Raw genomic sequence first — 56,686 nt, 5'->3', positions numbered from 1 at the left:
AGGTGCTTGCCGATCAAGGCTACGACAATCTCGGCAAGTTCCTCGATAAGACGCTGTTCCAGCAAGCGGTGGCGCCAAGGCTGAAAAAGCGCATGGTCGACGAGTTCGAGAAAATCAAGGCCGGCTGTTGACGCACGAACCGGAAAGAACCGACGTCGTCATCGTTGGCGCCGGCTTCACCGGCCTGTCGGCGTCGCTCGAGTTGAAGGCAGCCGGCGTCGGTTTCCTGCTGCTCGAAGCGCGCGACCGCGTCGGCGGGCGGGTCGAAGCTCGACAGAACGGGCTCGGCGAACGGATCGACAGCGGCGGCCAGTTCCTCTGCGAGGACATGCCGGAAGTGATGGCGCTGGCCAGGGCGCGTGGCAAGACATTCGTCGAGACCTATGTCGAAGGCGAGTTCATCACTCATCCGTCGATGTCGGCAAGGAACGCCAAGCGGACCTATCACGGCGCAATGGCGATCCGCGAGCGTATGAACGGGATCGAGCCGGACGACCCCTCGATAGCCGGCATGAGCGTCGCCACCTGGCTGGAGCATCAGCACGATCACACCGATGCCAAGGCGGCCTTCCGTTCGATGATCGAGGGCCTGTGGTGCCTGGCGGCGGACAAGGTGCCGCTCTGGTACCTGATCGACAATGACCGGCGCATCACCAACGAGGTGCCTGAGCTGCAGTATTTCCTGCGCGAGACCATGCAATCACTGGCCGAGGATCTGGCTGGCGACCTCGGGGACCGGGTGCGGCTCGGCCAACCGGTCACGCGCATAGAGCACGGACCGCAAGGGGTTCGCATCGTCTCAGGCCATGGCGTGATCGAGGCGCGCGAAGTGCTGGTCGCGCTGCCCCCGGCGACGGCCGCGAAGCTCGACTTCGCGCCCGCTTTGCCAGCGGCTCTCCAGAGAGCGCTTGGCGCCTGGGAGAGCGGCGCGGTGATCAAGATCCTGGTGCGCTATGCCAGGCCGTTCTGGCGGCAGCGGGGTCTGAGCGGCATGGTGATGTGGCGCGATCTGCCGGGGCTGTTTGCCTGCGACGTCAGCAAGGACGCGGAGCACGCAGCGCTCGTCGTTTTCGTCGGTGGACCGCTGGCGCTGCGCTGGCGAGCACTGAGCGAGGCGGCGCTGCGTGCGGAAGTGACGGCCAGGCTCGCAGATGCGCTCGGCCCCGACGCGGCGGGCATTGCCGACTTCAGCTCGCGCGACTGGATAGACGACCGTTGGAGCGGTGGCGCCTACAGTGATCTCATCGTCGACGTAACGGCGAGGGATGCCGAGCGCACAATTCTCGGCGGCGCGCCACGAGTTCATTTCGCCGCTTCGGAATTGTCGCCTTCATTCCCGGGCTATGTCGAGGGCGCCATGATTGCGGGGCGCATCGCGGCGCGCAGGATCGTCTCCGGACTTCAGTCCGCCATCGCTACTAAAGCCTCGGGATCGTAGGCGAGGCGGATCGAGGTGCCGACCGGAATGTCGTCAGCGCCAAAATCGTTGGTCTCGGTGACCGACAGCGGCTTTTCCAGGCCCGGTATCTCGACGATGAGATGGGTGATCTCGCCGAAATAATGGCGCTCCACCACCTTGCCGGCGACTTCGAACTTTGCCGTCGCATTGTCCCACAGAACGCGCAGCCGCTCCGGCCGGATGCCGAGCGTGGCGCCGCCGCCATTGCGCACGAAGGCCTTCGGCTTGTCGGTCTTGACGCGGCCGAAGCCCAGCGTGTCGACAACCAGCGAGGCACTGTTCTCCTCGACGATCTCTGCCTTGACGAAATTCATGCCGCCGAGGAAGTCGGCGACCTGACGGTTGACCGGGCGCTGGTAGATCTCCTTGGGCGAGGCGACCTGCGCGATCCTGCCGCCGAACATCACGGCGATGCGATCCGACATGGCGAGCGCCTCGTACTGGTCGTGGGTGACCAGCACGAAGGTGATGCCGACCGCCTGCTGCAGACGGCGCAGCTCGACCTGCATCTGCTCGCGCAGCTTCTTGTCGAGCGCCGACAGCGGTTCATCGAGCAGCAGCACCTTGGGCCTCATCACCAGCGCGCGGGCAAGCGCCACCCGCTGCCGCTGGCCGCCGGAAAGCTCGGTCGCGCGCCGCTTGCCCAAGCCCGTCAGCGATACCTGCGCCAGCGCCTCCTCGACGCGGCGTTTCTCCTCGCCGCCCGGCAGCTTCAGCCGCTTCAGCCCATAGGCGACGTTCTGCTCGACATCGAGATGCGGGAAGATCGCGTAGCTCTGGAACACCATATTGGTCGGCCGTCGATTGGCCGGGATGCCTTCCATCGGCTGGCCGCCGACCGCGATCGAACCGCTGGTCGGATTGTCGAAGCCGGCGATCATGCGCAGCAGCGTGGTCTTGCCGCAGCCGGACGGGCCGAGCAGCGAGAAGAATTCGCCTTCCCGGATGGTCAGGGAGGCGTCGTCCAGCGCCTTGAACGCGCCATAGCTGCGAGTGACGTTGCGGATATCGATCATCGGCCGGTCGGATTGCGGCCGGCCCGGTGGGGAGCGCTCGATCTTTGGCTGATCAGGCATAGAGGCCTCCCTCATTCTGGGTGCGTCTGGCCGCACGGCGGCGCAGGATTTCGGCGACGGTCATCAAAAGGAAAGAGGCGACCAGAAGCAGCGTGCCCAGCGCCAGCACGCCGGGCAGTTTCGATGCGAAACGCAACTGGCCCCAGATATAGATCGGCAGCGTCGCTTCGGTGCCGGTCAGGAAGAAAGCGATGATGAACTCGTCCAGCGAGATGGTGAAGCAGACCAGCAGGCTGGAGATGATCGCCGGCGCCACCATCGGCAACGTCACCCGCCGGAAGGTGCCGAAGGCGCTTTCACCGAGATCGGCGGATGCTTCCTCGAGACTGCGGTCGAAGCCCTCGAAGCCGGAGGTCAGCACAGTCATCGAATAGGGAATACAGATCAGCACGTGGCCGAGCACGACGGTGAACAGCGACAGGCTGAGGCCCAGTTGCAGCATCACCAGCAGCATGGAGATGGCGACGATCACCTCGGGCAGCACCAGCGGCGCCATGATCAGGCCGTTGATGGTGCGACGGCCGGGGTAGCGGTAGCGAGTGATCGACCGGGCGGCGAGAATGCCGAGCACGGTGGCGAGAACCGAGGCGGAGATGCCGACGATCAGGCTGTTCCAGGCGGCGTCGAGCAAGGCTGGCGTGTTGGGCAGGTCCTCGTACCATTTGAGCGTATAGCCGGTGAGCGGGAATTTCGGCGTCGGGGCGATGTTTATCGAGAAGATCGGCAGGAAGATAACCGGCAGATAGAGGAAGACGACGTAGAGGACCGCATAGGCCGACAGCCAGCCGCCCGGCAGGAAGCGGCGCGTTCTCATCGCGCCAGCCTCTGCAGGGCGCGGATGATCAGCACCGTGGCACCAGCCATCAGGGTGACGACCACCATGGTGGTGACGGAAAGGGCCGCGCCCAGCGGCCAGTTGGCCGCCTTGCCGAACTGCGCCTGGATGGCGTTGGCGATCATGACGCCGTCCTTGCCGCCGACGAGTTTTGGCGTGACATAGTCGCCGACGGTCGGGATCATGATGATCAGCGCCGCCGAGATGACGCCCGGCGCCGACAGCGGCAAGGTCACGCGCAGGAACGAACGCAGGGGACCGTCACCGAGATCGGTGGCCGCTTCGACCAGCGTGCGGTCGACCTTTTCCAGCGAGACGAAGATCGGCAGGATGGCGAAGGCGGCCCAGGCATGAGTGAGCGTGATGATGACGGCGCTCGAATTGTAGAGCAGGGCCGTGGACGGCTCGTCGATGATGCCGAGGCCCATCAGACCGGAATTCAAGACGCCGTTATAACCGAGGATGACCTTCCACGACATGACGCGCAGGAGATAGCTGGTCCAGAACGGGATGGTGATGAGGAACAGCCACAGGCTCTTGTGGCGACCGCCATGGAAGGAGATGAAGTAGGCGATCGGGTAGGCCAGGACGACGGTGAAGAGGCTGACCGTCAGCGAGATGTAAAGCGAGCGCCACAACAGATCGCGGTAGATCGGCTCGGTCAGCGCGACGCGGTAGTTTTCCAGCGTGAAGGTGCGGTCGATGGTCAGGTAGTGCTGCGTCCAGAAGGAGTGGGCGATGACCACCAGGATCGGCAGGACCAGCAGGACGAGCGCGTAAAGAAAGGTCGGGCTGATCAGGGCAAAACCCTGTACGGGTTCGGATTGCAGAAGGGCATTTCGTCTGGCCCGCGTCATGCGTAACGGGGGCGAGCCTTCCGCGGCCACTGTCATCGCCAGACTCCGGGGGGGTAGGGCTGCGGGCGTGATCTCGGTTGCTGGCCTGGATTGTTCCGCCATCGGGTCCCATTGTGTTGACGCCGACTGCTTGTTCCCCTTGCCGGCTTTCTTTCATCATGCATGCATCCGCGGATTGAAATCAAGCGACATTTCTGAGATATTGATTGAACGGACATTCAAAATCAGGTGAAGAAAGCCTTCGTTTCGGGCATTCGACACCGGATTGAACGCTCTGGGAAAATCGACGAGAGATGTGGAGGCGACGATGGCGGCGGTGCGGGATCTGAAGGCGACCGAGATGGCAGCGCCCGGGTGTGACGATGCCGTCGGCCTGGCCAAGCGCCATCTCATTCAGCCCTGGCCCTACGCTGGTTCCGTCGGCGCCGAAGCGCGCGCGCTGATCGGCGAGGGCGATGGCATCTACATCACCGACAGCGCCGGCAAGCGGCTGATCGACGGGCCGGCCGGCATGTGGTGCGTCAATGTCGGCCACCGCCGCGAGGAACTGGCCAGGGTGATGTACGACCAGGCGATGGCGCTGTCCTACAACACGCCCTGGTACACGATGAACGCGCCGTCGGCGGAACTTGCCATGCGCATCGCCGGCCACGCGCCCGGCGATCTCAGCCACGTCTTCTACACCACTGGCGGCTCTTCGGCTGTGGAGACGGCGCTGCGCTTCATGCAGTTCTACAACAATGCGCGCGGCCGGCCGGAAAAGAAGCTGATCCTCAGCCGGGGCGGCGCCTATCATGGCTCGACCTATCTCTCGGCCTCGCTCAACGGCCGCCCGCGCGACCGCGACTGGATGGACGGCGCCGACGAGCTGGTGATCAAGCTGTCCTCGCCCGATCCGTTCCGCCGTCCGCAAGGCATGAGTCTTGCCGCCTTCACGGATTTCCTCGTCGACCAGTTCCGCAACACCGTCGCCCGCGTCGGCGCCGACAAGATCGGCGCTTTTGTCGGCGAGCCGGTGCAGGCCTCCGGCGGTGTCGTGGTGCCGCCCGACGGCTATCTCAAGCGCATCCGCGAGATCTGCCGCGACAATGACATCCTCTATGTCTCCGACGAGGTGGTGACGGGCTTTGGCCGGCTTGGCCATGTCTTCGCCTCGGGTGACGTCTTTGGCATCGATCCCGACATGATCACCTTCGCCAAGGGCGTCACCTCAGGCTATTTCCCGCTCGGCGGCGTCATCATTTCGGAACGGCTTCTGGGGGAACTGCGCCGCTCCAACCATCCCGACGCATTGTTCGGCCATGGGCTGACCTACACCAGCCATCCTGTCGGCTGCGCCGTGGCGCTGAAAAATCTCGATTTGCTGGAAGAAGGCGTGCTGGCGCATACGCGAGACGTCGCGCCTTATTTCCAGGCGCGGCTGAAGACATTGGAGGAATTGCCGCTGGTCGGCGAGGTGCGCGGCATGGGGCTGATGGGCTGCGTCGAATGCGTGGCCGACCGCGAAAGCAAGGACCCGCTGCAGCTCGACAAGGACGTCGGCAAGCGCATCGACGCCCATTGCCACGAGCTCGGCCTGCTGGTGCGGCCGCTGATCAACATGTGCGTGATGTCGCCGCCGCTGGTCATCACCCGCGAGCAGATCGACGACATGGTCGGCATCCTGCGCGAAGGCATTTCGCGGACCATGGATGATCTGCGCAGAGAAGGTGTATGGCGGGGGTGATTAGTATCTCCCCTCTTGAGGGGGAGATGTCGCCAAAGGCGACAGAGGGGGTCGTCTCCCGTAAATCGCCAGCGCTATCTATCGTTCCGAAGTGTTGGCGCTTCACGCGCAGCGACCCTCTCTGGCCGCTTCGCGGCCATCTCCCCCTCAAGGGGGGAGATTGGCGGCTTTACCCCCCTCGACCTCAGCGCATCGTTCAAATTCCACATGTCCTTCTCCTCCGGCGCGGTCTCCAGGCCGAGCACCGGCAGCATCTTGCGCAGATGGTCGTGGTGGGTGCGCACGCCATATTCGAGGTCGGAGAGATAGAATCCGCCGAAGGCTTCGGACAGCATGGATTCGTTCGACCATACCGAAAGCTGCACGTCTTCCGACATGGTGTCGCGGTCGATGCGGAACGAAAGGTAGCGGGCAGCGGCCTGCTCGCGGCTTTCGTCGCGGTAGCGATAGATGGCGCCGCGCAGCAGGGTCTCCCCCGTCGACAGCGGGAACTCCTGATAGAACTGCACCGATTCCGGCATCACCGAGAGGACGGCGTTGGGGAAGATACCGTAATAGACCCAGGCCTTCTTCAAGTGTTCGGGCAGGTGTGTCGGCTCGGGCGCGATCTTGACGTAGTTCCTGACGCTCCAGCGGCGGCCGGCATGCGGGTTGTAGGTGGCGAAGGACCGCGACACGCCATTGATGAAGGGCTCGTCGAAATAGGTCGCGCCATAGAGGTCCTGCAGGGCGGGATGCGCCATGGCGACGTGATAGCCTTCATTGTCGACGTCGCGCACCGACTTCCAGTTGACCGGGGTCTTCTGGGTCCAGATGCCCCGGGACGGCACCATGTCGGCGGCCTTGTAATGCGCGAATTCGGTCTCGATCGGCCTCATAAGCTCGGCGACCGAAGGCTGCGGCCCGCCATTGCGGAAGCGGATGAAGATGAAGCCCATCCAAATTTCCAGATCGAGCTGCATCAGGCCGAACTCGGTCTTGTCGAGATCGGGGAAGGAGCGCGGGCGCGCGGCGCCACGCAGCGTGCCGTCGAGATTGTAGACCCAGCCATGAAATGGGCACACCAGCGCGTTCTTGCAATTGCCCTGACTGTCGGCGACGACGCGGCTGCCGCGGTGACGGCATATATTGTTGAAGCCGCGCACGACGCCGTCCTTGCCGCGTACGATCAAGGCGCGTTCGCCCACCACGTCCATGGTCAGGTAATCGCCGGCATTCGGGATGTCGCTGATGTGTCCGGCGATCTGCCAATGGTTGCGGAAGACATGCTCCTTCTCGAGTTCGAGAAGGGCGTCGGAATGGTAACTCCAGCCCGGCAGGCCCCGCCGGTCCCAATCGCTAGGGATCGCCACGTCACGGAGGTGCGGGGTCATAGAAGTTTCTTCTATTTGTTGAATACTCATTCAATAAAGGCATATTTTGCATTGAAATGCAATGACTTGTGAAGATCGGTATGGTTTTGGTGCGGAATTTTCCTGTTATCCATCGCTGAATCCAGCACCGTCGCCGGCCTGAAAAACCCCGGAGAATCCGGATGTTAGCCTGCGGTTTCAAAGCCGCTTCCTGGTTGCATGGTGCCCGGAATGACTGATTTTGCCCGATTCTGCCCGAAGTCCTGTTTCAAAACCGTTACAAGCCTGACTTTACGTCATCGCTCTGCTGTTACAAGGCGCGATTAGGTTCACTTTATTGGAAAAAGAATATCAACGAAGGGAAATAGGATGCATGCGAAAGTTCAGATCCTCAACGGCGACCGTCGGCTCCAGGCTCCGGAGCGCGCTGACCGCCGCCCGAAATTGGCCCTGCGTCAGCGCGCCAGTGACCACCCGATGGCAATGTTCATGGCGCTGGCTGCTTGCGCCTTCGCCTGCCTGGCGTTCACGCCGGCGGCCGGCCCGGCCTTCGCTTCGCTCAATCCCCCAGCCAACATCGTCGAAGGCGCGCTGACCACCACAAGGACCGCGCGCCTGCCGATGTCGGCGGTCGACTTCGCATGCAAGGGGCAGGCCTGGGGCGCCGAGAGCGTGGATTGTCTGCGCGCCATCGCCGAGCAGTCCGGAACGCACAAGGCCCGCGCGATCCGCATGATCGCCAACGCCGCGCCTCTGACCTACACGCCGAACATCTTCTGATTTCCAGGCTTGATCCCGAAGCCGGCTTCCGGGCCGGGGTCATGCCGCGATCTCCCCGAGCGCTGCTCCAGCGCTCCCCTCGGCTCCCGCCGCACCGTCGGTCGGGAGCCTCTTTTTTAGCCTTTCAATGCCGCCTGCTCGGCGATACTCGAAAGCACGCTTCGCACATCCAGCGTGCTGAATGGCTTTTCCAGGATCTGCGGCCGCTGCTGCGCCGGCAAGGCCTCGATTTCCGCCTTCGCGCCGATCAGGTCGCCGGTGACCAGCACGAAGCGCCGCGCGAGGTCAGGCCGTTCAGCCAGCAATTCTCGGTAAATGGCAATGCCGCTGATGCCAGGCATGCGCAGGTCCGAAAAGACGATGTCCGGCGGCATGTGGCCGCTCAAGGTGGCGGCGCCCGTCTCCCAGACGGGCGCAACCCGCGACTTGATGCCCATCAACTCGAGGATGTCGGACAGCGAGCCGGCGACATCAGGCTCGTCATCGATGATCAGGGCATGACGCAGGCCGCTCGAGCGCGGCTGGGTTTCGCCGGCGGCGGCGAGGCCCGCGGCGATGGCCGGCAACTGGACGACGAAACGCGCGCCTCTGGGCAGCACCTCCTCGAACCAGACATTGCCATTGTGCCGCTCGATGATCGATTTCGAGATCGACAGGCCGATGCCGGTGCCGACGCCGACCGGCTTGGTGGTGAAATAGGATTCGAAGATGCGGTCGCGGATCGCTTCGGGAATGCCGGGTCCGTTATCCTCGACCGAAAAGCCGGGATTGCCCTGATCGCCGCGGAATGTGCGCACCTTGATCAGCCGATCGCCGGCAATGCCGGCCAAAGCGTGCTGGCTGTTGATCAGGAAATTGGCCGCAACCTGCGTCACGTGGTCGGCATCGGCCATGGCCAGCAGCGGACCCGGCGCGAAATCGGTGTCGATGATGATACCGCTGGAGCGGGCGCCATAGGCGGTTACCTCCAGGGCGGCGCGGATCACCTGGTTGAGATCGGTCTCAGCCTGTGCCGCGGGATGGAGGCGGACCATCGACAGGAAGCTCTTGACGATGCGGCCGCAGCGCTCGGCGGCGGCACGCACTTTCTCGGCGCGGATCTTGGTCTGCGGATCGGCCGCGAACTCATGCAGCAGCGTCGACTGGGCGACGACCACGGCCAGCGGATTGTTGAGCTCGTGCGAGACACCCGCCAGCAGCGAGCCCATCGCCGCCATCTTCTCGTTCTGGTGCAGTTTTTCGCGCTGCCGGTTGATCTCTTCCTCGGCGCGCAGCTTGTCGCGCAGGTCGCGGATCGAGCCGAAGATCAGGCGGCGGTCGGCGACCCGCATCTCGGTGGCCGTCAGTTCGATCGGGAACACTTCCCCGGCGGCGTTCTGCGTCACCGTTTCCAGCCGCTGGCCGACCATCGGCGCGCCGCGGCCGGACATGTACTCGGCTCCCGAGGAATAGCCATTGCGGTAGTAGATCGGCACGATGGTATCGAGCAGATCCTTGCCGAGGATGTCGCTGCGCAGGAAGCCGAACATCTTTTCCGCCGCGGGATTGAATTCGATGATCGAGCCGGTCTCGTCGATAACGACGATGGCATCGAGCGAGGCCTGCAGCATCGTGCGGCGAATGACCTCGCTGGCATGGGCATCGGAGGGCGAGCGTTCGATGGCATCGCCAATGGCGAGCGCGATGATATGCAGCGTCGCTTCTTCCTCGTCGGTCCATTCGCGCTCCTCGACGCAATCATTGACCGCCAACGTGCCCCATAGATGGCCGTGCGCGAAGACGGATACCGACAGGAACGACTTGATGCCCTGCTTCTCGAAATCGCCTCTCAGGAAGCCTTCGAGATTGCGCGTATGGCCGGCAAAGATCTTGCCTTGCCGCTCATCCTCGGCCAGCCGCTCCAGCAGCGGATCGGAGTTGACGATCGACTGCATGATGACTGTCGGTGAGGCCAGTTCACCGCCGAAATCGGAGTCGATCCAGTAGGCGGCGACCGACTGGGCGAACCCCTGACCGGGCAGTTCGCGCAAGCGGAACAGAATGCCGCGCTGGCAATCCATGGCGTGGCACAGCGTTGCCAGGATGCCGTCCATCTCGCGTTGCCAGTCGCCGGCCTCGCGCAATCGGCGCACGACACGCACGGCCGCCATCGCCGCGCCCTGCCGGTCTCCCTGTGTACCCGTGCCTGCTGGTTCAGCGGTCATCTTCAGTCGTCATTGCGCTGCCATGTCGAATCCGGTCCGGGCCAGGCGCCGGAAAGGAAGCCTCCTGCGCCGGCGTTCAATTGCCGTCGCGGGCCGGCAACGAGAAGATATAGCCTTCGCCGCGCACCGTGCGCAGGAATTTCGGGTTGGCCGGGTCTGTCTCGATCTTCTTCCTCAGGCGCATGATGCGGATGTCGACGGCGCGCGACGATTCCGGATCCTCGGTGAAGCCGATCGCTTCCGAGATCGCGGCGCGTGTCAGCAGCCGGTTGGCGCGGGTCAGGAAAACCTCCAGGACGTCGAACTCGCTCTTGGCCATGTCGATCACCGCGCCGTTGGCGCCAGTGACCAGCCTGCCGTCGAGATCGGCCTGGAAGGGGCCGAAAGCGACGGAGCGGCGCTCCGTCCTGGCTTTCCTGTCCCCCAGCTCCGTCGGCTGCGGAACACGGCGCAGCACGCTGCGGACCCTGGCCAGCACCTCGCGCAGCTCATATGGCTTGACGATATAGTCGTCGGCGCCGAGTTCCAGCCCGACGATGCGGTCGAGCGCGGTGCCTGCGGCGGTCGCGTAGATGATGCCGATCGGCATTTTCGAGCGCAGCCAGCGGCCGAGCGACAGCCCGTCTTCGCCCGGCATGGCGATGTCGAGGATGGCCAGATGGAACGCCTGCGTTTCGACCAGGCTGCGTGCCGCGGCCGCGGTTTCGGCGGTCGCAACGTCATAGCCGGCGGCGCCAAGATATTCGGCGACCGCGTCCCTCAGGTCAGGCTCGTCCTCGACGATGACAATTCTTGCCCGCACGACGCCTTCGCTCCCACTTTCAGTGGAAAGTAGATTGGGTATAAACATGATGTCCAGCACTCATATCCGGTTGCCAGGGAACGGTTGGAGAACATGGCCGCACGAGCCGTCATCGCGCTTGTTTCCGTCGCCGACGTAGTCGCGACCGAGCTTGCCGACCATCTTGAGCGGCGGGGCCATGATGTGCGTCAGGCGCGGCAGCCCTGGGAGGCGGAATCGCTGCTGGCGGGCAAGGGCATCGATGTCGTCGTCGTCGGTGACAGTCTCAGTCAGGCTGAAGGGCGGGATCTGCTCAGGCGCCATGGCGGTGAGGATGGGCCGGATTTCATCCTGATCTGCCGGCCGGCCGATCTCGTCGACAAGGTACTGGCGCTCGAACTTGGCGCCGCCGACGTTGTCGAAAGCCCGCTCAATGTGAGGGAACTCGCAGCCCGTGTCGGCGGCCTGCTTTCGCGACGCGGCAGGGGCACCCAGGAACTGATCGTGCTGGAGAATGCGACCGTCGATCTGCGATCGGCGATCGTCATGCACCGCTCCGGTGCCGAGGAACAGCTTTCGCCCGGTCAGGTGGCGCTGCTCAGGCTGTTCCTTGCGAGCCCCCGCAAGGTGCTGACGCGTGACGACATCATCGCCGCCGCACCGGCCGAGAATGCCGACGCCTTCGATCGTTCGATTGATTCGCGCATTGTGCGGCTGCGCCGCAAGCTCGACACCGAGACCATCACCACCATACGCGGTGCAGGCTACCGGTTCGATCCGCCACGGCAATTCGCCGACTGACGGTCGGGAACAGAGTCTGTCTTTCTGGCTGAGCATCGGATCTTCCATTTTCGCACCGATGCTCCGAGGTTCAGCGTACCACCAGCAGCGATGGGCCCGATGGCATGTCCTTGCCCGTGGCGAACTCACCTGCGTGGGCACGCTCCTTGAGGAGCACGGTGGCAAGGGCGGCAAAGCCGAGCAGGCCCTGCGCATAAAGCAGTGCGGAAAGCACCGAGGCTGCGAATTTCGTTTTCATCGGACCAATTCCCCAGAAATGGATGTGTCGCGGGTCGCTTCAGGAAACTCCCGAAGTGCCCGCGCCGCCCACGGAGCCCCCCGTCGCGGCGCGGGCCTTCGGTCCTCTCGGCAGCAAGTTGCCGGAGGGGCCGCGCAATGCCAGCAGCCGAGGGCCAACCCGCCAGAGGGCCCAGAGCCGGACGATGCGCGGGCTGGAAACGATCCAGACCGTGGCGGAAAACAGGGCGGCAGGCAGGGTCGAGATCTCGCTCGAGGCCATTGCCGCCAGCCGTGACATGGGGCCGCCGGCAACCGGGCCGGCGCCGCCGACTGTTGCCGACGCGATGCTGATTCCGAGAAGCCAGAACCGCGTGTTCGTTTTCGTTCCCATGGCCATTGCCGTCTGCTTTCGTTGCGTCAACTTTGCTGGCGGCCTGTATCCGTATCATGCCGCCTGAAGCCGCGCTTTGTTGCAGATCGGTTTCGAAATCAGTGAAATTTCTTTCATATAGGGATAACATGCGCTTTCGTTTCGAGATTCAGGCGTATAGGCCGACCGCATATCATCGTGGCAGCCAGGTGATGGGCAGTTGCGAACCCTTGTTAGGAAACATTACCGAAGCATAAGCACGCGCATAACGAAATTAATCCGAAACAATGCGCGACGATAAGCCCTGCATCGAATTGGACCGGCAGAGAGAGAGAGAGAGAGAGAGAGAGAGAGAGAGAGGACGTCATGCACACCACCATTGCCGCCAAATTGATCAATATCACCGCAGCCGTGCTCACGGGCACCGCGCTTCTATTCGGTGCCAACAGTGCTCATGCCGCCAACAGTGCTCATGCCGCCAACAAGATCGTGGCGCGGGTGTCGCTTTCGCAGCAGGTCATGGAGGTCTCGGTCGATGGCCGGCCGACCTTCGCCTGGAAGGTTTCCACTGGCGACAGGGCGCATGTGACGCCGACCGGCTCGTCCAAGCCGACGCGGATGCATGAGATGTGGCATTCGAAGAAGTACGACAACGCACCCATGCCGCACTCAGTTTTCTTCAGCGGCGGCTACGCGGTGCACGCGACCTATGCCGTCAAGCGTCTCGGCCAGCCGGCCTCGCATGGCTGCGTGCGCTTGCATCCCGTTGCCGCCGCCGATTTCTATCAGTTGGTCGAGACCTTCGGGCCGGCCAATACCAGCATAGTCATCGTCAAGTAGCAGGCTGGGAACGGTTGTCGATGCGCCGCCGTGCATCCCGTCCAAGGCTCCCGCCGGAACGCTCTCCAGTGATAATGAGCTCAGCTCGACCCGGCGGTATCGAGCCCAGCCAAAAAAAGGCCGGAAAATCTCCAGCCTCTTTTTTTAGTTGTTTGTTTGCGCAATCCCGATCGGAAAACCGTTACACACTTTTTCCTGGAATTGCTTCAGGTCGGCAATGCCGGCATCAGCTTGGGATCAGGCTTCTCGGCAAGCTGAGGCAGATCCTTGCTGGCGATGAAGGTGTAGAACATGGGCACGACGAAGAGCGTGAACATGGTGCCGACCAGGATGCCGGTGAAAATCACCAGGCCCATCGAGTAGCGGGCCGCGGCACCCGCGCCGCTGGAGACGATCAGCGGCACCACGCCGAGCGCCATCGCCGCCGTCGTCATCAGGATCGGCCGCAGGCGCACCTTGGCCGAGGCGATGATGGCGTCGCGCCGCCGCATGCCATGGATCTCACGCTGCTGGTTGGCGAATTCCACCAGCAGGATGCCGTGCTTGGTGATCAGGCCGATCAGCGTGATCAGACCGACCTGCGTGTAGATGTTGAGCGTGCCGAGGCCCAGATTAAGCGGCACGATCGCACCGAAGATCGACAGCGGTACCGCCATCATGATGATCAGCGGGTCACGGAAGCTTTCGAACTGCGCCGCCAGCACCAGATAGATGACGATCACGGCGGCCGCGAAGGCGATCAGGATCGTGTTGCCCTGCTCCTTCTCCTGCCTGGACTGGCCGGAATAGTCGATGAAGAACGTATCGGGCAGGCTTTCACGGGCGATGTCCTCAAGCACCTTCAGGCCGTCGCCCGTGGTGACGCCGGGCAGCGGAAGCGCGGATATGGTTGACGAGTTCAGCTGGTTGAACTGTTCGATCGCCGCCGGCGCCGCATTGTTCGAAATCTTCACCACCGCCGACAGTGGCACCATCTCGCCGGTGACGCTGCGGACGAAATATTCGCCGAGCTTTTCGGGATTGTCGCGGAATTCCTGCGGCACCTGCGGGATGATGTCGTAGCTGTTGGAGTCGCGGTCGAACTGCGCCACTTCGGCGCCGCCGACCAGCAGCGTCAGCGTTCGGCCGATATCGGCGATCGGCAGATTGAGTGCCGCGGCGCGGTCACGATCGATGGTCACCGTCACCTGCGGCGCGTCATAGGCCATCGAGTTCTGCACGACGATGAAGCGGCCGGAGGCTTGCGCCTTGTTCTTGATTTGCTCGGCCGCCTCGTAGACTTCCGCTGAGCTGCCCGTCGAGCGCACCACCATGGCGATCGGCAAGCCGCCGCCGGAGCCGGGAAGCGTCGGCGGGGCGAAGACGAAGGCCTGGACACCGGCAACCTTGGCGATGCGGGCCGTGATATCGGCCTGCAATTGCTTCGAATTGCGCTTGCGATCCGCCCAGTCCTTGAAGGCGAAGCCGACGAAGGCGCTGTTGGTCGTGCCGCCGAAGGCGACGGCGGAGAACTGCGCCCGCGTTTCGGGAATGTCCTTCACCAGGCCCAGGATCTGGTTGACGTAGGTCTCGGTGTAGTCGGAGGTCGCATACCGCGGTCCCGTTACGAGCGAGAGCAGGAAGCCCTGATCCTCTTCCGGCGCCAGTTCCGTCGAGGTCTTGGTGAACATGAAGCCGGTCACGCCGACGAGCGCCAGCACGATGATCAGCGTCAGCGGGCGATAGTTCAGCGAACCGGTGACCGCACGCTCATAGACATGCTCGACCCGCGAGAAGGTGCCGTCGACGATGCGCTGGAAACGGCCGGCATTGCCGGGCTTCAACAGGCGCGCCGACATCATCGGGGTGATGGTGATGGCGATGACGCCCGACAGCACAACCGACCCGGCCAGCGTCACCGCGAATTCGCGGAACAGCGAGCCGGTCAGGCCGCCGGTAAAGGCCAGCGGTGCGAACACGGCAGCCAGTGTCATGGTCATGGCGACAATGGCGGTGGCGATTTCACGCATACCGTTGAAGGCCGCCTGCATCGGCGACATGTGGTCTTCTTCCATGTGGCGATGGATGTTCTCCACCACCACGATGGCGTCGTCGACGACAAGGCCGATCGCCAGCACCATGGCCAGCAGCGACAGAAGGTTGATCGAATAGCCCACCGCAAACAACAGGAAGCAGACGCCGATCAGCGACAGCGGGATGGTGATGATCGGCATCATCACCGAACGGAACGAGCCGAGGAAGAGCAGGATGACGAGCACGACGATGGCAACGGCCTCGGCGATGGTCTTGAACACCTCGTCGATCGAGGCGCTGATCTGACCGGTGGCGTCGTAGACGATCTCGATCGTCATGCCTTTCGGCAGCGTTTCCTGGATCTGCGGCACGAGCTTGGTGAGCGCGGCCGCCGTGGTCAACGGGTTCGCGGCAGGCGTCGGGAAGATGGCGAGAAAGGTGCCGGGCTTGCCGTTGAAGCTGACCCTAGTGTCGGTGTTTTCGGCGCCGAGTTCGACGCGCGCGACGTCGCGCAGCCGCACCACATTGCCGTCGGTCGAGCGCAGCGGCAATTCGGCGAACGCCTCCGGCGTCTGCAGCGTCGAGCGCACGGTGATCGAGGAGACGACATATTCGTTCTGGGTGTTGCCCGGCGCCGACAGGAAGTTGGAGTTGTTGATCGCCGTCAGAACTTCGGCGGCCGTCACGCCGCGCGCGGCAAGCCTGACCGGATCGATCCAGACGCGCATGGAATATTGCTGGGCGCCGAAAATCTGCACGTCGGCGACGCCTTCGACGGTCGACATGCGGGGCCTGATGACGCGTTCGATATACTCCGTCAGCTGCTCCTTGGTCATGTTCGGATTCTGCATCGAGATGTACATCATCGCGAACTGCTGGCCGGTGCCCTTGACGATGACGGGATCCTTGGATGCATCCGGCAAGGTGCCGCGCACGCCCTGGACCTTCGACAGCACCTCGGTCAAAGCCACATCCGGATTGGAGCCGAGCTTCATCTGCACCGTAACCGTGCTGGAAGACGGACGGCTCGATGAGGTGACGTAGTCGATGTTTTCGGTCGAGGCGACGGCGCGCGCGATCGGAGCCGAGATGAAGCCCTGGATCAGGTCGGCGCTGGCGCCCGGATAAGCGGTCGTGATGGTGATCGCGGTTTCGTCAACCTTCGGATACTGCCGGATCGACAGGTTGAAGATGCCCTGGAAGCCCAGGAGCAGGATCATGCAGGCAAGAACCGTCGAAAGGACGGGCCGGCGAATGAAAAGATCGGAAAAGCTCATTGCTGGCCGGCCTGCTTGTTCGCCGATTTGGTCGGGTCGATCGTGTTGTCGACGTTGACGGACATGCCGTTGAAGAGGCGGTTCTGGCCCGCGGTGACAACCTCGTCGCCGGCCTTCAGCCCTTCGACGATCTCGACCATGCCTTGATTGCGGCGGCCGGGCTTGACGAAGACCTGCGACAGCACCAGCGCGGGCTTGGCCGGGTCCGCGGCCGGCTTTTCGGGCTTCGTGGCGTCGGCCGGCTTGCTTGCATCGGCCGCTGGTTTCATCGCATCCGCCGGCTTGGCATCCGCCGCCTTGCTGTCCACCGGCTTGCTGTCCGCAAGCTTGTCGGTGGCGGCTGCCGCGGGCTTTTCCTCCGGCTTGGCAGGCTGCGTGGGTGCGGCTGCGGCGGGCTTCGCCGGCTGCACCACGAAGATGTAGTCGCCATAGAGGCTGGTGGTCAGTGCCGTCTGCGGCAGCACCAGCACGTTCTGCTCCTCGGGCAGTTCGACACGCACCCGCACGAACTGGCCCGGGGTCAGCTTGCCATCGGGATTGGCGACTTCCGCCCGGATGTTCACCAGCCGGCTGGACGGGTCGATCTTTGGGTCGATGCCGCGAATGGCGCCGGCGAACGGCATGTCTCCGCCGCCGAGGCCCAGCCGAACCGTCTGGCCGATCTTGAGCAGCGGGAGCTGCTGTTCGGGGACAGAGAAATCGACCCGCATAGTATCGAGATCCTGCAGCGTCACCACAGCGGTGCCGGGCGCCAGATACTGGCCGATGTCAATCTTGGGAATACCGGCCGTGCCGGCGAAAGGCGCGGTCAGCTGCTTCTGGTCGAGCACGGCCTGCAATCTGTTGACTTGCGAAGCGGATGCGCTTGCGGCCGCCCGCGCGGCATCCAGCGTCGCGTCGGTGCCGACGCCGCGCCGCTGCAATTCGATGGCGCGCGTGAAGGCAGCCTGGTCGGATACGGCCTGCGCTTTCTGTGCCTCGAGATCGGCGCGCTCGACGGCGTCGTCGAGCTGCAGCAGGACGGCGTTGTCGTCCACCTTCTGGTTGGCGTGGAAGAGGATTTCCTTGACGATGCCCGTGGTCTCGACCGTCAGGTCCACACCGCGCACGGCTCTCACCGTGCCGATCGCCTCGACGCCCGGCGTCCAGCTCGACGGCTTGGCGATGGTCGTCGATACGGTCGCCGCCGGCGGCTTCATCGTGGCGAAATACTGCTTGATGCCGTTGTCGCGCAGGAAGTTGAAGCCGACAATGCCACCGACCACGACCACGAGGACGAGCAGAACCAGGAAGACGATGACGATACGAAGTATGCGCTTGAACAAGAAAGACCCCTCAGTCGTAATCCGGCGCGAAGCACGGACATCGGGACACATATCGACTGCAGGTCCCGATTTCAAATAGCGGCGGTCTTACTGTACCGTCTGGACGGTCTTGTCAATTGGGCCTAAGCTTGCGATGGGAGGCGCCATGAGAGCCCGAAGAACGAATTCGCGCGAGAAAATTCTCGCCGCGGCGGCTGACGTGGCACGGGAGTCCGGCCCCGGAAGCCTGTCGCTGGAAGCCGTCGCCAGCCGCGCCGGCGTATCGAAAGGGGGGCTGCTCTACAATTTCCCGACCAAGGCCAAACTGATGCAAGGGCTGGTCGAGGGCTATCTGCGCGAATTCGAGCAAGCGCTGGAGGCGGCCAACAGCAATGACAATGGCAAAAACCCGCTCGCCGTCTACATCAGGCTGTCGGCCAATGATTGCGAGGAAAAGCAACCCTCTGCCTCCTGGATATTTTCGGCTATCGCCGAGGATCCCGATTTCATGACGCCGATAAAGACATTCAAGCGGCAGCTCTTCGAACAGCTGAAGGGCGAGACGAACGACCTCAGATCGCTGCTGGTCTGCTATCTCGCCATCGAGGGGCTGCGCAGCATGAACCTCTTCGATTCCGATGTGCTGTCGAAAGACGAACGCGAACTGCTGGTGTCTTCCCTGCTGGAAATCGCCAAATAGATAGAGCCAAATAGATAGAGCCAAATAGACAGAGCTTGAGCGCGGCGAAAACGGAGCGAGAGAGACGATCGCTGTCTAGAGCCGGATGATTTCAGGTCGAATCGACCTGAAATCTGAATCTGCCTCTAAATCGAAGAGGGTAGAGCATGATGTCATCCGAAAACCGTTTCATACTTTTCGGCATCATGCTCTAGGGATCACTCCACGGCGCGTTCGATATCCCTGCGCAGGACAATCGCGGTCGTCAGGTCCTCGACGCCGCCGAGCGTGGCAATGAGGTCCCGCACCGTATTCAGCCTGTCGATCGACGGCACCTCGACCTCGACGACGAGATCGAGCTGGCCGCTCACCGATGACACCCGCCGCACTTCCGGATAGCGCGCCAGCTGGTCGAGAATGCCGATGGAGGGCGTGCGGATCAGCGTGACCAGCAGGAAGGCGCAGACCAGGCCCTTGTCCATCTGACCGATATCGGCCCGGTAACCCCTGATAACGCCGCTCTTCTCCAGCGACGCCACCCGCTCGCTCGTCGCGCTGCGTGACAGACCGATGCGCCCGGCAAGCGTCTTCAGCGGGATGCGGGCCTCCTTCGACAGGATGGCCAGAATGTCCCGATCCTTGGCGTCCAGTTCCCTCATCGTGCCACGCTCCCCTGGCTCCGTTAATGTGCCGGCCAATGCGGTCATTGTGCCGGCGCAACCGACGCTTTGCCGGATGCCCGATTTTTTGACCCATGCCAAGCTTTGACAAAGCAGATGCGGATTTCAGATGACCAACGTCTCTCACCCAGCACCTCAATTCTCGCCAGGCGAGGCGGTCGATCTCGCCACGCGGCACTTCGGTATTGCCGGCAGCGTCACGCCGCTCGATAGCGAGCGCGACCAGAATTTCAAGCTGGCTGCTCCCGACCGCTCGCTGTGGATCCTGAAAATCGTCAACGCCAGCGAGCCGCTGGCCGAGAGCGAATTCCAGACGGCATTGTTCGACCACCTCGAGCGCAACAGTCCGGATCTCGCCGTACCGCATCTCAGGAAGACGGCTGAGGGCGCCTCGCTCGCGCATGCCAGGGGCACCGGCGGCGAAGATCATGCCGTGCGCATGGTGTCATGGCTCGCCGGACAGCCGCTGGCAGAGAGCCAGACCACGCCGGCGCTGCTTGAAAGCCTCGGCGGTGCGCTTGGCCGGCTTGACCGCGCCCTGCAGGGCTTCATTCATCCCGGCGCGCTGCGCTCGTTCGACTGGGACATTCGCCAGGCCGGTCGCGCGCGGCAGCGCCTTGACCACATCGGTGATGACCGGGACCGCGCCTTGGTGGAGCGGTTCCTCGATCATTTCGACGCCGAGGTGGCGCCGCGCCTGCCGGCATTGCGGGCACAGGTGATCCACAACGACGCCAATGACTGGAACGTGCTCGTCGATCCCGAAAAGCCCGAGCGTGTCGCCGGGCTGATCGATTTCGGCGATGCCTTGCACAGCGCGCTGATCGCCGAGGTCGCCGTCGCCTGCGCCTATGCCATCCTCGATGCCGAGGATCCGATTGGCGCGGCCGCACGGTTGGCCGCCGGCTTCCACGCCGAGTATCCGCTGCGCGAAGAGGAACTCGACCTGCTCTTCGACCTCATCGCGATGCGTCTCGTCACCTCGGTGACGCTGTCGGCGGCGCGCAAGGAGCGGACTGCCGACAATCCTTACCTGTCGATCTCGGAAGCGCCGGCCTGGCGGCTGCTCAATCGTCTGGGCAGGATGAACCGGCGCTTCGCCACGGCGATCCTGCGCCACGCCTGCGGCTTCGAAGCCGCTCCCGGAGCCCGCGCCGTCACAGGTTGGATCGCGGCAAACCGCGCGCATCTTGCGCCAATCCTCGACCGCCATCCGGCGACGCTTGCCAAGGCGCTTGTGCCCTACGGCGATCCGCGAAATCCGATGACGGTGACATCGGCCGCGCAACAGCCCGACAAGGCGACAGCATGGTGGGATGCCTATTGCGCCGAACATGGCATTGCGCTCGGCATCGGTCCGTGGGGGGAGGCCCGCACGGTCTATACCAGCGACATCTTCGAGTCGCGTTTCGTGGAAGGCGCGCGGCGCGCCAACCATCTCGGCCTGGACCTTTTCATGCCGGCGGGCACAAGGCTTTACACGCCGCTCGCCGCCACGGTCAGAAGCGTCGAGATCGAGGAGGATCCACTCGGCTATGGCTGCCTGGTGGCGCTGGAGCATGCGCCGCCGGGCTGCCCGCCCTTCATCACCCTTTGGGGCCACATGGCGCAGGAGGCTGGACGGCGGCTGAAGGCCGGCGACCGCCTGGAAGCGGGCGCGCTTGTCGGCGAGATGGGCCTACCTGCGGAAAATGGCGGCTGGGTGCCGCATCTGCATTTCCAGATATCGACGGATACCAGTCTTGCCGCACGCGACATCCTTGGGGTGGGTGAAGAGCGCTATCTCGACGTGTGGAAGGAACTGTTTCCGGATGCCGCCGAACTCGCCGGCATTCCGCCCGAAACCTTCCGGCAGAGTGGCCGGTCACGCCCGGAGATCGTTGCCGCGCGCAAGGCGTCGCTGCTGCCCAATCTCTCCATCTCCTATTCCGAGCCGATCAAGTTCGTGCGCGGCGAAGGCGCCTGGCTGATCGACGATCGCGGCCGCGCCTATCTCGACTGCTTCAACAATGTCTGTCATCTCGGCCATGCCCATCCTGACGTGGTGGACGCGATCGCGAGGCAGGCGGCAAAGCTCAACACCAACACACGCTACCTGCACGACGCGATCGTCACCTATGCGGAGCGGCTGACGGCGACGTTGCCGGCCGGGCTCTCGGTGGCGTCCTTCGCCTGTTCGGGCAGCGAGGCCAACAGCCTGATGCTGCGCATGGCGCGCACCCATACCGGCCGCAGCGAGGCGATCGTGCTCGACTGGGCCTATCACGGCACGACGCAGGAGCTGATCGACCTCAGCCCCTACAAATACAAGCGCAAGGGCGGCAAGGGGCGCCCGGCGCATGTGTTCGAGGCGGCCATTCCAGACAGCTACCGTGCACCGGTCGAATGGCCTGATGACGAGCATGCGAAGCGTTTTGCCGAAAGCGTCGCCGAGCAGATCGCCGACATGGCGAGGCAAGGCCGCGCGCCCGGCCTGTTCCTGGCGGAATCGATCCCCAGCGTTGCCGGCCAGGTGTTCCTGCCCGACGGCTATCTCAAGGAAGTTTACGCGATGGTGCGCGCCGCCGGCGGCATCTGCGTCGCCGACGAGGTGCAGGTCGGCTTTGGCCGCGTCGGCAGCCATTGGTGGGCTTTCGAAACCCAGGGGGTAACGCCAGACATCGTCACCATGGGCAAGCCGATCGGCAACGGCCACCCGATGGCGGCCGTGGTGACCACCGCCGAGATCGCCGCCTCGTTCAACAACGGCATGGAGTATTTCAACACTTTCGGCGGCAATCCGGTGTCCTGCGCGGCAGGGTTAGCGGTGCTCGACGTCATCGAGCGCGATGGGCTGAGGCGCAATGCGCAGGAGATCGGCTGTTATCTCATGGCGCGCTTCAAGGCCTTGCAGGATCGTTACGAGATCATCGGCGACGTGCGCGGCCAGGGGCTCTTCCTCGGCATCGAACTGGTCGAGGACCGCAAGAGCAAGGCGCCGGCGACAGCTCTTGCCCGCCGCATCAATGACGGCGTTCGGGCACGCGGCGTGCTGATCGGCACCGAGGGACCACATGACAATGTCCTGAAGATGCGCCCGCCGATGATCTTCAGCCGGGCCAATGCCGATCATCTTGTCGGCGTTCTCGACGAGACGCTGGCGGCGGTTCTGGCGCAAGAGGCTTAGGACAGACCAGCGCACCGCCTGGCGGTGCGTGAACTGACAGAAAACAGCGATTTTCACGAAGGTCCGGTGCTTCACGTGCCGGCGGCAGGAGAGGCTTTGCCTCATCAAGGGAGGAACCATGAGACATGCATTGATTACCGCGCTCGCGCTCATAGCGGCCACGCTGGCCGCTCCGGCGAAGGCGGACACATTCGACATCGTCAAGCAGAGGGGCTCGATCCTGTGCGGCGTCAGCCAGGGGGTGGCGGGCTTCTCAGCACCCGACGACCAGGGAAAATGGAGCGGCTTCGACATCGATTTCTGCCGCGCGGTTTCAGCCGCCGTTTTCGGCGACCCCGACAAGGTCAGCTACGTGCCGCTGTCCACCAAGGAGCGCTTCACGGCGCTGCAAGCCGGAACCGTCGATATTCTGTCGCGGCAGTCGACCTGGACCTTGTCGCGCGACACGGGCATGGGCATCCATTTCGTCGGCGCCGTCTATTATGACGGCCAGGGCTTCATGGTGCGCAAGGATCTCGGCGTGGACAGCGCGCTGAAGCTCTCTGGCGCAACGGTGTGTGCGGAACAAGGCACCACCACCGAGCAGAACGTCGCCGACTACTTCACCGCCAACAAGATGAAGTACGAGGCGGTCGTCATCGATTCCGCCGACAGCATCATCAAGGCGTTCGACAGCGGCCGCTGCGATGTCTACACCACGGACGCTTCGGCGCTTTATGCGCAGCGCCTGAAGCTGACCGATCCCGCGGCTTTCACGGTGCTGCCGCAGATCATCTCGAAGGAGCCGCTGGGTCCGGCCGTGCGCAAGGGCGACGACAAGTGGTTCGATGTCGTGCGCTGGACGCTGTTCTCGCTGATCGAGGCGGAAGAGGACGGCATCACGCAAGCCAATGCGGAAGCCTCGCTGAAGTCGCAAAACCCGACGATCCGCCGGTTCCTCGGTGTCGAGGGCGACAACGGCAAGCAGATCGGGCTCGAGCCGGCCTTCGCCTACAACATCGTCGCCAAGGTCGGCAATTATGGCGAGATCTTCGAACGCAACCTCGGCCAGTCGAGCCAGCTGAAGATCGCGCGCGGCATCAACGCGCTGTGGAATGCCGGCGGCCTGATGTATGCGCCGCCCGCGCGCTAAGGCCTGAAAGCCGAACGCCTGTTTGGTGCCGGGCCGGCAGCTGGCCTTGGGCTCCTTGCCCGGCCATTCCACTTCACGGAACGGAGCGGTGATCTGTGCCGTCGCGCATCATCGCCGCTCTTGTCCTTCGATCGATGTTCGAATCCGCGGTGTATAAAAACGTTTTTATTATTCTTGAAAACGTTTTTACCCGATGTTACGGATGCTGACCTCTTGGGTTAGCAGCGGTCCATGGCAGCGAGCAAAAAATCCGAGCATCGAGAACTTTCGCCGACGATCAAGACGTTGGCGGCCCATACGGGTTTTTCGATCGCCACCGTCTCGAAGGCTCTGCGCGGTTCCCCCGTGGTCGCCCAGCAGACCAGGGACGCCATCGTCGCCGCCGCGCGAAATCTGGGCTATCAGGCGAACATCCGAGGCATGGCGCTGAGGACCGGCAAGACCTATCGGGCGGCGGTGCTGATGCCGATAACGTCCGCTGCCGGCTATGAGTGGGACGGCGTTGAATACACACAGATCCTGAGCGGCATAAGCCAGGCGCTGGAAAACAGCGATTATCAGCTCTCCGTTCACGGTTTCCGGGATTTCGGCGACGCCTTCGACACAGCCCGTCGCATCGTCGACCAGAGCGCGGCCGACGGCCTGATCTTTTCCGGCGTGCAGGCCGACGATCCGCGTATCGACCTGCTGGTCGAAAGCGATTTTCCGTTCGTGTCGCTCGGCCGATGCCGCAAGCCGCTCACCTATGCCCATGTCGATGTCGACAATGAATGGGCGGCATTCACCGCCACGGCCCGGCTGATAGCGGGCGGACATCGGCGGATAGCGCTGATCAACGCGGATCGCCGTCTTTCCTATGCCCTGGACAGGATTGACGGCTTTTCGCGCGCCTTCGACGAGGCAGGGCTTGCCACATCGATGGACCTTGTGGCCGACGGCGATCTGTCCACCCGCTTCGGCCGTGACAGCGCGCTCAGACTTCTTGGCTTGCCCAGCCCGCCCACCGCCCTGGTGTGCATCAACGAATCCACCACCCTGGGCGTCCTGTCGGCGCTGGGCAGCCTCGACCGGCGCGTCGGGGTGGATGTCGACGTCATCGCCTATGACGATATCAACGTCAGCGCGTACTTCACCCCGCCGATCACGACATTCTACCAACCAATCGAACTCCTCGGCCGCAAGCTCGGGGAGTTTCTGCTGCGACGCATGGCGGGCGAGGATCCGGCAAGGCTCACCATGGTCTCGAGACCCGAGCTCATCGGCCGGCAGCCGGACAATCTCGGCGGGCGAAACCGCCGCTAATCATGACATGGGAGGAAAGAGCATGAAGAAGATTCTGATCGGACTTGCGGTGGCGCTATTGGCGGCCGGCACTGCCGGCGCCGCCGACCTCGGAGGCAAGGTCCTGAAGGTGGGTTCCGACACCACCTCGCCGCCGATGGAAAGCGTCGACGCGGCGAGCGGCCAGATCGTCGGTTTCGACGTCGATGTGATCAAGGCGGTCTGCGGCAAGATCAACTGCAAGGCTGAATTCGTCACCACCGGCTGGGATGGTATCTTCGCCGCTCTCGACCAGGGAAGTTTCGACCTGGTCGCTTCCGGCGTATCCATCACCGACGAACGCAAGAAGGCGATGGATTTCTCGGACCCCTACATCATCAACAGTCAGGCCGTCCTCATGCGCGTTGAAGACGAGGGCCTGTCGCTCGACGACTTCAAGGCGAAAGGCAAGAAGCTCTCGGCGCAAGCCAACACTACCGACTCACAGGTCGCCGAAAGCATTGTCGGCAAGGACAATGTGGTCGCGTATGACAGTTTCGCGGCCTCCGTCATAGCGCTGAAGAACAAGGACGTGGATGGCGTCGTGATCAATGGCGCCAATGCCGCCGCGTATGAAAAGGAATTCGCGGGCGAACTGGTGGTGCCGATCAGGAATCTCCAGTCCGATCCCCTGGGGCTGGTCTTCCGCAAGGGTGACGAGAATGTCGCCGCCTTCAACGAAGGGCTGAAGGCCATCAAGGCCGATGGCAGCCTCGACGCGCTGATCGCCAAATACTGGGGCGTGAAATAACTGCTTGAAGGACTTCGGCTCCGGTGCCGGGCGCCGGAGCCGCCGTGAGGGAGGGACGGGACCGGATGCAGTTTCTGATGCGCCTGCGGCCCAGCAATCTGATCATCGTCGCGGCTTTGCCGTTCATCGTCTATCTCTTCGCTTCGTCGATTAACTACCAGCGCTCGCTTCGCGCCATCCTCGGCGTGGAGAACGGCTCGTCGGTCTTCGTGCCTGGCTTTCTGGCGCTGGCTGTCGCCTTTTTCGCCGGCCTTGCCGTGGTCGTGTTCTCGCGCGCTTCGTCCAGGTCACCGCGTCTCGCGATTGTCGCCGCCGGGGTCAACCTTGCCGCCGCCATGGTGCTTGCGACAACCGGTGTGGCCTACCCCTTCGTGGCATCGGTCGTGGCGAACGCCGTTGATCCGTTCACCTCCAATCTGGTGGTTCAGGGCCTTACGCCGCGGCGATTGACGGATGCCGCCGACCTCATGGTGCGCGGCCAGGCCGCACTCCTGTTGCGAGCCTATTTCGGCCTGACGATCGTGCTCCTCGGTGCGTTCTTCATCGCCGCCCGCAATGGCACCGGCAACGCGACGCACCGTTGTGCCCGCTTTGCACTTGCGGCGGTGAACGGCGCCGGGTTGGCCTTCATCCTGCTTTTCGCGCATATCGCATTCGCGGCGGGTGTCGCCACGACGATCCGGGCGGCCGTCGCCGCCTACATGCTGGCGGCAATGATGGGGTTGCTCTGGGTCGGGCTCCTCAAGCTCAAATACAGCTGGCGGGCGGACCTGATCTGCATCGCGGCAACCATCCTCATGATCTGCGCTGCCGCGTGGTTCCTGCTCCAGCCGCGCGACAGCTATGTGCTTGTGGGGTCTCTCGCCGGGAAGGTCGCTGTCACGGCCGGTACCCCGTCCGGGATACTTGGTCCCGTCCGCTACGGGCAATTTCCCGGAGGTCCCGACCGCGACGTGCCGCTGCGCACCTTTCGTGGCGCGCCGGAAGCGCTCGACGCGATCGGCAAGGCTCCCGATATCAGCGCGGCACTTGTCCCCGCCGCAACGGCGCCGGGCGCATTGCCCGTGCTGTGGCAAGCGGAGGCGTTGAACGATCGCGACAAGGCGTTCGGCATTACGCTCGCGGTGCTGGCGATCGTGCTTGGGCTGCTGACCTTCGGCGGTCATATCCACCGCAGGCACCCGCTCTCCATCGGCTCGGAATTCATCGTCGACACGATCCGTGGCATCCCGATGCTGGTTATCGTTCTCTATGTCGGCCTGCCGCTCGCCGGCGCGCTCAAGGACGCGACGCAGGGCGTGTTCGATCCGCCGAACCTGGTGCGCGGCATTGCCGCCATGGCGCTGGCCTATTCGGCCTATCTCGCCGAAATATTTCGTTCCGGCATCAATGCAATCCCCGCGGGCCAGATCGAGGCAGCGCACAGTCTCGGCCTCAATGGCTGGCGTACCGCCCGGCTGGTTGTGTTGCCGCAAGCCTTCCGCATCATCATTCCGCCGCTCGGCAACGAACTGATCGCCATCCTCAAGGACACGTCCCTGCTCTCGATCCTGTCGATCCGTGACATCACGCAGCGTATGCGGGAATTCCAGTCGGCAAGTTTCCTGCCGTTCGCGCCCTACAACTCAGCCGCCATCTTCTACATTTTCCTGACGTTGGCGGCGGCAAGCCTCGTCAGCACCATCGAGAGAAAATATGACATCAAGCATCGATAACGCACGCCGGACCCTCGAAGCCCGTGCCGCCGGACTGGTCTTTCCGCAAGGCTTCGTGTTCGGCGCCGCGACCGCGGCCTATCAGATCGAGGGCGCGCATGACGCGGACGGCAAGGGCGAAAGCATCTGGGACCGGTTCTGCCGGGTTCCCGGCGTGATCGTGGATGGCTCGAGCGGTGACGTAGCCTGCGATCACTATCATCGCTGGAAGGAAGATATCGCTGTGCTCAAGGCGCTCGGCCTCGGCGCCTATCGCTTTTCCTTCGCCTGGACGCGGCTTCTTCCCGAAGGTCGAGGCGACGCCAACGCCAAGGGTATCGCCTTCTACGACCGGCTGGTCGACGATCTGCTTGAAGCCGGCGTCGAGCCTTATGCAACGCTCTATCACTGGGACCTACCGCAGGCGTTGCAAGACCGTGGCGGCTGGTACAGTCGCGAAACCGCCACCGCCTTTGCCGATTATGCCGGGCTTGCCGCCCGCAGCTTCGGCGATCGCGTCAAGAAATGGACGACCCTCAACGAGCCCTGGACCTTCTGCTGGTCGGGACATGCAACCGGTGAGGATGCGCCGGGATTGCGCGATGGTGTGAAAGGCGGCGTGACCGCCAGTCATCACGCATTGCTGGGGCATGGCCTGGCTGTTCCAGTCATCCGGGCCGAAGTGGCGGATGCGTCAATCGGCATCGTCTTCGATCTCAACGTCGCGGAGGCCGCTACCGATGATCCGCGCGATGTCGCGGCGACACGGCGCTTCGATGGCGCCCAGAACCGCTGGTTTCTCGATGCCGTCTTCAAGGGCACATACCCACAAGACATGCTGGAGCTCTACGGCGATCTGCTGCCGCCGATCGATGCGCGGGATAATCAGATCATCGCCGCGCCGGTGGACTATCTGGGCATCAACATCTACCGTCGCTCGGTGATCGCGGCGGGTGACGAACTCGCGCCGCTAAGCTATCGACGGGTGCAACCGGAAGGCATCTATTCGGCGGTCGACTACGAGATATGGCCGCGCTGCATGTACGACATCCTGCGTTATGTGAACGACCGCTATGCGCCGCAGGCAATCTACATTTCCGAGAACGGCGTCGCCACGACGCCGGAACAGGTTGGCGACGACGGGCGTGTCTGGGACGATCTGCGCGCCGCCTATTATGTCGATCATATCGAGCAAGTGGCCAAGGCGGCGGTCGAGGGCGTGCCGGTGCGGGGTTATTTCGCCTGGACACTGACCGACAATTTCGAATGGGCCTATGGCTATACGACGCCCTTCGGCATCACCCATGTCGATTTCGCCACGCAGCAACGCCAGATCAAATATTCCGGCGAGGTCTACGCCATGATTGCCCGGCAGGAAACCGTGCCGGTCGCCAAGAGCGCCTGACTTGGCTGCGGAAGGGCGTGGCGGCACGGTCCTCATAACTGGCGCCGGGCGTGGGCTTGGCCACGAGCTGGCGGTGCAATACGCCCACCATGGCTGGCGCGTGATCGGTTGCGGGCGAACGCATCCGGTTGAAGGTTGCGCGGGTCGAATCGAGTTCCAGCCGCTCGACGTCGCCGACCCGGCTTCCATTTGCGACCTTGCCACGCGGCTCGCCGGCAGGCCCGTGGATGTGCTTGTCAACAACGCCGCCATCCGCAGCGAAATCCCTGGCCTGCACAGCTTTGCCCCGGATGAATTCCTGAAGGTCGTGCGGACGAACACGCTCGGTCCGTTGTTGCTGGCGAGGGCGCTGCGCCCGAACCTGGTTGCGGGGCGCATGCGCGTCATCGCCAACATCGGCAGCCGGGCCGGCTCGATGGCTGAGGGGCTGCTCGATGATTATGACGACGACTATGCCTACCGCTGCTCGAAGTCAGCGCTCAACATGGTCTGCGCCCAGTTGGCGCAGGATTTGCGCGTCGACGGGATAACGGTGTTGTCGCTCCATCCAGGTTGGGTGAAGACGGATATGGGAGGCGATCAGGCGGTTCTGGCAGTCGAGGACAGTGCGCGGGGCCTGCGCACCATCATCGATAGTGCGACGCCTGGAGACAGCGGCTCCTTCCAGACGTTCGACGGTGTCCCTATCGGGTGGTAGTCGAAAGCACCCGGTCTCCACGCTTGATGCGGCCATGGCTGCCAGGAAAGCGGCGTTGAAGACATCGCCGGCACCGAGATCGTGTCGACAACGCGGACATCGGGTGCGACGGCCTCGACAAGCGTGCTATCGGGGCCGATGGCGATGGCGCCTCGCGGTCCGCGCTTGACGACGAAGGTCGTGCTGGAGCGGATTTCTCGCGCGGCCTGCTCCGGGCTGGTCCGGCATAGGCGCAAAGCCGCCTCTTCGCGTCATACAGGGTTCATCGTGCGGACATAGCGTCTTTCCCAGGTCTTTGCTGCAATGCAAAAGGAGTGGGACATGGTGGACATAGTTTCTAGTGAAGCGGGCATCCCGAGGCCGGATCATCCGCTGGATCAATCGGGCGGCGCCAAGTGGTTCCTGCCTGCGTTCGGTGTGCTGGTGCTGGTTGGCATCATCTATGTCGGCTACGCGCTCAGCCAGGATCTGGCGGTGGCCAAGACCGTGCCGTGGATCCTGCTCGGCATCGCCCTGCTGATCGCGCTCGGCTTCGAATTCGTCAACGGTTTCCACGACACCGCCAATGCGGTGGCGACCGTCATCTACACGCGTTCCCTGCCGGCCGAATTCGCCGTGATGTGGTCAGGCGTTTTCAATTTCCTCGGAGTGCTCACCTCAAGCGGCGCGGTCGCCTTCGGCATCCTGTCGCTGCTCCCGGTCGAGCTGATCCTGCAGGTCGGCTCGTCCTCGGGCTTTGCCATGGTGTTCGCGCTGCTCGTCGCGGCGATCCTGTGGAATCTCGGCACATGGTTCCTCGGCCTGCCGGCCTCGAGCTCGCACACGATGGTCGGCTCGATCATCGGCGTCGGCCTCGCCAACCAGTTCATGGCGCCGGCCGGAAGTGCCACCAGTGGCGTCGACTGGGGGCAGGCGACCAATGTCGGCACCACCTTGCTGGTGTCGCCGATTATCGGCTTCTTCGCCGCCGCCATCCTGCTCTATGTGATGAAATTGCTGGTGCGCAACCCGGCTCTTTATGAAGCGCCGAAGGGCAATGCCCCGCCGCCCTGGTGGATCCGCGCCTTGCTGATCTTCACCTGCACCGGCGTCAGCTTCGCGCACGGCTCCAATGACGGACAGAAAGGCATGGGCCTGATCATGCTCATCCTGATCGGCGTCGTGCCGACCGCCTACGCGCTCAACCGCACGCCCGACATCAACTATCTCGAGGCCTACAAGTCGGCTTCCGTCAACGTCGAGACGGCGCTGGGCAAATATGTCAAGCCCGGCGTCACCGTTGCCGATGCCAATGCTGCAAAGGCTGCCGTGCAGGAAGCCGTGCGCAGCAAGACGTGGACCGATCAGACGACCATTGCTCTGCAGACCTATATTCACAACACCACCGCCGAGCTGCAGCCCTATGCTTCGGTCGAAAAGGTGCCGACCGATCTGGTCAGCAACGCGCGCAACGACATCTACCTGATCGGTGAAGCGCTGAAGCTGATCGACAAGAAGAAGCTGCTGCCGATGAAGGACGACGACCTGAAGGCAGTCACCGACTACCACAAGGCCGTCGACAATGCGACGAAGTTCATCCCGCTCTGGGTGAAGGTGGCTGTCGCGCTGGCTCTCGGACTCGGCACGATGGTCGGCTGGAAGCGCATCGTCGTCACCGTCGGCGAAAAGATCGGCAAGAGCCACCTGACCTACGGCCAGGGCGCGGCGGCCGAACTCGTTGCAATGGTGACCATCGGCATGGCCGACCGTCTCGGACTCCCGGTATCGACCACCCACGTTCTGTCGTCGGGCGTCGCCGGTACGATGGCGGCCAACGGCTCCGGCCTGCAGTGGTCCACGGTGCGCAACCTGCTGCTCGCCTGGGTGCTGACGCTGCCGTGCTCGATCGCGCTCGCCTTCGTGCTGTTCATCGTCTTCCGCCAGGTGTTCTGAGCGGAGCCGAAAGTTCTCGAACAAAGGCAGCGCCAGCGACCGGCGCTGCCTTTTCTTTGGGCGAGGGGCAAGTCTTCAAGAGAATATGCGCATTTACGTTGAAGGGGCTCATGCCTTGGAGATTGGCGCGAAACGCCCATCGCCTCGTCGTCCTGGAGCGAAGCGGTGCGGCGTAGTCCCCAGCATCGATGCCAGGACTTTCAAGGCGTGGCTACGGTGCAGAAATCTGCTCCGCCGCACTCTTGGAGCAAGGGAACGGCGTGAATCCCTGGGTCTTCGTTCCGCTACGCCCAAGGATAACGACACAAGGGAGGGGGCCGACAAATCTCGAACGCCGGCCCGCTCGATCGAGCGACTGGAATCTCGCCGACAATAGGTCTGATACCGGTGAAAATCACCGCGCGGGTTTGGCTAGGTCGGGTCCTCGCGGTGCAGATCGTGGATGGCGACGCCCTCGACATTGGTCGGCAGGGTCAGCCACTGGCGATGGCGCAAGGTGCGCTGCGTGTCCTCCAGGCCCATCTCCCAGTGCTCGCGCATCGAGGTGCCGGAGAATTCATAGTCCTTGGCGTGTCCCTCGTAGCCCTTGTGCTGGTAGATCAGGTGGACGATGTTGACAACGCCGGCGTCGGAATAGTCGGCGATCAGCTCCTTCTCGCCGTCTTTCAGCAATTCGGGAGGCACGCGCTTCAGCGCCTCGAGCAGCTTCATCTTGAGCGCGTGGATGCGCTGGAAATTGTCGGTGTTCTGGCGCGTGCGGCTGGAATACATGATGTCCTTGTGGCGCGACAGCACGTCGGCCATGCCGCGTGGCAGGACGCCGCGGGCGCTGAACAGATCGACCTGGAATACCAGCGAGGAGCGGTCCTCTTCCTGGTCGAGCAGATATTGCAGCGGCGTGTTGGAGACGATGCCGCCGTCCCAGTAATACTCGCCCTCGATACGGACCGACGGGAAGGCGGGAGGCAGCGCGCCGCTGGCCATGATGTGCTCGGGTCCGATGCGCACCTTGTCGGTGTCGAAATAGACGAAATTGCCGGTCCGGACATTGACCGCGCCGACGCTTAGCCGCTTCCTGCCGTCATTCAGGACATCGAAGTCGATCAGGCTCTCCAGCGTATCCTTCAGTTCGGCGGTGTCGTAGAAGCTGGTGGCGCCCTCGGCGCCGGTATGCTCGAACCAGGGATTGGGATTGCGCGGCTTGAAGAAGCCGGGCTGGCCCATGGTCATCGTCATCCACGAGGAGGTGCGGTTGCGGATGTCGCGGTAGATGTCGCCCTCCGGCGTATACGACCAGATCTTGCGGCCCGAGATCGTCTGCCAGAACTGCTCCAGCCGCTGCAGCCGGCGGCTGGACTCATTGCCGGCGATGATCGCGGCGTTGATGGCGCCGATCGACACGCCGGACAGCCAGCTCGGCTCGCAGCCGGCCTCGGCCAGCGCCTGGTAGACGCCGGCCTGGTAGGCGCCGAGCGCACCGCCGCCCTGGAACACCAGAGCGATGCGGTCGTATTGCGCCGAGATCTCCTCGATGGTGGCGGCGGCTTCCTTGTTTCGGTTGCGTTCAAGCACGAATTTTCTCCGGCAGGGTTGTGCTGTTTGCGAGCTGGCTGTAACCGGCAAGATAGTCGTGGACCACCTCGCCCAACCCGAGCGTCAGATCGGCTTTGAAGTGGATGGCCGACACGATGTCGAGCACCGGCAGCTTCGCCACGTCGGCCATGACGTGGGGCCGCAGATCGAGCGCGGCCGGCGCCGTCCAGGCTTCTTTCAGCGTGATATCGGTGAGGTAATAGCGCACCAGCTCGCAAATGCGCGGCGTGCCGTCCACATGCGGGATGATCTTGATCAGGAAATTGGGCGCGGCGAGCGAGGCAAGCACGGAATCGTGGTCAGCCTCGCGGTGCTTGTAGCCCATCGTGCCGGTGGCGCACAGAACACTGCCATAGTGCAGCGTGCCGACGATCACCTCGCCCTCATGGACGATCTTGGGGTTGGCCAGCTTCTTTGGAAACCCCCACAGCTCGCGCCCGCCGGCGATCGGTGCGTCGTCGTCGAGATACATCGAATGGACGTAGCCGCCATGCTGGCCCTTGTACCGCACCGGGATGACCTGGCCGGTCTCGGTGTAATCGCCGAAGCCGGTCGAATCGGGCATGCGGATGAATTCGTACTTGACCAGCGGCTCGTCGATCTCCAGCGGCGCCGGCACGACGGCTTCGAGCGCCTCGCGCGTCGTGCGGTAGGTGATAATGATGTATTCGCGGTCGAAGAAACGGTAGGGGCCGGGCGGAAAAGACGGGTTGGTCAGCGGCATCGCATAGGCGCGCTTCAAGACATCGGCGATTTCCAAGCTGCACCCCCAAGGTTTTGTCAGGTGAAGTTTCGTCAGGCGAATTGCGTTCAGGAATGACCGCGCGAAGGCGCACCAATTATGTGACACGGCACCATGACAGTGCCGTGTCAGTCTGACGGCCGTGGTTCCGGACCGCGGGGAGCGTACCGGCGCTGTCGTCTGGCTGTAATCGCATCGACACATGGCTCTGTCATTGTCATGCTGCGACGCACAATTTATATCGTCCTATTCCCCTCCCACTTCGCGAGATCATCATGGGTTTCCTGTCCTCGAAGAATGCCCTCGTTACCGGTTCGACCAGCGGTATCGGCCTGGCCATCGCCCGTGCGTTCGCCGCCGAAGGCGCCAACGTCACCATCAACGGCCTTGGCGACGCCGCCGCGATCGAGCAGGAGCGCGCCGGCATCGAGAAGGATTTCGGCGTCAAGTCCCGCTACTCCGACGCCAATATGATGGACGGCGCGGCGGTGAGCGCAATGGTGCATGACGCCGAGGAGGCGTTCGGCAGCCTCGACATCCTGGTCAACAATGCCGGCATCCAGCATGTCGCGCCGATCGAGGAATTCCCCGACGACAAGTGGGAAGCCATCATCCGTATCAATCTGCTCGCGGCCTTCTACGCCATCAAGGCGGTGGTGCCCGGCATGAAGGCGCGCAAATGGGGCCGCATCATCAACACGGCTTCCGCGCATGCCCTGGTCGCCTCGCCGTTCAAGTCGGCCTATGTGTCGGCCAAGCACGGCATATCGGGCTTGACCAAGACTGTGGCCCTGGAAGTCGCGCAGGACGGCATCACCGTCAACGCCATCGCACCCGGCTATGTCTGGACGCCGCTGGTCGAGAAGCAGATACCCGACACGATGAAGGCGCGCGGCATGACCGAGGAACAGGTCAAGCATGATGTGCTGCTCGCCGCGCAGCCGACCAAGGAATTCGTCACCGTGGAAGAACTTGCGGCGCTGACGCTGTTCCTGTGCTCGGATTCCGCCAAGCAGATCACCGGCACCACACTGCCGATGGATGGCGGCTGGACGGCGCAGTAGCGCCGTCTGGCTGGATCGCCAGCAATTCCCAATCGCCGCAGGATGATTGGAGTTGTTCGGCAGCGATGCGCCGTGACGAGTGACCGGCTAAAGAAGGGAGAGAGGAGAGGCTTTCCCTTCGAGCCGTCATCAATCCGTTACCTGGACCTCCTATTCGAGATACCCGGAGAACGCCTGCCTGCGTGCGGCAATGCACAGCTGTGCAAAAAAGGGACGTCGGCATGAGCTTCGACCGATGACGGTGGATAAGACCTCGGACAAGCTTCGCTCGGTCAGCGCGCTGCATGTCGCGCGCCAGGCCGGCGTCTCGCGCTCGGCGGTGTCGCGCGCCTTCACGCCGGGCGCCAGCGTCGCCACGGAAACGCGCGAGAAGATCATGCGCGCGGCCGAGGAACTCGGATATCAGGTCAACGACCTCGCGCGCGGCCTGCTCGCCAACCAGAGCCGGCTGGTGGGGCTGGTGGTGACCAAGCCGGAAGTCGGTTTTCGCGCCCATCTCGCCGCGGCGCTCACCAAGGCCCTGATTCATCGCGGCAATGTTCCTGTGATGATCAACACCGGCCAGACCGAACAGGAGCTGATATCGGCCCAGAAGACGCTGCTCGGCCATCGCGCCGAGGCGACCATCATCCTGTCCGGCTCGCCGCCATCATCCTTCTTCGAACTGGCGCGGCGCAACGGCCAGCCGCTTGTGGTGATCGGCCGTTCAGAACCGGAGGCCGATCACATTCAGACCGACGGCCGCGCGGCTGCGAAGCTGGCAGCGGCGCTGTTCGTCGCGCGCGGCATGACGAAGCTCGGCCTGGCGGGCTCGCTGTCGGGCACGCCCACCATCACCGAGCGCGAGGATGCGTTCCGCGCCGAGGCGGCGCGCCTGGGGGCCGAGGTCGTGATCGCGCGCGGCAGGGATACGGACTATGCCGGCGGACTGCAGGCGGGCAGGGCGCTGATCGACGGCCAGAGCCGGCCAGAGGCAATCTTCTGCGTCAACGACCTCATTGCTTTCGGCGTCATGGACCATGCCCGTCAGGTCGGGCTCGACATTCCCGGCGATCTCTGCGTGATCGGCTTCGACGATGTGCCGGAAGCCGGCTGGCTTGCCTACCGGCTGACCACCTTCCGTCAGGACCCGGAGACCATGGCTGCCAGGGCCGTCGCATTGCTCGACCTGCGCCAGCGGAAACCGGATATGGCGCCCATTCGCGAGCGTCTGGCCGTGCCGCTGGTCGTGCGCGGCAGTTTTGTCCCGCATGACGCTGAGCGGCTTTCGAACAATTCCTCCTGAAGTCCCGAGGTCGATGCCCATGAAGATCATCCAGCTCTCCGACCCGCATCTGATGGCGCCGGGTGGCCTTCTCTACGGCTCCGATCCGCTCGCCAGGCTGGACGCCTGCCTGGCGGATATCGGCGAAAACCATGCCGATGCCGATCTGGTGGTGATATCGGGGGATCTGACCAATGATGGCGAGCGCGCCGCCTATGCGGCGTTGCGGGAGAGGCTGGCGCAATTTTCTCCGGCCTGCCGGCTGATGCTCGGCAACCACGACGACCGCGCGGTTTTCCTTGAAATGTTCCCCCATGCCGCCGAGCAAGGGTTCGTGCAGAGCGTTTTCGACGGCAGCGAAGGTCGGCTGATCCTGCTTGATACGCTGGACAGTGGCCAAGTCGAGGGCAGGCTGTGCGCCGCGCGTCTCGGCTGGCTCGACGAACGTCTGCAAGAGGCGCATGACCGGCCGGTCTTCCTGTTCATGCACCACCCGCCGTTCCGGATACACATGCCGGTGCTCGACGCGGTCAAGCTCGCCGACGCCGATACATTCCACGATCTCCTAGCGCGCCATGGCAATGTCCGCCACATCTTCGCCGGCCATGTCCACCGGCTGATCGCCGGCAGCTGGCGCGGCATACCGGTCAGCACGCTGCGCAGCACCAACCACCAGACCGCGCTCGATTTTTCCGACAGCTGGAGCCTGGGCCATGAGTCGCCCGCCTACGCGGTCATCTTCATCGACGCGGATGGGGTGATCGTGCACTTCCGAGAGTTGCCGATCGTCGGATAACACGCGGGGCGTCGACAGCATCTCGACGATGATCCGCCCGGTTCGCGGAGCTGTTTGATATCTTTCTGCTTCCACAGTCTGTCGCATCGCACAGGACACGGCTTCTTCCGGCGGCTGTTCCGCGCCTGCCGGAGGCCTTCGAAGGGTTCACGAAGTGCGCTGACTTTGGACATTAGTCTTGACAGAAATACAGATGTTCAATACCCGTCAAGTGACTGAATGAGCCTGCAATGTGGGAGGAAGAGCGGTATGGCTTCGAATGTTTCGTTGACGGGCCTTGCCCGTGATCTCGAGGAACGCGGCAAATCGGGCAAGCCCATCCGCATCGGCCTGATCGGCTCCGGCGAAATGGGAACCGACATCGTTACCCGCGTCGCGCACATGTCGGGCATCGAGATCGGCGCGATCTCGGAGCTCAACCTGCCCGCCGCCAGCAAGGCGGTGGACATCGCCTTCCAGGAAACCGGGCACGCGCGCGAAGTGTCGAACGCCTCGGCGATGACGGCTGCCATGGAGGCCGGCAAGGTGGCGGTGACCAACGATGCCAGCCTGGTCATCAACAATGATCTCATCGACGTCGTCATCGACGCGACCGGTGTTCCCGCCGTCGGCGCCGAGATCGGCTTGCGCGCCATGGAGCACGGCAAGCATCTGGTGATGATGAATGTCGAGGCCGACGTCACGATCGGCGCCTACCTCAAGAGCGAGGCCGATCGGCTCGGCGTCACCTATTCGCTGGGCGCCGGCGACGAGCCGTCTTCCTGCATGGAGCTGATCGAATTCGTCTCGGCCATGGGCCATCCGATCGTCGCCGCCGGCAAGGGCAAGAATAATCCGCTCAACATCGACGCCACGCCGCCCGACTATGAGGAAGAGGCCAGGCGACGGCACATGAATGTGCGCATGCTGGTCGAATTCGTTGACGGTTCGAAGACGATGGTCGAGATGGCGGCGATCGCCAATGCCACCGGGCTGGTGCCGGACAAGGCCGGCATGCATGGCCCGGCGGCAACGCTCGGCGAACTGAACAAGGTGCTGGTGCCGCAGAGGGATGGCGGCGTGCTGTCCAGGGTTGGCGTTGTCGACTATTCGATCGGCAAGGGCGTCGCGCCAGGCGTTTTCGTCGTCGCCGACATGTCGCATCCCCGCATTTCGGAGCGCATGGAAGATCTGAAGATGGGCAAGGGCCCATACTTCACTTTCCATCGCCCCTATCATTTGACGTCGCTGGAAGTGCCGCTGACCTGCGCCCGCGTCGTGCTCTACGGCAAGGCCGACATGGTGCCGCTGGCAAAGCCGGTGGCCGAGGTCTGCGCGGTGGCCAAGAAGGACATGCAGCCGGGCGAAAAGCTCGATGCCATCGGCGAATATTGCTACCGCGCCTGGATCATGACGGCGCCGGAAGCGCACGCGGCGAGAGCCATTCCGTGCGGCCTGCTGCAGGGCGGTTCGATAACGGCGCCGATCAAGAAGGGCGAGCTCATCACCTATGCCAACGCGGCCCCGGCCGCGGGTTCCAAGATCGCCGAACTGCGCGCCCGTCAGGACAAGCTCGTCTACGGAACCGTGGGAGCCTGATCATGGCCGGAGCCAGCAAAGCCGTCGCGGACAGCCGCGCCAACCTGCCGTTCGTCTATCGCCAGTACAGCGCCGAACAGCTCAAGCAGGTGCTCTACAAGATGTACCTTATCCGCCGCTTCGAAGAGGGCGCCGAGGAAAGCTACATGCGTGGCCTGATCCACGGCACCATGCACCTGTCGATCGGCCAGGAAGCCAGCGCCATGGGCATCTGCATGCCGCTCGGCGAGGATGACCAGATCACCTCGACGCATCGCGGCCATGGCCACTGCATCGCCAAGGGGGCCGAGGTGAAACGCATGTTCGCCGAGTTCTTCGGCAAGACCACCGGCTACTGCAAGGGGCGCGGCGGCTCGATGCACATCGCCGATGTCGCCAAGGGCAATCTTGGCGCCAACGGCATCGTCGGTGGCGGCATTCCCATCGCCGTCGGCGCGGCGCTCTCGTCCAAGATGATGAAGACCGGCAAGGTCGTCGTCTCCTTCTTCGGCGACGGCGCCAACAATGAGGGCGCCTTCCACGAGGCGCTGAACATGGCGGCGGTGTGGAAGCTGCCGGTCATTTTTGTCTGCGAGAACAATGGCTACGGCATGTCGACGTCTACGGCCCGCTCCACCGCGGTCAAGAACATCGCCGACCGCGCCGCCGCCTATTCGATGCCTGGCGTCATCGTCAACGGCAACATCTTCTCCGAAGTCGCCGAGGCATCGCACAAGGCCGTCGAGCGCGCGCGGGCGGGCGAGGGGCCGACCCTGATCGAATCCAAGACCTACCGCCATCGCGGCCACTCCAAGAGCGACCGCAACCGCTATCGCACCAAGGAGGAGATCGAGGACTGGATGTCGAACCGCGACCCGATCACGCTGTTCGAGAACGAGCTGCGCGAATTCGGCTTCATCGACGACAAGGGCATCGAGGCCATTCGCGAGGCGGTGGCGCGGGAAATCGCCGATGGCATCGAGTTCGCCAAGGTGAGCCCGTCGCCGGATGTGCGCGAGACCGGAAATTACGTGTATACGGAGCAGGCGTGATGGACGCGATGGTGCGTGAACTGAGCTACGCCCAGGCGATCCAGGAGGCGATGGCGATCGCCATGGACATGGACGAACGCGTCTTCCTGATGGGCGAGGACATCGGCGTCTATGGCGGCGCCTTCCAGGTGACGGGCGATCTTGTCGATCGTTTTGGCACCGAGCGGGTGATCGACACACCGATTTCGGAGCTGGGTGGCGCTGGCGTCGCGGTCGGTGCGGCGCTTACCGGCATGCGGCCGATCTTCGAGTTCCAGTTCTCCGATTTCGCCACGCTCGCCATGGAGCAGATCGTCAACCAGGCGGCCAAGATGCGTTTCATGCTGGGTGGTGAGGTTTCGGTGCCCGTGGTGATGCGCTTTCCCGCCGGCTCGGGTACGGGTGCCGCGGCACAGCACAGCCAGAGCCTCGAGGCGTGGCTCGGCCATGTGCCGGGCCTGAAGGTCATCCAGCCGGCGACACCCTATGATGCCAAGGGCATGCTTCTGGCGGCGGTCGCCGACCCCGATCCGGTGATGATCTTCGAGCACAAGCTGCTCTACAAGGCAAAGGGGCCGGTTCCCGAAGGCTATTATACGGTGCCGATCGGCAAGGCCGACATCCGACGCGAAGGCCGGGACCTGACCATCGTCGCCACCTCCATCATGGTGCAGAAGGCGCTCGACGCCGCCGTGACGCTGGAAGCTGAAGGCATTGACGTCGAAGTCGTCGACCTCAGGACCATCCGGCCGATGGACAAGCAGACGGTCATCGACAGCGTCAAGAAGACGTCGCGGCTGATGTGCGTCTACGAGGCGGTCAAGACGCTGGGCATCGGTGCCGAGGTCAGCGCCATGATCGCCGAAAGCGAGGCGTTCGACTATCTCGACGCGCCGATCGTGCGGCTGGGCGGCGCCGAGACGCCGATCCCCTACAATCCGGAACTGGAAAAGGCCACGGTGCCGCAGGTTCCCGACATCATCACCGCCGCGCGCGACCTCGTGAAAGGGGTTCGCTGAAAGATGCCGACCGAAGTCATTCTTCCCAAGGTCGACATGGACATGGCGACCGGACAGATCTCGCGTTGGTTCGCTACGGAAGGCCAGCAGGTCAAGAAGGGCGACGTGCTGTTCGAGATCGAGACTGACAAGGCGGCGATGGAGATCGACGCGCCGGCCAGCGGCATCCTGCGCGATGTCACCGGCAAGGAAGGCGTCGATATTCCTGTCGGCGCGCCCGTGGCCTGGATCTATGCCGATGGCGAGATTTATGCGGCGCCAGTCTCCCCCCTCGGGGGGGAGATGTCGACGAAGTCGCCAGAGGGGGGCGCTGTCCCGCCAGCCTCTCATTCTGTCGCGCCCCCCTCTGCCCTGTCGGGCATCTCCCCCACAGGGGGGGAGATCAGCCAATTGCCGTCCGTTGCGCGTGCAACGCCACTGGCTCGCCGCTTAGCCCGTGAGGCAGGCCTTGCGATTGCCGATGTGAGGGGCAGCGGTCCCCGGGGCCGCGTTGTACGCGCCGATGTCGAGGCCGCGGTCGCCACAAAGGGCTCGGCAGTCACTGCGCAACCGACCGCCGAGATCGCATTGCCGGTCGCGGCTGAAATCACGCCGGCCCCTGCGGCACCACCCAAGGCGATGTCGGACGACCAAGTGCTGAAGCTGTTCGAACCCGGCTCCTACGAACTCGTCCCGTACGACACTATGCGCAAGACCATCGCGCGGCGGCTGGTCGAGGCCAAGACCACCATCCCGCATTTCTACCTGACGCTCGATTGCGAACTCGACGCGCTCCTGGCGCTGCGCTCGCAGCTCAATGCGGCGGCGCCGACAAAGAAGACCGATAAGGGTGAAGCCCCGGCCTACAAGCTCTCGGTCAACGACATGGTGATCAAGGCCATGGCCATGGCGCTGAAGGCGGTGCCGGATGCCAATGCCTCCTGGACCGAGAGCGCCATGGTCAAGCACAGGCACGCCGATGTCGGCGTCGCCGTGTCGATCCCCGGCGGCCTGATCACGCCGATCATCCGCAGGGCCGATGAAAAGACGCTGTCGACCATCTCCAACGAGATGAAGGATCTGGCCAGCCGTGCGCGCAGCCGCAAGCTGAAGCCGGAAGAGTATCAGGGCGGCACCACGGCGGTGTCGAACCTCGGCATGTTCGGCATCAAGGACTTCGCCGCGGTGATCAATCCGCCGCATGCGACGATCCTGGCGGTTGGCGCCGGCGAGGAGCGGGCGGTGGTCAGGAATGGCGAGATCAAAATCGCCACGGTGATGTCGGTGACGCTGTCGACCGACCACCGAGCAGTCGATGGAGCGCTGGGTGCGGAACTGCTCGTCGCCTTCAAGCGGCTGATCGAGAACCCGATGGGCATGCTGGTCTAGGATCTCCCCGCCGATGCGTGGCGAGGTAGGCGGCGGTACCTGCAAGGTGCGGGGGATGGGGCTGGTGGCGCGTCGCCGGCCAAGTGACGTCCCTTGCAGCGGATCGTCGAGCCGCGCCCGTTTCGGGGTGCGCGGCCCTGCGTGTGCCGATCAGGATCACCAAGCTGTCAGCGGTTAAATTAAACCAATCCGATGCCTATGCTTGAAGCCGCCGCTATTTCATTCCACATCGGTCAGCATGAAGGACGAGACACGAGAGTGGCGTCGGAATTTGCTATGGGGCTTGTCCGCATCGCTGGTCCTGCATGCGCTTATCGCAGCGCTCCTGGTCTACAGCCTGCCGAGGCCTCCCCAACAGCCGCAGCAGGAGCAACCGGTAAACATCGCGATCGTCCCTCCGCCCGATCAACCCAAACCGAAACCTGCCCCTGCGCCGCCGCCAAAGGAAAAGCCGCCGGAACCGAAGGTTGAAAAGCCGCCCGAGCAGAAGGTTGAAAAGCCGCCTCCGCCGGAACAGCAGCCGCGCAAGCCCTCGCCAATCGAGGTGCTGAAACCTGTTTTTCAGTTCGGCGCCAAGGACACCGGCCCCAGGAAATCCCTGGACGGGGCCAGCGCTCAGGACAACTCGCCGTCGCCGGCCGAGGATTCGAAGCCGCCTGTCGCGCCGAAGGATGCAGAGAACAAATCCGCCGCGCCGGCAGCCCCCGAAGAGCGGGCAACCAAGGCCAGCGAGACGCCGATAACCGCGCCGAAGGATGCTGAGCCCGCACAGGAGAAGCAGGCAACTTCAATCCAGGACCCAGCTAAACAGCAGGCAGACAAGCAAGAGACGGAAGCACACGATGCCGGCAAGCAGGCAGCGACGGCACCAACGCCGTTGGCTGCCGCTGGCGGCGACGGCGAGATCGAGCTTCCCACATCGGCGGAAGCGCCTACGCCCAAGCCCGCAGACGCGCCGAAGTCCAATCCGGCAAAGGTTTCGAAGTCCCGAAGCGGGAGCGCCGGGAGGTCAAGTTCCAAGGACCCAGCCGTTGCCGCATCGCCGAGTTACTCGGGTCTTCCGGGTGTTCGCAGGCTCTATTCGCAGGGCGCGACCGGTGATGCGCTGGCCACGACCTCGATGAACGGCATGACTCGCGGCCAGCGTGCTGCCAGGCTTTGCGCCAGCGCGTTGGACCAGCAATTGGTGGACGCCTCTTATTTTCCCGACTTGATCCCAAGCGTTCCGCTGAAGGCCGGCAATATTCTCGACGCCCCGGATGTCGCTTTCCGCACAACTACCAAATGGTACCATCTGAGCTTCCGGTGCGAGGTCGACCCCGATGCGACGAGGGTTTTGTCCTTCACCTTCCGTGTCGGGCCTACGATCCCGCCCGAAGAATGGACCCGCCTTGGACTGCCTAACCGGTAACGGATCAGGCCGGCACACCGAGCCCGGATAGTTGGCGGCTGACTTCCTGCCAGTCGGCGCAGACGAAGTCGGCTCCGACCGCTTTCAGTCGCGCGCCGTGCTCGGCATAGGTGTGGCCGCCACCGGTGTAGCCGATCGCCGTCATGCCGGCGGCGACCGCGCCCTGGATGCCGAAGGGCGAATCCTCGATGACGATGCAATCGGCCGGGTTGGCGCCCATTTTTGCCGCGGCGAACAAGAAGATGTCCGGCGCAGGCTTGCCGTTCTTGACCATCGAGGAACTGTAGATCGCATCGCCGAAGAAGCGGGCCAGTCCGGTCACCGCGAGGCTGTGGTTTATGCGCTCGACCGAAGACGACGATGCCACGCAGCGATCGCCGGTGAGCGCCGTGAGAAAGGCGGAAATTCCGGACGTTGGTTTCAACTCCTCGGAAAACAGGACCTTGGTTTCCGCCCAGATGTCGCCGTCAGCCGCCGCCGGAAATTGATGGCCGGTCAATTCCTTGATCCTGACGATGATGTCCGACTGCTTCATGCCGATGCACTGGGCGATGATGCCGCCGTGGACACCGGGCATGCCGTGCTTTTCATAGACCCGCTTATAAGCTCGGGCCGCCAGCGGCTCGCTATCGACGAGAACGCCGTCGCAATCGAAAATGATAGGCCTTGGTCGCGCCACGCGCTTGTCTCCTCAAGTCAGATTCGCACATCGCTATCGGCAAAAAGTCAAATGTTCAATAGCGCGGTGGTTTGAGGCGTTTGAGAACGAAACCGGAGGGCGGTCAAAGCCGGCGCAACGCATCGCTGGCGCGAGAGGAGCCGAGCGCCCGTTGCATGGCTTGCCGTGACTGTGCGCGGTCCGGCGTGATCCAGTTCGGCTCGGCGCCGAGGAAGCGGTCGAGGAAAGCCACCGCATAGGCCGGCATCTCGGTCACGTTCTCGCGATAGGACCACCAGGTGCGCAGATCGTCGGCGCATTTGTCGATGCTGGGTGCTGAGCCGAACTCCTGCTCGTAGATGGCTGAAATCGCAGAGACGCAATAGTTGGTGTAGAGGAAGCCCTCCGGCCAGAAGCGGATGATCTCCAGCGTGCTGGCATTCTGCTCTGTTTCGGTCAGTTCCGCGAGGCCGGAGATTTCCCTGGCCGGCGCCTGCTTTATCAGTTCGCGCAACACGAGGCCGGCGGCAAAGACGATAAAGTCAGCGCGGTCGACTTCGGCGAAGCGCTTTTGCGCTTCCATGATCTCGACCCAGTCGAGAAAGGCCCGGGTAAGCTTCGCCTCGTCGATCTCGAAACGCACGCCGAACGTGTCCGAGACCACCTTGGCGCTGCCGCGGAAGGTGGCGCGGAACCAGCGCAACTGCCGCAACCTGTGGCGTAGGTCGGGCATAAGGGCCAGTTCGTCCCTGAAGGGTAGTTCCATTGCATTCATCCCGTTTGGTTACAGGCTAGCACAGCCGTGCCGCCGCAGAAATCGGCCGGCAGGCCTGTGGACGAGCTGATGCGGTCAATATCATACATATTGACATTCGTGGAAACAAATGTTCTCACTTTGCTGTTGTCGCGCATCGGTCCAAGGTGCGCTTCGACGAAGGCTTCGGGAGGAGAACCGAATGGCGATTTGGCAGTGGGGACTGCTTCTGCTGGTTATTGTGTGGGCGCTGCAGTCGCTCGGCGTCTGGCTGCAGATGCGGCACTATTCGGATGTCTTCCGCGGTGTCACCGACCAGTACAAGGATGGCTTCGTCGGCGCCGGCAATTTTCGCGGCCGGTTGGCCAAGGGGACCATCGCGCTCGTCGTGGTGACGCCCGACCTGATGGTGCGCCGCATGATGGTGATGAGCGGGCGATCCGTCTTCACGAAATTCAAGCGACATGAAGAATTCGAGGGTGTTCCCCTCGATCGACTCCGGTCCAACCCTGCGATCATGGGGGAGGGGGAACCCGGTGTGGCCGAGGCCGTGAAGCGGGCGATCGAACAGATCGACAAAGCACGGTCAGAGCCGGGGAAGAAGCCGGGCCTGTCCGGCTTGAATGTAGCAAGGGCTTAGTAGCAAGGACTTAGAGGACGCCGCGCACCGACTGGGCTCAACCGGCGGGCGGCATAAGGAGGAGAAATGTCTGTATTTTCGTTGTTGGCGCAGCATGCCGACATGGCCGTGCACAATCTGCATGTCGCGGGTGCCATGGTCTCGGATGCTGCTTTGCATGGCAAGCTCGCCGTCGAGCATGCTTCCGACCATCTCGTAGTTCTGGCGCAGGCGCAGACCGACAGCGCGCCGGTCACCGCCGATCAGCTGAAGGAACAGCTGAAAAACGTGCAGCAGGAGGAGCAGCTTGGCTGGCTGACTGCCATCGGCAAGTACTTCATCGGCATCTTCCAGAAGGGCGGCGAGGTTTTCGCCGGCTTCGTGACCGGCATCATCCCGACACTTGTCGTGCTGATGACGGCCTTCTACGCCGTCACCGAACTGGTCGGCGAAGAGCGTGTCCACGGCCTGGCGCGCGGCGCCGGCCGCATCGCGCTGACCCGCTATACCGTGCTGCCGCTGCTGGCTGTGTTCTTCCTCACCAACCCGATGGCCTACACCTTCGGCTCGTTCCTGGAAGAAAAGCACAAGCCTGCCTTCTACGACGCTGCCGTATCCTACGTGCACCCGCCGCTCGGCCTTTTCCCGCACATCAACCCTGGCGAATATTTCGTCTGGGGCGGCATGCTCGTGGCCTTGCTCGACCTTGAGAAGCGGGGCGTCGTCGTCGCCGGCTACCACGTCAAGGTGGCGATCTGGTACGCCATCGTCGGCCTCGTCGTCATCCTGCTCAAGGGCATGCTGACCGAGCGCATCACCGCCATCATGGCACGCCGCCAGGGCGTCGAGCTGTAAGGGCGGGGAGGACATCATGGCCAAGACATACAAAGCCGTAAAGATCTCCCGGGGCTCCACAGGTTGGGGCGGTCCGCTCGTCATCGAGCCGACCGAGCAGCGCAACAAGGTCGTCTCTGTCACCGGCGGCGGCATTCACCCGGTGGCGCAGCTCATCGCCGATATGACCGGCGCAGAGGCCGTCGACGGCTTCAAGGCACCGCCGATCGAAGGCGAGATGGCTGTCGTCGTCGTCGACTGCGGCGGCACCGCCCGGTGCGGCGTCTATCCGCGCAAGCGCATCCCGACCGTCAATCTGACGCCGGTCGGACAGGCTGGGCCGCTCGCCCAGTTCATCACGGAGGACATCTACGTTTCGGGCGTGAAGCCGGCCAACGTCACAATGGCGGACGGATCCGAGGCGGTCACCACTGCGGGGGGAGCAGCATCGATGAGTTCTAGCAACACCAAAGCGGCCGCGACGCAGCCGCTGCCGAGCGAAGGCGGGCTGATCGGCTTCATCAGCACGATCGGTCGCGCCATGGGCCGTGTGGTCGGCATCTTCTTCAATGCCGGCCGCCGCACGATCGACCAGGTGGTGCGCAATGTGCTGCCGTTCATGGCCTTCGTGACCATGCTCATCGGTCTGATCCTCTACACCGGCATCGGTGACGTGCTGGCGCAGCCGATGGGTCCGCTGGCCAACAACATCGTCGGCCTGCTGGTCATATCGGCCATCTGCGGCCTGCCGTTCCTGTCGCCCATCCTCGGGCCAGGCGCTGTCATCGCGCAGGTCATCGGTGTTGCCATCATCGGCCCGCAGATCGCCAACGGCACGATTTCGCCGGCAATGGCCCTGCCGGCGCTGTTTGCCTACAACACCCAGGTGGGCTGCGACTTCGTGCCCGTCGGCCTGGCGCTCGGTGAAGCCAAGCCGAAGACGATCGAAATCGGCGTGCCGGCGGTGCTCATCAGCCGCCAGATCATGGGCCCGGTCTCGGTGTTGATTGCCTGGGTCGTCAGCCTGATCGTGTTTTAAAGAGAGTAAGGAAATGAGGTTCGCCACATGACGGTTCTGTTGAGAACACGGGTCACTTCCATCGGGCCCGAAGTGGCGGACCTTGCCGAAGGGGGCGTGGTCATCCTGTTCGCGGATGGCTCGCCGCCGGAGCTTGCCGAAGTCTCCGTCCTGCACAAGACGGAGCAGGAACCAAGTGACGGGGCGCCTCCCAAGGGCGCTTCGATCACCGTCGGTCCGGTTTCAGCCGTTATAACAGCGGTTGGCTCCAGCGCCTGGAGCAAGGTGCTCGAAATGGGCCACGTCGTCATCTCGTTCAACGGCGCCACCGAGGCCGAGAGGCCGGGCGAGATCTGCGCTTCGCAAGTCGACACTGAAGCGCTCGTGGCCGCCCTGAAGACAGGCGCGATCATCACCATCGCCGCCTGACAGCACGCGCCGCGGCCTGTCTGGTCTCAGCGCCAGAGCAATTCCGGGAAAAGTGAAGGTTTTCCGTCCGGAATCGCGTCAAAACAAAGAGTTAGAGCAGTTCGCCGTTCCCTTGAAATGCCGAATTGCTCTAGAAAAGCAGAGTATTTGCCATGGAACGCTCGACCATCGTCAGAGTGCATGAAGGTTTGCACGCCCGTCCCGCCACGCGGTTCGTCAAGCTCGCCAAGGGTTTCGAATCCGATGTCGAGCTGGTCAAGGACGGCAAGGCGGTCAGCGCCAAGAGTTCGGTCAAGCTGATGCTGCTGGCGGTCAAGGAAAACCAGGAAGTCACCGTGCGTGCGAACGGCGCCGACGCCATCGAAGCGATCGAAGCGCTGATAGGCTATCTCGAGAACCCCAAGGCGGGTCTCGAGGACGAAGCGGAGCCGCAGAGCCCGGCGAAGGACGCCGGCCAGGCGGCGGCACCCGCGCCAGCGCCCCAATCGGCATCTTCCGCACCCGGCCAGACAAATGGCCTGCGCGGTGTCGCGGCAAGCGAGGGCGTCGCGATCGGCCCGGCCTTCGCGCATTTCCCGCCGGAGATCGCCGGGCAAGGCCGCATGCTGCAGGCCGACGAGATCGCCGCTGAGATCGACAGGTTCCGCGCCGCGGTCGCCGCCGTCCAGTCGCGCATGGACCGGGCCCTGGCGCAGGACAGCCTGTCGGCCGGAGACCGTGGCATCGTCGCGGCGCTTCGCGACATCGCCGCCGACGACAGCCTGACCGGCGAGGCCGAGAAGGCGATCAAGGGCGGTAATGACGCGGTCTCGGCCGTCATCACCGCCGCCTCCACCATCGCCGCCGATTTCAGCGCCGTCGACGATCACTATCTCAATGCGCGGGCGGACGATGTCCGTGCGGTCGGACGGCAGATCTGCCTGGTGCTGCTCGGGCAGGACGATGTCAGCCTGGAAAACATCACCGAGGGCGCCATTCTCATCGCCGACGACATCGGCGCCTGGGACCTGGCGCGCGCTCCCTTGAAACGCATCGGCGGCGTGGTGTGTGGCCATGGCGGCGCCACCTCGCATATCGCCATCATCGCCCGCTCACACGGCATCCCGGCGGTGCTGGGCCTTGGCGACCAGGTCAATGCCTTGCGTTCGGCACATGAAGTGGCGCTCGACGGCAACACCGGGCATGTGATCATCGACCCCGACGCGGCGACTCGCGCCGACTTCGCCGGCCGCGTCGAAGCGGCTGCAAAGGAGCGTGCCGGCCTGACCGCCTTCAAGACGGTGACGCCGAAACGCGCTGACGGAAGGGTTATCGAGGTCGCGGCCAATATCGGCTCGCTCGAGGAAATCGAGTCGGCGCAGGAGGCCGGCGCCATGGGTGTCGGCCTGTTCCGCACCGAGCTTCTGTTCATGCGCCATATGCACCTTCCCTCGGAAGACATGCAGGCCGAAACCTATGCGGCGCTGGCCAAGGCCTTCGCGCCCTATCCGGTCATCGTGCGCACGCTCGATATCGGCGGTGACAAGCCGATCGCCGGCATCGAGTTTCCCGACGAGGAGAACCCCTTCCTCGGCTGGCGCGGCATCCGCATGTGCCTCGACCGGCCCGATATCTTCAAGCGCCAGCTCAGGGCGCTGCTGCGGGCAGCCGTGCATGGCAACGTCAAGGTGATGCTGCCGATGGTCGCCGACATTGACGAGGTGAGGCGGACAAGGGTGCTGGTCGATGAATGCGCCGCCGAACTGAAGGCGGAAGGCGTGCCATATGCGACGTTCGATCTCGGCGTGATGATCGAGACCCCGGCGGCGGTGCTGATCGCGCCGGCGCTGGCCAAGGAGGTGGCTTTCTTCTCGATCGGCACCAATGACCTGACCCAATATATCATGGCCGCCGACCGGCTCAACCCGACAGTGGCGAAGCTCAACGACGTCACCAATCCGGCTGTCATGTCGGCGATCGAGTTGACGGCAAAAGCCGGTATTTCGGCAGGCATCATGGTGGGCATGTGCGGCGAGGCGGCGGGCCGGCCCGATCTGATCCCGGCCTTCATCAAGATGGGCCTGACCGAGCTTTCGATGAGCCCGGCCTCGATCCAGCGCGCGAAGAAAACGATCACGGCCATGGTGGCCGGGGAATAGAGTTCCGGAACCGCTGCTGGAGCTTACGGCAAGTGGGCAAGCAAGGTGGCGAAGACAGGTGTCAGTTCCTCGACCGGGTTTGCCTTGGCGCAGGCCTGGACGATGCGGTCGTGGCGGATATCGGCGGCCAGGATCGCGATCTCCAGCATGTCCGGCTCCGGCGCGCCGTCGCGGCCGGTTGTCGCCAGGCCGCAGGCCAGAACGACCGGCGCCAGGCAGCTGATCTCGAGTGCCCGGCCGCCGACCGCAGCCGTTTCCGGCGCGGCTTCGCCAAAATGGACCGGATGCTGGTTGAGCAACGCGACCAGCAGCGCAGCGCAGGTCGATGCAATTGCTTGCAGTCCCGCACCCGGGGCGGCCAGGGCGGTCAACAGATCGCCATGGCGTTTGCGCATGGCGGCGTGGGCAGCGGCAAAATCGGCTTCATGGATGCGGGCATGGTCTATCTTCAGCCCGGCGAGCACCGCCTTGGTCAGATAGTACATATCGCGCCGGAACATGCGCTCGGCGCCCAGCTGCCGCTCTTCGTTCCCGGTCGGGAAATAGGTGCCAAGGCCCTTTACGGTCGTGCCGTCCACATTGATAGGACGCTCATGCGGGACAAAGGATTCGGCGATCGACAGCGCTTCGTCGAAGGCGCTCGCGGCATGGCTCAGCAGGCCTTCGATGCCCTTGCCCGGAAACGGCGGCAGATGGCTGGTGGCCTCGCGCAGGATGCTGGCGTCGCCGCTGCCGTCATGACGGCTCTGGCGGATGATGTCGCGGACTTCCCGCAACCGGTCCTTCAGGTTGACGCGGACGTCTTCGGAGATCTGGCGCAACATCGCGGTTTGCCTCGAAAGTGCAGTGGAGAGCCGCCAGCAAGGGCCGGCCACACACTCTACATTGTTCCTATCGATTGGTAGATCAATAGGCGATACTAGACCAGCATGCAGAATCGGCGACGGCGCATGCGCCCGGTGCCGCGCGGGAGGGTTCATTTGGGCAGGCGACGACAAACCGACGAGGGGCGGGCAGGGGCCGAAGCGACCGAGCAGGTCGTCAATGAAAGCCGGACGGATCGCCTCAGGATTCGGGCCGCCTGGATGTATTTCGTCGAGCAGATGACGCAGAACGAGATCGCCGACGTACTCGGCGTCGGCCGCGTCACCATCGTGCGCATGCTGGCGGAGGCGCGCTCGCGCAACGAGGTGAAGATCACCATCGAGAGCGAATTGTCGGAGATCGTACGGCTGGAGCGCGCGCTGGAGCGCACGTTCGGCCTGCAGCAGGCGCTGGTGGCGCCGCTCACTGCCCCCAATGCCGATCCGATCCCCGCGATCAGCGCCAGGACCGGGATTTTCTTGTCCGACACGATGAAATCCGGCATGCGCGTCGGCGTCGGCTGGGGCCGGACGCTGTTATCGAGCCTGCCGTTCATCAGCGCCAAATCGCTCGCCGACTTCAAGGTCATTTCGCTGCTGGGCGGCGTCGGCATCGCGCGGCGCTACAATCCGGCGGAGTTCGCTTGGCGCTTCGCCCAGGTGTTTCAGGGCGACGGTTACCTCATCCCGACGCCGGCCGTGGTCGACAGCGTCGAGACCAAGATCGCGCTGGTCGAGCGCTGCGGCCTGCAGGAAATCTTCGAAATGGCCGATGCGCTCGATGCCGTGCTGCTCTCGGTCGGCGGCATTGCTTCGGCGACCACCTTCTATCGCGGCGGCTTCCTGAAGGAGGCCGAGCGCGAGGCGCTGGTGTCGCGCGGGGCTGTCGGCGATCTCCTGTTTCATTTCTTCGACCGCAATGGTGACCTGGTCGACCATCCGATCAACAGCCTGGTGATGTCGGTGGATGTCGACCGGCTGCGCAAGGCGCCGATCCGCATCCTGACCTCCGGCGGCGAGGAGAAGATCGAAGCTCTGCTCGGCGCCATGAACCTGATCGCGCCGACGATCCTGATTACCGATGAGGAAAGCGCGCGGCGCATGCTCGAGGCGGTCAGCGAAAGCTGAGGAGCCGAGGTGCAGTCCAGCCAGGCCCAGCTGTGCTGTCCGGATTCGTTAACCCCAGTTTTCGCGGTGCACGCATTGCTCCCGTCATGTGCATCGGCTATCCGACCTCTCGGACAGATGAAGCAAACGGAGCCCGGCATGACAAACAAGACGATCCTTAAATTTGGCGCGGTGGAGCACGCGGAAGCTGGCGATCTACCCGGCTGGATCGCGGTCGAAGGCAGACCGACCATGCAAACCGCCGTCCAGCACACGACAGAGGACGGCAAGGTGATATCGGGAACCTGGCGGGCGACGCCCGGCACCTATCACGCGACCTACACCGACTATGAGTTCGTGCATATGATCGCCGGCCGCATCATCATCACCCCCGACGGCGGCACGCCGGTCGAGGTCGGCCCCGGCGACGCCTTCGTCGTGGAAGCCGATTTCAAGGGTACCTGGAAGATCATCGAACCGGTGACCAAGCATTTCGTGGTCAGGGTCGGCTGAGGCGGCCCCATCGCATTCGAGACATGAAGAAGCCCGTCATGGTTTGCCATGGCGGGCTTTTTCTTTGCCTCATTCGTTTCGAGAGGTTGCTCAGTGCCCCCGTTCAACGACCGGATGCTCGCGTTGAAGCCAAGTCTGCCTCCTGGTCGCGTTCAGTAGGTTGATTACGCTTCCTCCGTTTCCGTGGTTCAGGAAGAACGGACTGCATTCGGAGGCCGCGAGCAGACATCAGGATGCGCCGCCGCGGCGGACCACCTTCCGCAACAAGTAAACGCTCGGTCGAGCAATTGTAGCAGGTCAACTGAAGGGACTATGGCGCCCGTTATTGCGGCCATGAGACCGGCCTGTCGACCCGCTTTGTCTCAACTCCTAAACAGGGCTCTAAGCTTGGCAAAGACGCCGTCATTCATGGCGGCTCGCACACCAAGTGCGACCCATCCGGCCTTCATCGTCGCACCGACATGACAATGGCAAACGATGCGATGCAATTGCCAGTTGGACAGTTCAAAAAAACGCCGCGCCGCGCCGTAGGTGTCGTCTTCAAGGCCCTGCGCCCGCAGGATCGGATCTTCGAACGCAATGCTGATCGGCGATGCCAGGCAATGCGCTTCGTTGCGCTCCCTGGCATTCATGTATTCGGTGCCGGGAAGCGCGCTCAGGCATCGTTCCGGTTGGCGCTCGAGGAGATTTGCCCAGCGCTCCAGGCGCTGTCTGCGCGTCATTGTTGGAAATTCCGCGTTCACCTCTGCGATAACGTTCAGTTGTTCGAGTGTCTGGTGTTTCATGGTCAAGCTCCTGTTGAGCCAGTTTGTCCTCATTTTCCGAGATAACGACAGGCCCGGTCGCCATCGCCACGCTTCTGAACCCCGCTTTCTCGCCAAAGTTCCATGGTGTCGATAAAATGAATGTCGCTGCGGCCAGGTCTGGGGGATTCCCCTGGCACGAAAGGCTGTCGAGGCCTGGATCATCGCGCCACAAGTTCTGGAGCGGCGGGGCTCAACTGACTCTCCTGCGACAGCCCTGGAGGTAAAATTCAGCGATCGCCGTTCGGTTCGTTGGCCGCTGCTGAATCGCCGTTGGGATCAGGCAAAGCTCGCCTTGTTGGCGAGACCGAGGTTTTCCGAGAAACGAAACCCAGCTTGCGGAAATGTCGGGTGAGTGGTCCTGATTGCCGTCTTCCGAGGAGTTTCTTGACGAGCACAGCTCGCCGACCGACGGCAGAATTCGCCGTACTAATTGCCGTACTAATTCGCGGAAAAGTACGGCAGCACTTCATAAGCAGCTGAAATTACGTGGTGATCCCGACAGGAATCGAACCTGTGACCTACAGATTAGGAACCCGTGCTAGACGCAGCATTTGCACGGCTTTGAGCTGGAATGTTGCGTTTATGTTGCGCTCACAACGAGAGCAGGGAACGAGCGCATAACGGTGTCAAGCTCTCCGTCGTCCTCCTTGTGCTCAAACAAGTGGCCGTAGGTGTCCATGGTTAGACCGATGGTCGAGTGGCCCAGCAGCTTTTGAACTCTCATCGGTAGCAAGCCCCTGCCGCCGTCTTTCTCGCGGTTCAGGCACCAGGACGCGAACCAATGGCGGAACGCATGAAGCCCGGTATACTTGGGCGCGAGGATAGGCTTTCCATTCTCATCCTTCTCGCCGGTATCGACCGTAACACCAGCTGCGAGCATTGTCGGGATAAGGCCGCTGCGAATGATGTTGCCGTGCGCCTCGATGTTCCCGATCGTGTTCGGGAAGACAAGATCCAGCTTTTTCTCACCCTTCGGGCATTGCAGCTTCCATTCCTTGAGCACGTTCACCACGAACGGCGGATACAGGGGGATGGTGCGCTGGCTCGTCTCCGACTTTGGCATCCCGATGACGTGGAAGTTGTCGGCCCTCTGGGTGACGTTGAGTCTGCTCTTTGCTAGATCAACATCTGCCCAGCGCAGGCCGCGCAATTCGGACGCTCGCAAGCCCGTGAACACTGCCGTTATCAGCAGGGGGCGGAAGCGGCCCGTCGCAGCGGCGATCAGCTTGTTGATTTCATCCAGCGTCGGTATGTCCACGCCATATTGAAGCTTCTGCTTGCGCCGCTTCTCTCCCTTCTTGCGCTTGCTGCGCATCCCTTGAAGCGGATTTTGCGCCATGTAGCCGTCTTCCTTAGCTTCCGAGAAAATGGAGCTGAGGCTGGTACGCACTGCTTTGACCATTGCGGGCGAGCGCGGCGCGCGACGCAGGTCGTCCTCAGGCAGGCTTTCATTGCCCCCCGCCAAAGCATCAAGGAACTTGCGGATATTCGGCATGTTCATCCGGGACAGCTTGTCGTTACCGATGAACGGTTTGATATGGAGGTTTAGGTGCTGTTTGTATTGGAGGTAGGTGCCATGCTCCAATTCATTCTGCGCTCGGGTCAGCCATATCAGACCAACGTCGTTGACAGTCTTTGAAGTGCTATCCACGACATGCAGGCCGTCGCGAACCTCCGAGCCTGCTCTCAAGGCATACGCATCAGCATCCTTCTTCTTGTCGAACGTCTTGGCACGGCGCTCGCCGTGCTGATCCACGTAGTCGACTAACCACGCTTCCTTATGAACGCCTTTGGACGTCGTCCACTTACGCTTACGCACTGACATAGCTGTATCTCCTGTCTCAAGAGACACTATGTTGCATAAAATCTGTTGGTCAACAACGAGCGGTCTTTACCATGGCTAACGGAAGCGATTGACGAAACGGTAACCACGAGCGATGGTGACCGTGAGCACGTCTAGTGCCGCCCGAGGCAGGGCAAAGCCGGTTTCGACCGGTCCGGAACCATCTACTCCGGATCTACGCGGAGGATTAGACCCGCGAGCTTGTTGGCAGAGCTTCCTATGCCAATCCATCAACCATCTCGGAGTCTAACTATGTCTGAAATGAAGCAGGGCACACCTGTCGGCCCAAACATGCCACCGGCGATTAGAGAGAACCTTGAGCGTGCTTATGGTGTTCGCGCGCGAGTTCAACACAAGACTGAAAAGGAGCGCGTCTACGAAGCGCTTCATAGTGATGTTCAGTGCCTCGATGAGGTGATTCACATTATCGATATGACCGCAGACACGCTGCGCGAAAACATTGAGGCACTGAAGAAGGACGGCGTGCTCGTACTGGAGGGCACTGCCGACGGTCTGGAATACGCGACCATTGGCGGTCGTCTTCGAACATTGAAGTCCTTCCTTCAGACGAGGGGAGGAGAATGAACATGGCAATATTGGATAATATCTCGACCATAGAAACTGCGCGCTTCGACACCCTCTTCGCTCCAAACGAGGCGGCGCGGGTCAACAGCCGTATGTCCGCCAACGTTCCGACTGGACATGTGTTGCTGCGCCAGCCCAAATCCAACGAGAACGACCTTCGCGTCACGATCCCTGTCGAGTTTATGCAGGGTTGGAAGCCGGACGAATGGAAGGGCGTGGCGCTCAAACACAGGAAGGTGCAACTGCATCTCGCCAACGAGACGCCCGGCCTGCTGGCCCTGAAGCCGGTCGCATCGGACTTCCTCGGCAAGGGGGTCTATCGGCTCGAGCAGAACAGCGACGGCGGCCAGGCACGTTTCATGACCACACGGTCGTATGTGAAGCGGAAGCTGAATGGAGACTCGGCACCCGTCCCGTTCAGGCTGGTCGATGGCATAGGGTTTCTCGACCTAACCGCCCTCAGCCCGCTTTAGTCTGCCTTTGCACTTTGCTGCGCAGTTAATCCCTATAGCTGCGCAGCTTTGCAGCGCGTCCTGCCGCGACAAGCATGCGCGTCGCCCCAAGTGTGCGGGCGGCGCGATGCTTACCGTGTGGGGACGCCCTAGTGCGAGGAGTATTCCGCTAGAACCATAATGATGGCGAGGATGGCAATCATAATATGGGCGATTTGAAAGAGGGTCATCTGGGGCCGAATCCCTGTTGAAAGATGATTCCGATATACTCCCCTGTGTTGCGGCGGATGCAAACAATCGTTCAAGACCATGGATTTTCCAAACTCTGTCCCCACAATTCGCAGAACCTTGGCTTAAGCTTCCACAGAGATGTAACCGATTTGGTTTCATCTTCAAAAAATGTAACCATTTTGGTGACAACTACCAGTCGCTCTACCATATAGGAACATTGTCCTATGCCTGTTTTCGTCCATGTCGGACGAATCAAACAGGAGAACAGGTGATGCCCAAGAGCAAAGACGAGACGGTCGCTAAGCAGCCGACCAAGAAGGCCCGCGTGCAGGAAATGCTGAGTGCCAGCGCGGTTAGCGTTGGCGAGATCGCCGAAGCGCTAGCGATCAGCAAGCAGGCCGCATACAGCTTGATCGGCGACGTGAAGCGCAGCGGTGTTGCTATCACCGGTACGCTGGTCGAGGGTTCGATGCGCTATTCGATCGCTAAGGAAAAGCGCACCAAGGCCAAAGCAGCCGCCTTCGGTAAGGGCGCGGTCGTCAGTGCCGAGCCTTCGACAGACGGTCGCTGAAAAACCCAGCAGAGGGGGCGGACGGCTTGCCACGCCACGCCGCTCCCTCTTCGCCTTCCACCAACCGTGC

Annotated in this window: 51 protein-coding genes and 1 pseudogene (1 of these 52 cut by a window edge); 34 read left to right on the top strand and 18 right to left on the bottom strand. The window is 63.1% G+C overall.

Features of this window, described 5'->3' with window-relative positions; translation table 11 throughout:
* Both FJ548_RS17140 and FJ548_RS17135 read left to right on the top strand, forming a co-directional pair.
* Positions 1-131, top strand: partial view of a hypothetical protein gene (locus FJ548_RS17140; RefSeq protein WP_246678691.1) — the 3' portion only. It extends 52 nt beyond the left edge of the window; the window shows 131 of its 183 coding nt (coding positions 53-183); its start codon lies beyond the left edge, outside the window; its stop codon occupies positions 129-131.
* Complete coding sequence (locus FJ548_RS17135) at positions 128-1,438, top strand: flavin monoamine oxidase family protein (RefSeq protein WP_140778484.1); 1,311 nt, start codon at positions 128-130, stop codon at positions 1,436-1,438. The genes FJ548_RS17140 and FJ548_RS17135 overlap by 4 nt, the downstream gene beginning before the upstream one ends.
* Here the strand turns inward: FJ548_RS17135 and FJ548_RS17130 are convergent.
* The 3 genes from FJ548_RS17130 to FJ548_RS17120 are packed head-to-tail and all read right to left on the bottom strand — an operon-like array spanning position 1,402 to position 4,263.
* On the bottom strand, positions 1,402-2,475 hold the full coding sequence (locus tag FJ548_RS17130; RefSeq protein WP_140778520.1) for an ABC transporter ATP-binding protein: 1,074 nt from the start codon (positions 2,473-2,475) through the stop codon (positions 1,402-1,404). The two genes, FJ548_RS17135 and FJ548_RS17130, sit on opposite strands and share 37 nt — an antisense overlap.
* 52 nt (positions 2,476-2,527) lie before the next feature.
* The gene (locus tag FJ548_RS17125) at positions 2,528-3,349 is read right to left on the bottom strand and encodes an ABC transporter permease (protein ID WP_140698551.1); all 822 of its coding nucleotides are present in this window, start codon (positions 3,347-3,349) and stop codon (positions 2,528-2,530) included.
* On the bottom strand, positions 3,346-4,263 hold the full coding sequence (locus tag FJ548_RS17120) for an ABC transporter permease (RefSeq protein ID WP_140698553.1): 918 nt from the start codon (positions 4,261-4,263) through the stop codon (positions 3,346-3,348). The genes FJ548_RS17125 and FJ548_RS17120 overlap by 4 nt, the downstream gene beginning before the upstream one ends.
* A gap of 271 nt (positions 4,264-4,534) precedes the next feature.
* On the opposite strand from FJ548_RS17120, the gene FJ548_RS17115 reads away from it, so the two are divergent.
* The gene (locus FJ548_RS17115) at positions 4,535-5,953 is read left to right on the top strand and encodes an aminotransferase (protein WP_140778483.1); all 1,419 of its coding nucleotides are present in this window, start codon (positions 4,535-4,537) and stop codon (positions 5,951-5,953) included.
* Between the two features lie 74 nt (positions 5,954-6,027).
* Here the strand turns inward: FJ548_RS17115 and FJ548_RS17110 are convergent, their stop codons facing one another.
* Positions 6,028-7,326, bottom strand: coding sequence for an aromatic ring-hydroxylating dioxygenase subunit alpha (locus tag FJ548_RS17110; protein ID WP_246673503.1), 1,299 nt, complete (start codon positions 7,324-7,326; stop codon positions 6,028-6,030).
* Positions 7,327-7,674: 348 nt separating this feature from the next.
* Between FJ548_RS17110 and FJ548_RS17105 the strand changes: the two genes are divergently transcribed.
* The gene (locus tag FJ548_RS17105) at positions 7,675-8,085 is read left to right on the top strand and encodes a hypothetical protein (RefSeq protein WP_140698558.1); all 411 of its coding nucleotides are present in this window, start codon (positions 7,675-7,677) and stop codon (positions 8,083-8,085) included.
* Positions 8,086-8,201: 116 nt separating this feature from the next.
* Here the strand turns inward: FJ548_RS17105 and FJ548_RS17100 are convergent, their stop codons facing one another.
* Positions 8,202-10,289, bottom strand: coding sequence for a sensor histidine kinase (locus FJ548_RS17100; RefSeq protein WP_246673505.1), 2,088 nt, complete (start codon positions 10,287-10,289; stop codon positions 8,202-8,204).
* 76 nt (positions 10,290-10,365) lie between these two features.
* Entirely contained in the window at positions 10,366-11,139 is a 774-nt protein-coding gene (locus FJ548_RS17095) for a response regulator transcription factor (RefSeq protein ID WP_181165562.1), read from the bottom strand.
* A 45-nt stretch (positions 11,140-11,184) separates the two neighbouring features.
* Here FJ548_RS17095 and FJ548_RS17090 point away from each other — a divergent pair, with 45 nt between their 5' ends.
* Complete coding sequence (locus tag FJ548_RS17090) at positions 11,185-11,871, top strand: response regulator transcription factor (RefSeq protein WP_140608797.1); 687 nt, start codon at positions 11,185-11,187, stop codon at positions 11,869-11,871.
* A gap of 70 nt (positions 11,872-11,941) precedes the next feature.
* Here FJ548_RS17090 and FJ548_RS17085 read toward each other — a convergent pair whose 3' ends face one another.
* A complete protein-coding gene (locus FJ548_RS17085; RefSeq protein ID WP_140698561.1) occupies positions 11,942-12,109 on the bottom strand; it encodes a hypothetical protein in 168 nt (55 codons plus the stop codon).
* Between the two features lie 184 nt (positions 12,110-12,293).
* On the opposite strand from FJ548_RS17085, the gene FJ548_RS29865 reads away from it, so the two are divergent.
* A complete protein-coding gene (locus FJ548_RS29865) occupies positions 12,294-12,548 on the top strand; it encodes a hypothetical protein (RefSeq protein WP_181168820.1) in 255 nt (84 codons plus the stop codon).
* Positions 12,549-12,826: 278 nt separating this feature from the next.
* Positions 12,827-13,300: a L,D-transpeptidase gene (locus FJ548_RS17075; protein ID WP_140700045.1), complete on the top strand. Its 474-nt coding sequence runs from the start codon at positions 12,827-12,829 to the stop codon at positions 13,298-13,300.
* Positions 13,301-13,506: 206 nt separating this feature from the next.
* Here the strand turns inward: FJ548_RS17075 and FJ548_RS17070 are convergent, their stop codons facing one another.
* Entirely contained in the window at positions 13,507-16,590 is a 3,084-nt protein-coding gene (locus FJ548_RS17070; protein WP_140700042.1) for an efflux RND transporter permease subunit, read from the bottom strand.
* The gene (locus FJ548_RS17065; RefSeq protein WP_140778482.1) at positions 16,587-17,915 is read right to left on the bottom strand and encodes an efflux RND transporter periplasmic adaptor subunit; all 1,329 of its coding nucleotides are present in this window, start codon (positions 17,913-17,915) and stop codon (positions 16,587-16,589) included. The genes FJ548_RS17070 and FJ548_RS17065 overlap by 4 nt, the downstream gene beginning before the upstream one ends.
* 145 nt (positions 17,916-18,060) lie before the next feature.
* Here FJ548_RS17065 and FJ548_RS17060 point away from each other — a divergent pair, with 145 nt between their 5' ends.
* Complete coding sequence (locus tag FJ548_RS17060; RefSeq protein ID WP_140778481.1) at positions 18,061-18,594, top strand: TetR/AcrR family transcriptional regulator; 534 nt, start codon at positions 18,061-18,063, stop codon at positions 18,592-18,594.
* Positions 18,595-18,791: 197 nt separating this feature from the next.
* Here the strand turns inward: FJ548_RS17060 and FJ548_RS17055 are convergent, their stop codons facing one another.
* Positions 18,792-19,232 carry an Lrp/AsnC family transcriptional regulator gene (locus tag FJ548_RS17055; RefSeq protein ID WP_140608785.1) on the bottom strand — a complete coding sequence of 147 codons (441 nt, stop codon included), beginning with the start codon at positions 19,230-19,232 and terminating at the stop codon, positions 18,792-18,794.
* Between the two features lie 130 nt (positions 19,233-19,362).
* Here FJ548_RS17055 and FJ548_RS17050 point away from each other — a divergent pair, with 130 nt between their 5' ends.
* The 7 genes from FJ548_RS17050 to FJ548_RS17020 all read left to right on the top strand — a co-directional run bounded on the left by FJ548_RS17050 (position 19,363) and on the right by FJ548_RS17020 (position 29,418).
* Positions 19,363-22,419, top strand: coding sequence for an aminotransferase class III-fold pyridoxal phosphate-dependent enzyme (locus FJ548_RS17050; RefSeq protein ID WP_140778480.1), 3,057 nt, complete (start codon positions 19,363-19,365; stop codon positions 22,417-22,419).
* Positions 22,420-22,537: 118 nt separating this feature from the next.
* Entirely contained in the window at positions 22,538-23,551 is a 1,014-nt protein-coding gene (locus FJ548_RS17045; protein WP_140778479.1) for an amino acid ABC transporter substrate-binding protein, read from the top strand.
* A 231-nt stretch (positions 23,552-23,782) separates the two neighbouring features.
* Entirely contained in the window at positions 23,783-24,853 is a 1,071-nt protein-coding gene (locus tag FJ548_RS17040) for a LacI family DNA-binding transcriptional regulator (protein WP_140699789.1), read from the top strand.
* Between the two features lie 22 nt (positions 24,854-24,875).
* Positions 24,876-25,622: a transporter substrate-binding domain-containing protein gene (locus FJ548_RS17035; protein WP_140699791.1), complete on the top strand. Its 747-nt coding sequence runs from the start codon at positions 24,876-24,878 to the stop codon at positions 25,620-25,622.
* A gap of 65 nt (positions 25,623-25,687) precedes the next feature.
* Positions 25,688-27,337 (top strand): amino acid ABC transporter permease, encoded by a 1,650-nt coding sequence (locus tag FJ548_RS17030; protein ID WP_140778478.1) that lies wholly within the window; start codon positions 25,688-25,690, stop codon positions 27,335-27,337.
* Positions 27,318-28,721, top strand: coding sequence for a GH1 family beta-glucosidase (locus FJ548_RS17025; RefSeq protein WP_140778477.1), 1,404 nt, complete (start codon positions 27,318-27,320; stop codon positions 28,719-28,721). Before FJ548_RS17030 ends, FJ548_RS17025 begins: the two co-directional genes overlap by 20 nt.
* Position 28,722: 1 nt before the next feature.
* Positions 28,723-29,418: an SDR family oxidoreductase gene (locus tag FJ548_RS17020; protein ID WP_140778476.1), complete on the top strand. Its 696-nt coding sequence runs from the start codon at positions 28,723-28,725 to the stop codon at positions 29,416-29,418.
* A 27-nt stretch (positions 29,419-29,445) separates the two neighbouring features.
* Here FJ548_RS17020 and FJ548_RS30485 read toward each other — a convergent pair.
* A pseudogene (locus tag FJ548_RS30485) lies at positions 29,446-29,591 on the bottom strand (PfkB family carbohydrate kinase); the annotation flags it as partial.
* A 148-nt stretch (positions 29,592-29,739) separates the two neighbouring features.
* On the opposite strand from FJ548_RS30485, the gene FJ548_RS17010 reads away from it, so the two are divergent.
* The gene (locus FJ548_RS17010) at positions 29,740-31,350 is read left to right on the top strand and encodes an inorganic phosphate transporter (RefSeq protein WP_140608769.1); all 1,611 of its coding nucleotides are present in this window, start codon (positions 29,740-29,742) and stop codon (positions 31,348-31,350) included.
* Positions 31,351-31,761: 411 nt separating this feature from the next.
* Here FJ548_RS17010 and FJ548_RS17005 read toward each other — a convergent pair whose 3' ends face one another.
* Both FJ548_RS17005 and FJ548_RS17000 read right to left on the bottom strand, forming a co-directional pair.
* Positions 31,762-32,922 (bottom strand): patatin-like phospholipase family protein, encoded by a 1,161-nt coding sequence (locus FJ548_RS17005; RefSeq protein WP_140765894.1) that lies wholly within the window; start codon positions 32,920-32,922, stop codon positions 31,762-31,764.
* A complete protein-coding gene (locus tag FJ548_RS17000) occupies positions 32,915-33,703 on the bottom strand; it encodes an acetoacetate decarboxylase (RefSeq protein WP_140608765.1) in 789 nt (262 codons plus the stop codon). The genes FJ548_RS17005 and FJ548_RS17000 overlap by 8 nt, the downstream gene beginning before the upstream one ends.
* 257 nt (positions 33,704-33,960) lie before the next feature.
* On the opposite strand from FJ548_RS17000, the gene FJ548_RS16995 reads away from it, so the two are divergent.
* The 8 genes from FJ548_RS16995 to FJ548_RS16960 all read left to right on the top strand — a co-directional run bounded on the left by FJ548_RS16995 (position 33,961) and on the right by FJ548_RS16960 (position 43,195).
* Positions 33,961-34,749 (top strand): 3-hydroxybutyrate dehydrogenase, encoded by a 789-nt coding sequence (locus tag FJ548_RS16995; RefSeq protein ID WP_140608763.1) that lies wholly within the window; start codon positions 33,961-33,963, stop codon positions 34,747-34,749.
* A 235-nt stretch (positions 34,750-34,984) separates the two neighbouring features.
* On the top strand, positions 34,985-36,034 hold the full coding sequence (locus tag FJ548_RS16990) for a LacI family DNA-binding transcriptional regulator (protein WP_140699813.1): 1,050 nt from the start codon (positions 34,985-34,987) through the stop codon (positions 36,032-36,034).
* Between the two features lie 19 nt (positions 36,035-36,053).
* Entirely contained in the window at positions 36,054-36,809 is a 756-nt protein-coding gene (locus tag FJ548_RS16985; RefSeq protein WP_140699816.1) for a phosphodiesterase, read from the top strand.
* A gap of 249 nt (positions 36,810-37,058) precedes the next feature.
* Positions 37,059-38,387 carry an NAD(P)H-dependent oxidoreductase gene (locus tag FJ548_RS16980; protein ID WP_140699819.1) on the top strand — a complete coding sequence of 443 codons (1,329 nt, stop codon included), beginning with the start codon at positions 37,059-37,061 and terminating at the stop codon, positions 38,385-38,387.
* Between the two features lie 2 nt (positions 38,388-38,389).
* Positions 38,390-39,418 carry a thiamine pyrophosphate-dependent dehydrogenase E1 component subunit alpha gene (locus FJ548_RS16975; protein WP_140778475.1) on the top strand — a complete coding sequence of 343 codons (1,029 nt, stop codon included), beginning with the start codon at positions 38,390-38,392 and terminating at the stop codon, positions 39,416-39,418.
* Positions 39,418-40,416 carry an alpha-ketoacid dehydrogenase subunit beta gene (locus tag FJ548_RS16970; protein ID WP_140608912.1) on the top strand — a complete coding sequence of 333 codons (999 nt, stop codon included), beginning with the start codon at positions 39,418-39,420 and terminating at the stop codon, positions 40,414-40,416. Before FJ548_RS16975 ends, FJ548_RS16970 begins: the two co-directional genes overlap by 1 nt.
* Before the next feature lie 3 nt (positions 40,417-40,419).
* Positions 40,420-41,784 carry a pyruvate dehydrogenase complex dihydrolipoamide acetyltransferase gene (locus FJ548_RS16965; RefSeq protein WP_140608753.1) on the top strand — a complete coding sequence of 455 codons (1,365 nt, stop codon included), beginning with the start codon at positions 40,420-40,422 and terminating at the stop codon, positions 41,782-41,784.
* Positions 41,785-42,022: 238 nt separating this feature from the next.
* A complete protein-coding gene (locus tag FJ548_RS16960) occupies positions 42,023-43,195 on the top strand; it encodes a DUF930 domain-containing protein (protein WP_140608910.1) in 1,173 nt (390 codons plus the stop codon).
* Between the two features lie 4 nt (positions 43,196-43,199).
* Here FJ548_RS16960 and FJ548_RS16955 read toward each other — a convergent pair whose 3' ends face one another.
* Both FJ548_RS16955 and FJ548_RS16950 read right to left on the bottom strand, forming a co-directional pair.
* A complete protein-coding gene (locus tag FJ548_RS16955; protein ID WP_140778474.1) occupies positions 43,200-43,874 on the bottom strand; it encodes an HAD family phosphatase in 675 nt (224 codons plus the stop codon).
* A 103-nt stretch (positions 43,875-43,977) separates the two neighbouring features.
* Entirely contained in the window at positions 43,978-44,619 is a 642-nt protein-coding gene (locus FJ548_RS16950; protein ID WP_140691617.1) for a hypothetical protein, read from the bottom strand.
* Positions 44,620-44,809: 190 nt separating this feature from the next.
* On the opposite strand from FJ548_RS16950, the gene FJ548_RS16945 reads away from it, so the two are divergent.
* The 5 genes from FJ548_RS16945 (at position 44,810) to ptsP (ending at position 49,645) form a co-directional block, all read left to right on the top strand.
* The gene (locus FJ548_RS16945) at positions 44,810-45,247 is read left to right on the top strand and encodes a transcriptional regulator GutM (RefSeq protein WP_140691619.1); all 438 of its coding nucleotides are present in this window, start codon (positions 44,810-44,812) and stop codon (positions 45,245-45,247) included.
* A gap of 66 nt (positions 45,248-45,313) precedes the next feature.
* A complete protein-coding gene (locus tag FJ548_RS16940) occupies positions 45,314-46,081 on the top strand; it encodes a PTS glucitol/sorbitol transporter subunit IIC (RefSeq protein WP_140608745.1) in 768 nt (255 codons plus the stop codon).
* Positions 46,082-46,097: 16 nt separating this feature from the next.
* Complete coding sequence (locus FJ548_RS16935) at positions 46,098-47,099, top strand: PTS glucitol/sorbitol transporter subunit IIB (RefSeq protein ID WP_140691622.1); 1,002 nt, start codon at positions 46,098-46,100, stop codon at positions 47,097-47,099.
* Positions 47,100-47,126: 27 nt separating this feature from the next.
* Complete coding sequence (locus tag FJ548_RS16930) at positions 47,127-47,507, top strand: PTS glucitol/sorbitol transporter subunit IIA (RefSeq protein WP_140764495.1); 381 nt, start codon at positions 47,127-47,129, stop codon at positions 47,505-47,507.
* Positions 47,508-47,659: 152 nt separating this feature from the next.
* Entirely contained in the window at positions 47,660-49,645 is a 1,986-nt protein-coding gene (gene ptsP, locus FJ548_RS16925) for a phosphoenolpyruvate--protein phosphotransferase (protein WP_140778473.1), read from the top strand.
* 23 nt (positions 49,646-49,668) lie between these two features.
* Here ptsP and FJ548_RS16920 read toward each other — a convergent pair whose 3' ends face one another.
* Positions 49,669-50,469: a hypothetical protein gene (locus FJ548_RS16920; protein WP_140778472.1), complete on the bottom strand. Its 801-nt coding sequence runs from the start codon at positions 50,467-50,469 to the stop codon at positions 49,669-49,671.
* A gap of 156 nt (positions 50,470-50,625) precedes the next feature.
* Here FJ548_RS16920 and FJ548_RS16915 point away from each other — a divergent pair, with 156 nt between their 5' ends.
* Entirely contained in the window at positions 50,626-51,636 is a 1,011-nt protein-coding gene (locus FJ548_RS16915; protein ID WP_140778471.1) for a sugar-binding transcriptional regulator, read from the top strand.
* Between the two features lie 138 nt (positions 51,637-51,774).
* Complete coding sequence (locus tag FJ548_RS16910) at positions 51,775-52,128, top strand: cupin domain-containing protein (protein ID WP_140778470.1); 354 nt, start codon at positions 51,775-51,777, stop codon at positions 52,126-52,128.
* A 362-nt stretch (positions 52,129-52,490) separates the two neighbouring features.
* Here the strand turns inward: FJ548_RS16910 and FJ548_RS16905 are convergent, their stop codons facing one another.
* Positions 52,491-52,913 carry a hypothetical protein gene (locus FJ548_RS16905; RefSeq protein ID WP_140778469.1) on the bottom strand — a complete coding sequence of 141 codons (423 nt, stop codon included), beginning with the start codon at positions 52,911-52,913 and terminating at the stop codon, positions 52,491-52,493.
* A gap of 601 nt (positions 52,914-53,514) precedes the next feature.
* Entirely contained in the window at positions 53,515-54,759 is a 1,245-nt protein-coding gene (locus FJ548_RS16900) for a site-specific integrase (RefSeq protein ID WP_140778468.1), read from the bottom strand.
* A 270-nt stretch (positions 54,760-55,029) separates the two neighbouring features.
* On the opposite strand from FJ548_RS16900, the gene FJ548_RS16895 reads away from it, so the two are divergent.
* The 3 genes from FJ548_RS16895 to FJ548_RS16885 all read left to right on the top strand — a co-directional run bounded on the left by FJ548_RS16895 (position 55,030) and on the right by FJ548_RS16885 (position 56,616).
* Entirely contained in the window at positions 55,030-55,362 is a 333-nt protein-coding gene (locus tag FJ548_RS16895) for a hypothetical protein (RefSeq protein WP_140778467.1), read from the top strand.
* A gap of 2 nt (positions 55,363-55,364) precedes the next feature.
* Complete coding sequence (locus FJ548_RS16890) at positions 55,365-55,835, top strand: hypothetical protein (RefSeq protein WP_140778466.1); 471 nt, start codon at positions 55,365-55,367, stop codon at positions 55,833-55,835.
* A gap of 481 nt (positions 55,836-56,316) precedes the next feature.
* A complete protein-coding gene (locus tag FJ548_RS16885; RefSeq protein WP_140778465.1) occupies positions 56,317-56,616 on the top strand; it encodes an HTH domain-containing protein in 300 nt (99 codons plus the stop codon).
* Positions 56,617-56,686: the final 70 nt, after the last annotated feature.

The sequence above is a fragment of the Mesorhizobium sp. B2-4-17 genome, assembly GCF_006441275.1.
Lineage (GTDB): Bacteria > Pseudomonadota > Alphaproteobacteria > Rhizobiales > Rhizobiaceae > Mesorhizobium.
Note: the sequence above shows the minus strand (reverse complement) of the source record. Positions and strands in the feature narration are given on the sequence as shown.

Coding starts and splice junctions, on each gene's coding strand:
- FJ548_RS16960 (WP_140608910.1), top strand. CDS start 42,023: ATGAAGGACGAGACACGAGAGTGGCGTCGGAATTTGCTATGGGGCTTG.
- FJ548_RS17115 (WP_140778483.1), top strand. CDS start 4,535: ATGGCGGCGGTGCGGGATCTGAAGGCGACCGAGATGGCAGCGCCCGGG.
- FJ548_RS16900 (WP_140778468.1), bottom strand. CDS start 54,759: ATGTCAGTGCGTAAGCGTAAGTGGACGACGTCCAAAGGCGTTCATAAG.
- FJ548_RS17095 (WP_181165562.1), bottom strand. CDS start 11,139: ATGTTTATACCCAATCTACTTTCCACTGAAAGTGGGAGCGAAGGCGTC.
- FJ548_RS16980 (WP_140699819.1), top strand. CDS start 37,059: ATGGCTTCGAATGTTTCGTTGACGGGCCTTGCCCGTGATCTCGAGGAA.
- FJ548_RS16895 (WP_140778467.1), top strand. CDS start 55,030: ATGTCTGAAATGAAGCAGGGCACACCTGTCGGCCCAAACATGCCACCG.
- FJ548_RS16920 (WP_140778472.1), bottom strand. CDS start 50,469: ATGTTGCGCCAGATCTCCGAAGACGTCCGCGTCAACCTGAAGGACCGG.
- FJ548_RS17035 (WP_140699791.1), top strand. CDS start 24,876: ATGAAGAAGATTCTGATCGGACTTGCGGTGGCGCTATTGGCGGCCGGC.
- FJ548_RS17050 (WP_140778480.1), top strand. CDS start 19,363: ATGACCAACGTCTCTCACCCAGCACCTCAATTCTCGCCAGGCGAGGCG.
- FJ548_RS17045 (WP_140778479.1), top strand. CDS start 22,538: ATGAGACATGCATTGATTACCGCGCTCGCGCTCATAGCGGCCACGCTG.
- FJ548_RS16985 (WP_140699816.1), top strand. CDS start 36,054: ATGAAGATCATCCAGCTCTCCGACCCGCATCTGATGGCGCCGGGTGGC.
- FJ548_RS17125 (WP_140698551.1), bottom strand. CDS start 3,349: ATGAGAACGCGCCGCTTCCTGCCGGGCGGCTGGCTGTCGGCCTATGCG.
- FJ548_RS17040 (WP_140699789.1), top strand. CDS start 23,783: ATGGCAGCGAGCAAAAAATCCGAGCATCGAGAACTTTCGCCGACGATC.
- FJ548_RS17055 (WP_140608785.1), bottom strand. CDS start 19,232: ATGAGGGAACTGGACGCCAAGGATCGGGACATTCTGGCCATCCTGTCG.
- FJ548_RS17100 (WP_246673505.1), bottom strand. CDS start 10,289: ATGACCGCTGAACCAGCAGGCACGGGTACACAGGGAGACCGGCAGGGC.
- FJ548_RS17025 (WP_140778477.1), top strand. CDS start 27,318: ATGACATCAAGCATCGATAACGCACGCCGGACCCTCGAAGCCCGTGCC.
- FJ548_RS17070 (WP_140700042.1), bottom strand. CDS start 16,590: ATGAGCTTTTCCGATCTTTTCATTCGCCGGCCCGTCCTTTCGACGGTT.
- FJ548_RS17085 (WP_140698561.1), bottom strand. CDS start 12,109: ATGAAAACGAAATTCGCAGCCTCGGTGCTTTCCGCACTGCTTTATGCG.
- FJ548_RS17030 (WP_140778478.1), top strand. CDS start 25,688: ATGCAGTTTCTGATGCGCCTGCGGCCCAGCAATCTGATCATCGTCGCG.
- FJ548_RS17010 (WP_140608769.1), top strand. CDS start 29,740: ATGGTGGACATAGTTTCTAGTGAAGCGGGCATCCCGAGGCCGGATCAT.
- FJ548_RS17105 (WP_140698558.1), top strand. CDS start 7,675: ATGCATGCGAAAGTTCAGATCCTCAACGGCGACCGTCGGCTCCAGGCT.
- FJ548_RS17120 (WP_140698553.1), bottom strand. CDS start 4,263: ATGACAGTGGCCGCGGAAGGCTCGCCCCCGTTACGCATGACGCGGGCC.
- FJ548_RS17090 (WP_140608797.1), top strand. CDS start 11,185: ATGGCCGCACGAGCCGTCATCGCGCTTGTTTCCGTCGCCGACGTAGTC.
- FJ548_RS16890 (WP_140778466.1), top strand. CDS start 55,365: ATGGCAATATTGGATAATATCTCGACCATAGAAACTGCGCGCTTCGAC.
- FJ548_RS17060 (WP_140778481.1), top strand. CDS start 18,061: ATGAGAGCCCGAAGAACGAATTCGCGCGAGAAAATTCTCGCCGCGGCG.
- FJ548_RS16965 (WP_140608753.1), top strand. CDS start 40,420: ATGCCGACCGAAGTCATTCTTCCCAAGGTCGACATGGACATGGCGACC.
- FJ548_RS16905 (WP_140778469.1), bottom strand. CDS start 52,913: ATGAAACACCAGACACTCGAACAACTGAACGTTATCGCAGAGGTGAAC.
- FJ548_RS17075 (WP_140700045.1), top strand. CDS start 12,827: ATGCACACCACCATTGCCGCCAAATTGATCAATATCACCGCAGCCGTG.
- ptsP (WP_140778473.1), top strand. CDS start 47,660: ATGGAACGCTCGACCATCGTCAGAGTGCATGAAGGTTTGCACGCCCGT.
- FJ548_RS16885 (WP_140778465.1), top strand. CDS start 56,317: ATGCCCAAGAGCAAAGACGAGACGGTCGCTAAGCAGCCGACCAAGAAG.
- FJ548_RS17110 (WP_246673503.1), bottom strand. CDS start 7,326: ATGACCCCGCACCTCCGTGACGTGGCGATCCCTAGCGATTGGGACCGG.
- FJ548_RS16990 (WP_140699813.1), top strand. CDS start 34,985: ATGACGGTGGATAAGACCTCGGACAAGCTTCGCTCGGTCAGCGCGCTG.
- FJ548_RS17130 (WP_140778520.1), bottom strand. CDS start 2,475: ATGATCGATATCCGCAACGTCACTCGCAGCTATGGCGCGTTCAAGGCG.
- FJ548_RS16935 (WP_140691622.1), top strand. CDS start 46,098: ATGGCCAAGACATACAAAGCCGTAAAGATCTCCCGGGGCTCCACAGGT.
- FJ548_RS16970 (WP_140608912.1), top strand. CDS start 39,418: ATGGACGCGATGGTGCGTGAACTGAGCTACGCCCAGGCGATCCAGGAG.
- FJ548_RS16940 (WP_140608745.1), top strand. CDS start 45,314: ATGTCTGTATTTTCGTTGTTGGCGCAGCATGCCGACATGGCCGTGCAC.
- FJ548_RS16930 (WP_140764495.1), top strand. CDS start 47,127: ATGACGGTTCTGTTGAGAACACGGGTCACTTCCATCGGGCCCGAAGTG.
- FJ548_RS16975 (WP_140778475.1), top strand. CDS start 38,390: ATGGCCGGAGCCAGCAAAGCCGTCGCGGACAGCCGCGCCAACCTGCCG.
- FJ548_RS16945 (WP_140691619.1), top strand. CDS start 44,810: ATGGCGATTTGGCAGTGGGGACTGCTTCTGCTGGTTATTGTGTGGGCG.
- FJ548_RS16950 (WP_140691617.1), bottom strand. CDS start 44,619: ATGGAACTACCCTTCAGGGACGAACTGGCCCTTATGCCCGACCTACGC.
- FJ548_RS16995 (WP_140608763.1), top strand. CDS start 33,961: ATGGGTTTCCTGTCCTCGAAGAATGCCCTCGTTACCGGTTCGACCAGC.
- FJ548_RS29865 (WP_181168820.1), top strand. CDS start 12,294: ATGCGCGGGCTGGAAACGATCCAGACCGTGGCGGAAAACAGGGCGGCA.
- FJ548_RS16910 (WP_140778470.1), top strand. CDS start 51,775: ATGACAAACAAGACGATCCTTAAATTTGGCGCGGTGGAGCACGCGGAA.